This window comes from Brachyspira hampsonii (genome assembly GCF_001746205.1).
Lineage (GTDB): Bacteria > Spirochaetota > Brachyspiria > Brachyspirales > Brachyspiraceae > Brachyspira > Brachyspira hampsonii_B.
This window is the reverse complement of record NZ_MDCO01000001.1, coordinates 65172-122842: the sequence shown is the minus strand read 5'-3', so window position 1 is coordinate 122842 and position 57671 is coordinate 65172. Positions and strand designations below refer to the sequence as shown.

General features: G+C 26.9%; 49 protein-coding genes, 2 tRNA genes and 1 pseudogene (1 of these 52 only partly in view). 19 read left to right on the top strand and 33 right to left on the bottom strand.

Annotated elements, in window-relative coordinates; translation table 11 throughout:
* Positions 1-1512: the 5' portion of a methyl-accepting chemotaxis protein gene (locus tag BFL38_RS00535; protein WP_069725225.1), read on the bottom strand. 339 nt of this gene lie to the left of the window's left edge; only the first 1512 of its 1851 coding nucleotides appear in the window; its start codon is at positions 1510-1512; the stop codon falls past the left edge of the window.
* 218 nt (positions 1513-1730) lie between these two features.
* Here BFL38_RS00535 and BFL38_RS00530 point away from each other — a divergent pair, with 218 nt between their 5' ends.
* From BFL38_RS00530 to modA, 3 genes are all read left to right on the top strand, one after another.
* Positions 1731-2723, top strand: a complete 993-nt coding sequence (locus tag BFL38_RS00530) for a DUF8042 domain-containing protein (protein WP_069725224.1) — start codon at positions 1731-1733, stop codon at positions 2721-2723.
* Positions 2716-4011, top strand: a complete 1296-nt coding sequence (locus BFL38_RS00525) for a replication-associated recombination protein A (RefSeq protein WP_069725223.1) — start codon at positions 2716-2718, stop codon at positions 4009-4011. Before BFL38_RS00530 ends, BFL38_RS00525 begins: the two co-directional genes overlap by 8 nt.
* Positions 4012-4218: 207 nt before the next feature.
* On the top strand, positions 4219-4989 hold the full coding sequence (gene modA, locus BFL38_RS00520; protein WP_069725222.1) for a molybdate ABC transporter substrate-binding protein: 771 nt from the start codon (positions 4219-4221) through the stop codon (positions 4987-4989).
* Between the two features lie 452 nt (positions 4990-5441).
* On the opposite strand, the gene BFL38_RS00515 is transcribed toward modA, so the two are convergent.
* From BFL38_RS00515 to BFL38_RS00490, 6 genes are all read right to left on the bottom strand, one after another.
* Positions 5442-6848, bottom strand: coding sequence for an MATE family efflux transporter (locus BFL38_RS00515; protein ID WP_069725221.1), 1407 nt, complete (start codon positions 6846-6848; stop codon positions 5442-5444).
* A gap of 89 nt (positions 6849-6937) precedes the next feature.
* Positions 6938-8323, bottom strand: a complete 1386-nt coding sequence (locus tag BFL38_RS00510; protein ID WP_069725220.1) for an MATE family efflux transporter — start codon at positions 8321-8323, stop codon at positions 6938-6940.
* 397 nt (positions 8324-8720) lie between these two features.
* Positions 8721-9365: a hypothetical protein gene (locus BFL38_RS00505; protein WP_069725219.1), complete on the bottom strand. Its 645-nt coding sequence runs from the start codon at positions 9363-9365 to the stop codon at positions 8721-8723.
* Positions 9366-9386: 21 nt separating this feature from the next.
* On the bottom strand, positions 9387-9770 hold the full coding sequence (locus BFL38_RS00500) for a hypothetical protein (RefSeq protein WP_008730725.1): 384 nt from the start codon (positions 9768-9770) through the stop codon (positions 9387-9389).
* A gap of 61 nt (positions 9771-9831) precedes the next feature.
* Positions 9832-10653, bottom strand: a complete 822-nt coding sequence (locus BFL38_RS00495; RefSeq protein ID WP_069725667.1) for a histidinol-phosphatase HisJ family protein — start codon at positions 10651-10653, stop codon at positions 9832-9834.
* A 108-nt stretch (positions 10654-10761) separates the two neighbouring features.
* Positions 10762-11850 carry an NAD(P)-dependent alcohol dehydrogenase gene (locus BFL38_RS00490; protein WP_069725218.1) on the bottom strand — a complete coding sequence of 363 codons (1089 nt, stop codon included), beginning with the start codon at positions 11848-11850 and terminating at the stop codon, positions 10762-10764.
* A 489-nt stretch (positions 11851-12339) separates the two neighbouring features.
* Between BFL38_RS00490 and serS the strand changes: the two genes are divergently transcribed.
* Positions 12340-13620, top strand: a complete 1281-nt coding sequence (gene serS, locus BFL38_RS00485; protein ID WP_069725217.1) for a serine--tRNA ligase — start codon at positions 12340-12342, stop codon at positions 13618-13620.
* A 296-nt stretch (positions 13621-13916) separates the two neighbouring features.
* Entirely contained in the window at positions 13917-14216 is a 300-nt protein-coding gene (locus BFL38_RS00480) for a hypothetical protein (protein WP_069725216.1), read from the top strand.
* Here the strand turns inward: BFL38_RS00480 and BFL38_RS00475 are convergent.
* A complete protein-coding gene (locus BFL38_RS00475) occupies positions 14190-15818 on the bottom strand; it encodes a tetratricopeptide repeat protein (RefSeq protein WP_069725215.1) in 1629 nt (542 codons plus the stop codon). The two genes, BFL38_RS00480 and BFL38_RS00475, sit on opposite strands and share 27 nt — an antisense overlap.
* A gap of 67 nt (positions 15819-15885) precedes the next feature.
* Here BFL38_RS00475 and BFL38_RS15045 point away from each other — a divergent pair, with 67 nt between their 5' ends.
* On the top strand, positions 15886-16041 hold the full coding sequence (locus tag BFL38_RS15045) for a hypothetical protein (RefSeq protein ID WP_176720529.1): 156 nt from the start codon (positions 15886-15888) through the stop codon (positions 16039-16041).
* A 1165-nt stretch (positions 16042-17206) separates the two neighbouring features.
* On the opposite strand, the gene BFL38_RS00470 is transcribed toward BFL38_RS15045, so the two are convergent.
* Complete coding sequence (locus BFL38_RS00470) at positions 17207-18493, bottom strand: malic enzyme-like NAD(P)-binding protein (protein ID WP_069725214.1); 1287 nt, start codon at positions 18491-18493, stop codon at positions 17207-17209.
* 315 nt (positions 18494-18808) lie between these two features.
* The gene (locus tag BFL38_RS00465) at positions 18809-19795 is read right to left on the bottom strand and encodes an aldo/keto reductase (RefSeq protein ID WP_069725213.1); all 987 of its coding nucleotides are present in this window, start codon (positions 19793-19795) and stop codon (positions 18809-18811) included.
* Between the two features lie 155 nt (positions 19796-19950).
* Between BFL38_RS00465 and BFL38_RS00460 the strand changes: the two genes are divergently transcribed.
* Positions 19951-20487 carry a hypothetical protein gene (locus BFL38_RS00460; protein ID WP_069725212.1) on the top strand — a complete coding sequence of 179 codons (537 nt, stop codon included), beginning with the start codon at positions 19951-19953 and terminating at the stop codon, positions 20485-20487.
* Positions 20488-20557: 70 nt separating this feature from the next.
* Here the strand turns inward: BFL38_RS00460 and BFL38_RS00455 are convergent, their stop codons facing one another.
* A complete protein-coding gene (locus tag BFL38_RS00455; protein ID WP_069725211.1) occupies positions 20558-20983 on the bottom strand; it encodes a hypothetical protein in 426 nt (141 codons plus the stop codon).
* 565 nt (positions 20984-21548) lie between these two features.
* Here BFL38_RS00455 and BFL38_RS00450 point away from each other — a divergent pair.
* Together BFL38_RS00450 and BFL38_RS00445 are read left to right on the top strand one after the other, a co-directional pair.
* Complete coding sequence (locus tag BFL38_RS00450) at positions 21549-22259, top strand: hypothetical protein (protein WP_069725210.1); 711 nt, start codon at positions 21549-21551, stop codon at positions 22257-22259.
* A 296-nt stretch (positions 22260-22555) separates the two neighbouring features.
* Positions 22556-23761, top strand: a complete 1206-nt coding sequence (locus tag BFL38_RS00445; RefSeq protein ID WP_069725209.1) for an MFS transporter — start codon at positions 22556-22558, stop codon at positions 23759-23761.
* Positions 23762-23773: 12 nt separating this feature from the next.
* On the opposite strand, the gene BFL38_RS00440 is transcribed toward BFL38_RS00445, so the two are convergent.
* A complete protein-coding gene (locus tag BFL38_RS00440) occupies positions 23774-26365 on the bottom strand; it encodes a DUF2971 domain-containing protein (protein ID WP_069725208.1) in 2592 nt (863 codons plus the stop codon).
* A 183-nt stretch (positions 26366-26548) separates the two neighbouring features.
* Between BFL38_RS00440 and BFL38_RS00435 the strand changes: the two genes are divergently transcribed.
* The 3 genes from BFL38_RS00435 (at position 26549) to BFL38_RS00425 (ending at position 30273) form a co-directional block, all read left to right on the top strand.
* Positions 26549-27355: a M55 family metallopeptidase gene (locus BFL38_RS00435; RefSeq protein WP_069725207.1), complete on the top strand. Its 807-nt coding sequence runs from the start codon at positions 26549-26551 to the stop codon at positions 27353-27355.
* Between the two features lie 103 nt (positions 27356-27458).
* Positions 27459-27962: an NUDIX hydrolase gene (locus tag BFL38_RS00430; protein ID WP_069725206.1), complete on the top strand. Its 504-nt coding sequence runs from the start codon at positions 27459-27461 to the stop codon at positions 27960-27962.
* Positions 27963-27981: 19 nt separating this feature from the next.
* A complete protein-coding gene (locus tag BFL38_RS00425) occupies positions 27982-30273 on the top strand; it encodes an RNA ligase (protein WP_069725205.1) in 2292 nt (763 codons plus the stop codon).
* A gap of 264 nt (positions 30274-30537) precedes the next feature.
* On the opposite strand, the gene BFL38_RS00420 is transcribed toward BFL38_RS00425, so the two are convergent.
* Positions 30538-31716, bottom strand: a complete 1179-nt coding sequence (locus BFL38_RS00420) for a tetratricopeptide repeat protein (RefSeq protein WP_069725204.1) — start codon at positions 31714-31716, stop codon at positions 30538-30540.
* A gap of 141 nt (positions 31717-31857) precedes the next feature.
* On the opposite strand from BFL38_RS00420, the gene recJ reads away from it, so the two are divergent.
* Entirely contained in the window at positions 31858-34017 is a 2160-nt protein-coding gene (recJ, locus tag BFL38_RS00415; RefSeq protein ID WP_069725203.1) for a single-stranded-DNA-specific exonuclease RecJ, read from the top strand.
* A 5-nt stretch (positions 34018-34022) separates the two neighbouring features.
* On the opposite strand, the pseudogene BFL38_RS00410 reads toward recJ, so the two are convergent.
* The 14 genes and pseudogenes from BFL38_RS00410 to BFL38_RS00345 all read right to left on the bottom strand — a co-directional run bounded on the left by BFL38_RS00410 (position 34023) and on the right by BFL38_RS00345 (position 46863).
* A pseudogene (locus tag BFL38_RS00410) lies at positions 34023-35035 on the bottom strand (Rpn family recombination-promoting nuclease/putative transposase).
* A gap of 273 nt (positions 35036-35308) precedes the next feature.
* A complete protein-coding gene (locus BFL38_RS00405; protein WP_083249351.1) occupies positions 35309-35971 on the bottom strand; it encodes a hypothetical protein in 663 nt (220 codons plus the stop codon).
* A 32-nt stretch (positions 35972-36003) separates the two neighbouring features.
* The gene (locus BFL38_RS00400) at positions 36004-36570 is read right to left on the bottom strand and encodes a hypothetical protein (RefSeq protein WP_069725201.1); all 567 of its coding nucleotides are present in this window, start codon (positions 36568-36570) and stop codon (positions 36004-36006) included.
* Between the two features lie 85 nt (positions 36571-36655).
* Positions 36656-38902, bottom strand: a complete 2247-nt coding sequence (locus BFL38_RS00395) for a hypothetical protein (RefSeq protein ID WP_069725200.1) — start codon at positions 38900-38902, stop codon at positions 36656-36658.
* Between the two features lie 18 nt (positions 38903-38920).
* Positions 38921-39724, bottom strand: coding sequence for a hypothetical protein (locus tag BFL38_RS00390; protein WP_176720528.1), 804 nt, complete (start codon positions 39722-39724; stop codon positions 38921-38923).
* 259 nt (positions 39725-39983) lie between these two features.
* Entirely contained in the window at positions 39984-40952 is a 969-nt protein-coding gene (locus BFL38_RS00385) for a hypothetical protein (RefSeq protein ID WP_069725199.1), read from the bottom strand.
* Entirely contained in the window at positions 40936-42276 is a 1341-nt protein-coding gene (locus BFL38_RS00380; RefSeq protein WP_069725198.1) for an LptA/OstA family protein, read from the bottom strand. Before BFL38_RS00380 ends, BFL38_RS00385 begins: the two co-directional genes overlap by 17 nt.
* A complete protein-coding gene (gene lptC, locus BFL38_RS00375) occupies positions 42260-42820 on the bottom strand; it encodes an LPS export ABC transporter periplasmic protein LptC (protein WP_069725197.1) in 561 nt (186 codons plus the stop codon). Before lptC ends, BFL38_RS00380 begins: the two co-directional genes overlap by 17 nt.
* A complete protein-coding gene (locus BFL38_RS00370) occupies positions 42798-43349 on the bottom strand; it encodes a KdsC family phosphatase (RefSeq protein ID WP_069725196.1) in 552 nt (183 codons plus the stop codon). Before BFL38_RS00370 ends, lptC begins: the two co-directional genes overlap by 23 nt.
* 39 nt (positions 43350-43388) lie before the next feature.
* Positions 43389-43461: transfer RNA gene (locus BFL38_RS00365), tRNA-Arg, on the bottom strand.
* A 33-nt stretch (positions 43462-43494) separates the two neighbouring features.
* Positions 43495-43577: transfer RNA gene (locus BFL38_RS00360), tRNA-Ser, on the bottom strand.
* A gap of 60 nt (positions 43578-43637) precedes the next feature.
* Positions 43638-44387: a tRNA pseudouridine(38-40) synthase TruA gene (gene truA / locus BFL38_RS00355; RefSeq protein ID WP_069725665.1), complete on the bottom strand. Its 750-nt coding sequence runs from the start codon at positions 44385-44387 to the stop codon at positions 43638-43640.
* Positions 44388-44472: 85 nt separating this feature from the next.
* Complete coding sequence (locus BFL38_RS00350) at positions 44473-45435, bottom strand: ABC transporter substrate-binding protein (RefSeq protein ID WP_069725195.1); 963 nt, start codon at positions 45433-45435, stop codon at positions 44473-44475.
* A 75-nt stretch (positions 45436-45510) separates the two neighbouring features.
* On the bottom strand, positions 45511-46863 hold the full coding sequence (locus BFL38_RS00345; RefSeq protein ID WP_069725194.1) for a hypothetical protein: 1353 nt from the start codon (positions 46861-46863) through the stop codon (positions 45511-45513).
* Positions 46864-47023: 160 nt separating this feature from the next.
* On the opposite strand from BFL38_RS00345, the gene BFL38_RS00340 reads away from it, so the two are divergent.
* Together BFL38_RS00340 and BFL38_RS00335 are read left to right on the top strand one after the other, a co-directional pair.
* A complete protein-coding gene (locus tag BFL38_RS00340) occupies positions 47024-48076 on the top strand; it encodes a DegT/DnrJ/EryC1/StrS family aminotransferase (RefSeq protein ID WP_069725193.1) in 1053 nt (350 codons plus the stop codon).
* Between the two features lie 48 nt (positions 48077-48124).
* Complete coding sequence (locus BFL38_RS00335) at positions 48125-48940, top strand: metal ABC transporter permease (RefSeq protein WP_069725192.1); 816 nt, start codon at positions 48125-48127, stop codon at positions 48938-48940.
* A gap of 341 nt (positions 48941-49281) precedes the next feature.
* Here the strand turns inward: BFL38_RS00335 and BFL38_RS00330 are convergent, their stop codons facing one another.
* Positions 49282-50022 carry a metal ABC transporter ATP-binding protein gene (locus BFL38_RS00330; RefSeq protein WP_069725191.1) on the bottom strand — a complete coding sequence of 247 codons (741 nt, stop codon included), beginning with the start codon at positions 50020-50022 and terminating at the stop codon, positions 49282-49284.
* Positions 50023-50031: 9 nt separating this feature from the next.
* Positions 50032-50889: a metal ABC transporter substrate-binding protein gene (locus BFL38_RS00325; protein WP_069725190.1), complete on the bottom strand. Its 858-nt coding sequence runs from the start codon at positions 50887-50889 to the stop codon at positions 50032-50034.
* A 173-nt stretch (positions 50890-51062) separates the two neighbouring features.
* Between BFL38_RS00325 and BFL38_RS00320 the strand changes: the two genes are divergently transcribed.
* Genes BFL38_RS00320 through BFL38_RS00305 form a run of 4 tightly spaced genes read left to right on the top strand, consistent with a single transcriptional unit; the run spans position 51063 to position 53317 of the window.
* On the top strand, positions 51063-51467 hold the full coding sequence (locus BFL38_RS00320; protein ID WP_069725189.1) for an META domain-containing protein: 405 nt from the start codon (positions 51063-51065) through the stop codon (positions 51465-51467).
* Positions 51468-51499: 32 nt separating this feature from the next.
* A complete protein-coding gene (locus BFL38_RS00315) occupies positions 51500-51910 on the top strand; it encodes an META domain-containing protein (protein WP_069725188.1) in 411 nt (136 codons plus the stop codon).
* 2 nt (positions 51911-51912) lie between these two features.
* Positions 51913-52641 (top strand): ABC transporter permease, encoded by a 729-nt coding sequence (locus tag BFL38_RS00310; RefSeq protein WP_069725187.1) that lies wholly within the window; start codon positions 51913-51915, stop codon positions 52639-52641.
* Positions 52631-53317 (top strand): ATP-binding cassette domain-containing protein, encoded by a 687-nt coding sequence (locus BFL38_RS00305; RefSeq protein WP_069725186.1) that lies wholly within the window; start codon positions 52631-52633, stop codon positions 53315-53317. Before BFL38_RS00310 ends, BFL38_RS00305 begins: the two co-directional genes overlap by 11 nt.
* Before the next feature lie 2 nt (positions 53318-53319).
* On the opposite strand, the gene BFL38_RS00300 is transcribed toward BFL38_RS00305, so the two are convergent.
* The 4 genes from BFL38_RS00300 to pyrG form a co-directional block, all read right to left on the bottom strand.
* On the bottom strand, positions 53320-54324 hold the full coding sequence (locus BFL38_RS00300; protein ID WP_069725185.1) for a calcium/sodium antiporter: 1005 nt from the start codon (positions 54322-54324) through the stop codon (positions 53320-53322).
* 30 nt (positions 54325-54354) lie between these two features.
* Complete coding sequence (locus BFL38_RS00295; RefSeq protein WP_069725184.1) at positions 54355-54966, bottom strand: hypothetical protein; 612 nt, start codon at positions 54964-54966, stop codon at positions 54355-54357.
* A gap of 143 nt (positions 54967-55109) precedes the next feature.
* On the bottom strand, positions 55110-55442 hold the full coding sequence (locus BFL38_RS00290) for a cupin domain-containing protein (protein ID WP_069725183.1): 333 nt from the start codon (positions 55440-55442) through the stop codon (positions 55110-55112).
* A gap of 112 nt (positions 55443-55554) precedes the next feature.
* On the bottom strand, positions 55555-57171 hold the full coding sequence (gene pyrG, locus BFL38_RS00285; protein WP_069725182.1) for a CTP synthase: 1617 nt from the start codon (positions 57169-57171) through the stop codon (positions 55555-55557).
* Positions 57172-57671 lie beyond the last annotated feature (500 nt).

Genomic DNA, 57671 nt, shown 5'->3' with positions numbered 1-57671 from the left:
ATTTCTTACTTCGCTTGCTACAACTGCAAAGCCTTTTCCCTGATCTCCAGCTCTTGCTGCTTCTACAGATGCATTCAATGCTAATATATTAGTTTGAAAAGCAATATCTTCAATAATTTTTGTGATATTTTTTATTTTTGTGCTTGCATCATATACTTCTTCGATATTTTTTGTAGTTTGTATAATAATATCTCCTGCTTCATCTATAGAAGATTTAGAAGATATCATCATATTATTTCCTGTTATAGAATATTCAGTAGATGATTTTATAGTAGAGGCCATTTGTTCCATAGAAGCTGCTGTCTGCTGCAAACTTGCTGACTGTGCTTCTGTTCTTCTTGATAACTCTACATTTCCTTTAGCTAATTTTTCTGAAGCATTCATTATACATATAGAGGCATCATTAACTTCTTTTATAGTTTCAACCAATTTATGTCTCATATTAGCAAAGCTATCTGCAAGTATTCCAATTTCATCTTTTCTAGGTTTTATTTTTCCTTTAAATTCTGTCAAATCTCCTCTTTCTATTTTTTGAGCTTCATGCACTACTAAAGATAAAGGTTTTGTTATAGAGCGTATAAATATATTGATAAATATTGCTATAGAAACTATAGTGATAATTCCAAGAATGATTCCGCTTAATATAGCTTTTCTGCTCTCAGCAAATATTTCTTCTGAAGTCATAGTCATAGAAGTTATCCAAGGCACATATTTCATTTTAGTATATGAGCCCATTGTCTTATGATTATTAGCAATATATTCAACAACCCCTTTTGATAAATTATTGTCAAATACATTTTTATAAACTTGAGGAGCATCTGTATTAACTTTATTATAATCTGTATTCATTAATACTTTTAGATTAGGTGCTATTACATCGAGACCGCCTGTTTCTCCCAATTTTATACCTTCTATATAATTTTTATAAAATTCTCTCCAATTAAAGACAGTATATAAATATCCTACCTCTTCATTTCCATTTTTTACAGGAGTGGCAAAAATAAAAGATAATTCGCCATTAACTATTGACGGTACAAGTTCATTTCCGTAGCTTACGCTGCCGTATCCGTATTGTCTATTTTTTAATTTATTCCATATATCAATATTGCTGTCTGTAAATTTACTTCCTATCAATTTTGAATAATCACTGTCAGCTATTATAATCCCATTATTATCAACTATTCCTACATTAATAGAGCAGGCATTTTTTTCTCTAAATGTTTTTAATGTAGCATTTAATCTGTCAGTTCTTGTATAATCTTTGTAGGCAAGATATTCTCCTACTATAGGAACTGAAGCATAGGTTTCTAATAAATATGACTGCGTTCTAAACCAAGCATCAAATACCGATGAATATCCCTTTACCGTTGTTTCAAAACCTTCAAATCTGCTTTTTGATATACCATTACCAGCTATTGTAAGTGAAATTATAAGCATTATTGTTATAAATATCGCAGTAACAATACAAAGAATTACAGGCACCTTAATTGCCAAACTATTAAATTTACTCATCCATTACTCCATATATTTTATGAAAAATTACCAATGTTTTGAATATAATAATTATTTTCATATCGTCAATAATTTTTTTATATTTTCATAGTTTTTCTAAAAAATATTTAGGTATTTTTTAATTGAATAACTGCTAAAAAGTAATCATTAATAGCTGATAAAATCCGAATATTATTTACAATATAGAATTTTTAAATATAAATTATGGTGCAAAAATTATGAAAATTTTTATTAACGGCAAAGAATTATCAGTAATACTTGAGAATGAAACTAATGCTTATGAAATATTAAAACCTATAGAAAGTTGGTGTAATTCTAATGACTTTTTAATCAATAAAGTTATTATAGATAATAAAGAAATGCAGCCGTATATAGATGAAGAATATGAAACTATACCAATAGAAAACATACAAAAAATAGAAGTAGAGGCATTAAGTCAGGCTGAATATTCTCTATATTCTATTATGTCTATTGCTGAATATATAGAAAAAGTATTAAATACTGATTCAGTCAGCAGTAAAGATATAGAAGATTTAAAAGATGGTATGTATTGGGTGTTGGATTCCATACCTAGAACTATATTCCTATTTAATATGAGTTTAGAGTCTTACGGAATTATCCATATACTAAAAATGCTTGAAGTAAAATTGGAAAAGTTTAACAATGCATCAGACAATATAGATAAATTTAATGAGTTTTTTAATAATGAATTTAAGCCTTTTTTAAGTGAAAAAATGCTTCCTACTATGTACATTGTTATAGAGGAGGCTAAAATAAATACGATATTCCTTTTTGCAGGAAATATAACAAGCAGTAATGCTCTATACAAAGTGGGAAGTCTGCCTAAATTCTTACCGCTAATACTAGATATATTGGATTCTATTGTCAATAAACTTCAGTCTGGAAATGATAAAGAAGCTTTTATATATGCAGAAAAATTTTCGCGTATAGTAAGTTATGCTTTCAGTATACTTTCAAATGTAGCTTCTATTTATTCCATAGATTATTCTCAGATTTCTTTGAATTCGGTTACCCTTACAGATGCCATCAATGATTTTAATGAAATGATGAATAATGTTTTGGATGCTTTTGCAAATGAAGATTACATATCAATAGCTGATTTACTTGAATACGAAATCAAAGAAAGAATAGAAAATATTATGAATTATATACCGCTTGTAGAGGAACATATTGAAAAACTCAATGTTTGATTTTGAAGACGACATTAATAATTTCAGACCTATGGCTGAAAGAATGCGTCCTCTTACTATAGAAGAAGTTTTCGGGCAGCATCATATATTAGACAAGAATAAAACTTTAAGGAAAATGATAGATAATGATAAAATAACATCTATGGTTTTCTTTGGACCTCCCGGTGTAGGTAAATCTACTGTAGCATCAATTATAGCTAAAAAAACTAAAAGCGAATATATTAAACTTAATGCCGTTCTTTCAAATGTTTCTGAAATAAGAGAAGCTATAAAAAAAGCAGAAAAGAATTTAGAAAATAGAAAAAAAACTATACTGTTTATAGATGAGATACATAGATTCAATAAAAGCCAGCAAGATGCTTTGCTTCCGGCAGTTGAAAACGGAGCTGTTATACTTATAGGAAGCACCACATTAAATCCATACTTCTATCTAAATAATGCACTGCTTTCTCGTATAATGCTTTTTGAGTTTAGAAATCTTGATGATAATGATATAAGAGAAGCAGTATTAAAAGCTATTACTGATAAAAGAGGATTAGGTGAAGATGATGTGTATGTTGAAGATGAGGCTGTTAATTTAATAGTTCGTTATTCCCATGGTGATGTGAGAAAGGCTTTTACATATCTTGAAGCATCATATTTAGCAACTCAAATTGATGAAACTAAAGAAAAACTTACCATTACAGAAGAAATAGTTAGAGATGTTACAAGCAAGCAGTCTATAACTTTCGATGAAGATGAACATTACAATACTATAAGTGCATTTATAAAGAGCGTAAGGGGAAGTGATCCTAATGCGGCAATTTACTATTTAGCTAGAATGCTTGAATCCGGAGAAGATCCTAGATATATAGCCAGAAGATTATGCATATTAGCTTCTGAAGATATTGGGCTTGCTGAGCCTAATGCTATGAGTATTGCTGCTTCTCTTGTAAGTATTGTTGATTTTATAGGTATGCCTGAAGGAAGAATTCCATTAGCTGAGGTTACTATTTATTTAGCATTATGCCCTAAATCAAATTCTGCCTATAATGCCATTAATAAAGCTATAAGAGATATAAGAAACGGAGAGCTATATTCAATACCTAACTATTTAAAAGATAATCATTCTGCCTCATTCGATAAAAAAAGCGATGAAGAATATAAATATCCTCATGATTATCCTTATCATATAGTAAAGCAGAACTATTTAGAACATGGTATAAAAAAAGAGTATTATGAGCCTGTAGATATCGGTGAAGAGCGGGAACTCAAAAAAAGGTATGAGTGGATTATAAAGCATATATAGTTCATTTTACTATAATAAAATTCTAATAATAAATGAATAATACATATATACTGCAAAACTTACGCAACAATAAAAATATTTTTTAAAAGTTATATACATAAATAAAAAATCATATTTCATTTAATATAAATAAAAAAATATAGACTAATTTTATATTTTATATATATTTAATATAGAATATATATATATTATTAATGGAAAATTTTTATGAATAACAAAATAAACATTATTTTATATTTCATTATATCAATATTATTATTTTCATGTTCAAAAACAAAAGAAGAAAAAGATGATATTATTATATTTGCTTCTTCTAGTTTGATGAATCCATTAACTGAAATATGTACTAACTATAAAAAAGAAACAGGTGAAAAAATAAGTTGTTTATTTGATTCATCAGGAAGGCTAAGAGAACAAATACAATCAGGAGCTTATGCTGATTTATATTTTTCATCTTCTATTTATGAAATGAATATCCTAAAAGATATGAATCTTTTATATAATGACAGCATAACAAATATAGTTAAAAATGAAATAGTTTTAGTCATTACTAGAGATTCAAATATCAATATTAATTCTTTTTATGATTTAACTAATGATTATATAAATCAGGTAGCTATAGGAGAATCTATGACTTCTACTATAGGACGATATACAGAGGAAACATTAAATAATTTAGGAATATATGATATTATTTCAGATAAAATTATATTTGGAAAAGACACAAGAGAAGTAATTGATTTAGTAAAAAATGATAAAATAGACTGCGGTATAGTTTATATAACAGAAGCTATACTCAATAGTAATAATGATTTAAAAATAGCTGCTGAAAATAAAACTCATACAGAAATAATTTATAGTATTGCCGTATTGAAAAAATCTTTAAAAGAGAAAGAGGCAAGAGATTTCATTGATTACTTATGTGAAGATAAGAGTATTAATATATTAAAAGATTATGGATTTGGTATTATTATATAAGCAATTTATTTACATACCCGCCACCCGCCATTTTGTTTTTATGACTATAATCTGTAATTTTTAACTTATTTATATTTAAAAAGACTAATTAGAAATTAAATCACCCGCCCAAGTTATATTTATAACGCACGGTGTATGAATATTTTTGTATAATTTAAATTATAATTTTCAATATGCATATATTTTAAATTTTACTCTTCGTGCGGTATATGCATAACAACTTTAAAAAAAATTCTGGGTGGGAAGCAAAAAAAACAGTTAAAAACAAAAAAGAAAAATAATATAGAAATTACTTAATAATATTGAAAGCCTAAAGGGTGGGCAGATGTAATTAATTTTAAAACTTTATTTACATACCCCACCCTTTAAAATTTATAGCTTTATTTTGCTTTTTTACATTTATCATATTTACGGCTCAATTAGAATTTATAAGCACCCGCCCAAGTGTTTTTTTAATTTATAATTTTATTTTCATTATCATCTTTGGAATATGAATTCAATGTTATATTAGCATTCTTTTTCCATTTGTTTGAATAATAATAAGCTAAATGGAAAATCATATTAAATAAATTACTTACAGACATAGAAATCCAAACGCCCCATAAACCTATTTTTGGAGACAATAAATAAACAACAGGAATTCTTATTAAGAAATGTGTAAATAGAGTAAAAATCATTATTATAAAAGTTTTTCCTGAAGCATTAATAATACCATTTGCTGAAAATATAACGGCAATTAATATTGAGGAAGGAACACCGGCATATATATAACTTTTCATATAAGGCATTATATTATCATCTTGTACAAATATTTTGATAATGAAATCAGGAAACAGCATGCATAATGCGGTCATAATTAATGCTATAGTTAAAGAAACTTTTAATCCTGTACTAAATATTTCTTTGATTCTATACATTTTATTAGCCCCTATATTTTGAGCAGCCATAGTTCCTATACCGGAAAGAATAGCAGAAAGAGGGACAAATGATAAAGCATCTATTCTAGCATCTACCGCAAAAGCTGCTGAAGATAATTCCCCATAAGAGTTAATAACTTTATTTAAAAATAGCCAGCTTATAGAAGATATTAACTGCATAAAAGTAAAAGGAAGCCCTATTTTCAATATTAATTTTGTTATGTTCAAATCAAATTTAAAATTAAGAGGATTAACCCTTATAATACTATTTTTCGCTTTTAAATAAATCATACTCACTATTACAGATACAGCCTGAGCAAATACTGTAGCATAAGCAGCACCTGCCACCCCCATAACAGGAAAAGGGTATATTCCTTTTATCATAAGAGGATCTAAAATTATATTTATCACAGAAGATATTATCAAAAATATTAAAGGTCTTATAGTATCGCCTATCCCTCTAAGCAAAGCAGAAATGAAAGTGTAATAAAAAACAAAAGGAAAACCTATCATACTTATTCTAAAATAATTTACAGCATCTTCCATTATACTTTCAGAAGTATTTAAAAATACCATTAAATCAGGAGCAAATACATATCCTAATATTGCCAAAGTTAAAGAGGTTATTAAACTTACAGTAGTTGAAACTTTAGAAATATATGTTACATATTCCTTATCATTTGCCCCAAAATACTGCCCTATTAAAACATTTACCGCTGTTGATATTCCTGATGCTATAGCAGTAACAACCATTGTAAGCGGGAAGCTCACCGCAACAGCAGCAAGACCTTTAGAACCAACTATCTGACCTATCCAAATAGCATCAACTGTAGAATATGCCACATTTAATAGGTTGCCAAGCACCATAGGAATAACTAATATTAAAAGACCTTTTGCTACATTGCATTCTGTTAAATCTAATTCATTTTTTTCTTTCATCATTATTATTAATTTACCTAAATTATTTTTATATACTAAATAATTAGGCAATTTTATACAAAAGAGATATAAAAGTCAATAAGTATCAGTATTTATATATTATGCTCGGCTGCAGAATGAGAAGCTATATTGGCATCTTTTTTCCACTTGTTTGAAAAATAATACATCAAGCTGAAAGTCATACTAAAAAAGTTACCTATAGCCATTGCAGTCCATATACCCCATAATTCCATTTGAGGAGATATTATATATGCAAGAGGTACTCTAATTATTATATGAGCACAAAAAGCAAAAAGCATAAGCATAAAAGTTTTACCAGCTCCATTAATAACCCCATTTGCCGTAAACATTACAGCAAGCATTATTATGGAAGGCATAACAACATAAATATAGCTTTTAGTATATTTTAACACACTCATATCTTTAGTAAACATTCTTACAATAAGTTCAGGAAATAATATAGAAAAAAGAGCCATAAATACAGATATTCCGACTGATAATTTTATTCCGGATTTGAATATCTCTCTTACTCTTTCCATTTTACCTGCCCCAATATTTTGTGCTGTCATAGTGGCAATACCTGCAGATAATGCTAAAAGCGGAAGAAATGATAAAGAATCTACTCTCATAGATACGGCAACAGAAGCAGAAGCAGATTCACCGTAAGTATTTATGAGTCTGTTTAAAAATAACCAGCTTACAGATACTATTAACTGCATAGCAGCAAAAGGAAGTCCTATTTTAAACATTAATTTAGTGATGCTGAAATCAAATGCCAAATCAAAAGGATTAGCTTTTACAATACTGTTCTTCATTTTTAAATATATCATACTTACAGCAACGGAAACAAATTGAGAGAAAGCCGTAGCATAAGCAGCTCCGTCAAGTCCCATAGCAGGAAAAGGTCCTATTCCCTTTATCATAAGCGGATCTAATATCAAGTTTAAAATGGAAGCAATAGCTAAAAATATTAAAGGTCTTACAGTATCCCCTATTCCCCTAAGCAAAGCAGAGACTAAAAAATAATAAAACATAAATGGAAAACCTATCATGCTTATTCTGAAATAACTTACAGAATATTCCATTATACTATCTGCAGTATTTAAAAAACGCATCATATAAGGAGCAAATATATATCCTATGATTGCTAATGCCAAAGAAGTTATTAAACTTATAGTAGTTGAAACTCTGGAAACATATATTACAGAATTATGATCATTTGCACCGAAATACTGTCCTATTAAAACATTAGAAGCTACTGTAACGCCTGAAGCTATAGCCATAAGTATTAATATAATTGGGAAACTTACAGCAATAGCACCAAGACCTTTAGGACCTATCATCTGACCTATCCATATAGTATCAACTATATTATATGCGATATTTAATAGGTTCCCTAATATCATAGGTATAACTAACTTTATAAGTCCTTTGCTTACATTACCTTCAGTAAGCTCCAACATCTTGTTTTTTTGCATAATCGTCCTCTAGTATATTTTTATATTGTTTTATTTATCATAAAAAATTAGTATTGAAATATATCATTCTAAAAAACAAATATATAACTTTTTTATTATTTTATTTTTTATAGAAAAAAGTTTAAAAAGTATAAAAACATTAAAAAAATATAATGCATTAAGATTATATTTTTTATAAAGCAAAATAGATTTAATCATATTCTCATCATAAAGAGATAGAAAAAATTATATATTACAGAGATAATATCAAATTTATAATATAAATGAAACAGCCGTAATTCTATATAAATTTCTATATGATTATAAGTAAGTAGTAATATTATATTCTTAAAAAATAAAGTCAATATAAAAAATGTATTATTTGTAAAATTTTAATATTTTATACTATAAAATTTCATTATCTTCTTCTAGTGGAAGATCTTCTAAAAGTAGATTGTTTTCTTGTAGAGCTTCCTGAACTAGGTTTAAATAATGTTCTTCTTTTAGTAGTAGAATTATTATTATCTACAGTTGTTCTTTTAGTAGTAGAATTATTGAATATGCTTCTTCTTGTTTCAGTTCTAGTATATCTGTAATCATAGTAATCTCTATTGATAGTTCTTCTTTGACCATAATCATCATAATATACAGGTCTTCTATTATCCATCATGCTCATAAGCATCATATATGTAAAGAAACTGCTTCCAAATCCGCCGCTGTTTGCAATTCTTTGAGCTTTTTCAGGCTGAATTTCTTCGATAAAGTTTGTATACTTAGTGAAACTATTAGTAGGAAGAGGTACATTAAACTCATATTTTCCGGCATCAAACATCATAGGACCTATTTGAGACATAGAAGTATTAACTATAACATCATCATCATTTAAAAATTGAGAAACTAAAAATATATTTTCTGATTGCCTGCCTGATTTCTTAGCTTCTACTACTACTTTTATACTATCATTTTCTTTATTTACTGACAATATATTAAAATATGATTTTGCAGATGAATAGCAGGAAATAAATATAAAACTTAAAAATAATAAAATATAATTTTTTTTCATAATCATAAACCTCTGTATTTTTTATCTAGTCCAAATTAATATAAGCAGTTTTTTTATGCTGATTTCTAATTCCATAAAATTATTGGATAATGTTTTTCTTTCGCTTTTTACTAATAATTTTTGATATAAGATTTCATTAAGAAGATAAACCAAAAAATCTTCAACACTTGAATATACTTCTCCAGCACTTTCAGAAGTATAAAAAACTATTTCATTATTATTTTTTAATTCATTTGATACGGCATTTCTAATTCTGTCTTTTTCATAATTATCTAAATCATATATATGATTTTCCAATTCTTCTCTATTTTTTAAAACTTCAAATTGAAAATCATCTTCATAAAGAGCTTTTAATTCAGAATACTCCACCCTATCAAAGTATTTTTTTACTTCGTCTAATATCATACAACCTCCATAGATTTGGACATTATAACTTATATTTTTTGTCTGTCAATATTTACATATTCTACAGATTATAAAAAGATGGAATCATTTTATTATAAGTGCAGAATTGTTTAAATCCTATATCCTTTAAAATTTCTTTTGCTTCATTTATATGAAATCCCAAATGACTAGGCTGATGACTATCGCTTCCTATAGTTATAATATTGCCGCCTAATTTATGATATAGATTTAAAATATCTATTGAAGGTGTAGTATCTTTCAAACCGTATCTATGATATGAAGTATTAAATTCTATTCCTTTACCGTCTTTTATAACTATTTTTAATATATCTTCTATGATAGGTTTCACTTTTTCAAAAGGATAAGTGCCTTTTTTATCATATCGTACAATCAAATCTAAATGCCCTAGCACTGAATAATTTTTAAACATTTTTACAACATTAAGCATTTCTTCATAATAGGCTTCATTATATTCTTTTTGAGTTTTGTTTTTTTGAAAATCCTGAGTCCAGAATTCTTTATCGTTTACCTGATGAACTGAGAATATAATAAAATCAAAATCGTATTTTTTTAAAAGAGCTTCATATTTATTGACTGTATGAGTTTGTATGCCGCATTCAAGTCCTGTTTTTATATTAATTTGTTTTCCATATATTTCTTTCATTCTTTTTATATCTTCTATATACTTTGGATAATTGACATTTGTAATAGTTTTCCCATCTTTTATTTCAACTTCGTCACAGTCTTTTTTTATACCGTAATCCACATGATCCGTAATACAAATATCATCTATATTAAGTTTTACAGCATCTTTTATAACTTCTTCTAATGGATAATTAGAATCATCACTAAACTCTGTATGTACATGATAATCTGCTGTCATATAATAATCCTTTTTAATAATTTCTTTTATTATATCATTTATAATAAAAAGAGACAGCATATTTTTAATGCTGCCTCAATTTATAAAGAATATTATGAACAAAATACTTTATTTAAGAGTTTTCATATCAATTACATATCTGAATTTTGCCTGACCTGTGGTAAGTTTATCGTATGCTTCATCAATTTGATTTGCAGCTATAATTTCTGTTTCAGGATATATTTTGTGTTTTAAAGAAAAATCAAGCATCTCCTGTGTTTCTTTAATACCTCCTATCATAGAGCCATAAACTTTTTTTCCGCCTGCAAATATTAATCTTGCCAAATCTATGCTTTGTTTTAATTCAGCAGGAGGAAGTCCTACAATAGCCATTTCTCCGCCATATTTAAGTAAATCAACATAATCATTAACATTATATCCTGTAGGTATAGTTGATATAATTAAATCAAAATGAATAGGAACATCTTTTGTAGAAGTAAATAAATCTTTTGCTCCCATTTCTAATGCTTCTTTTTTCTTTTTGTCATTACGGGCAAACACATAAACTTCAGCACCCATATTAACGGCATATTTAACAGCCATAGAGCCAAGTCCTCCGAAACCAGCAACACCAACTATATCACCTTTTTTAACACCAGAAAATTTTAAAGGGGAATAAGTTGTTATTCCTGCACATAGTAATGGAGCTACTTTTTCCATTGGGGCATCTTTTGGTACAGTAATAGCAAATTTTTCACTTACTACTATATTATTAGAATATCCGCCGTAAGTAGGCTCATCATTATGGAAATGATCTTTGCAGTCATAAGTCAGCACTGTCTGACCTCTTTCGCAAAATTGCTCATGGCTTCTCTTACATGCTTCGCATTCTCCGCATGAGTTTACCATACAGCCTACTCCTGCATAATCGCCTATTTTAAATTTAGTAACTTTTTTACCTACAGCTACAACCTTACCAGCAATTTCATGTCCAGGAACCATAGGGTATATTCCTTCATGCCATTCGCTTCTTGCTGAGTGTATATCACTATGGCATATTCCGGCATACATTATTTCTATTAATATATCATTATCTCCCATTGAATGTCTTGAAAATTCAAATGGTTTAAAAGTATCTGTTTTGCTATGTACAGCATAACCTTTAGCATTTATTCTTTTACCTGAATTAGCTTCTTCCAAGTTTTTATCAAGCAGCATAAATAACTCCTTTTTATAATATATCATTATTATAACATTGAAGTGCACTCCAATGTCAATAGGCAATATACATATTTTTGAATTTTTATTACATACCCCGCCCTTTATTTTTGTTAACTTTATTTACAATTAACAAATTATTCTTATTTAAAGCAAATTAAGAAAAAGCATGCCCGCCCAAACTTATTCTGTATTTAAAGTCTATTAATCGCACGGTGAGCAAAATTTTATATATAACTTAATTTCGATTGATAATTTAATTTATATTCATGATTTTATTCTGCGTGCGGGTATATAGCTGCAAATTTAAAATCAGCTTGGGTGGGTGCTGAAATTTCTTAAAATGTTAATTATATAGTAAAAATAAAATATTCTAATACAAGTTATAGGTCTAAAGGGTGGGGAGGAGAAATAAAATTTAATAAAATACAATTTACTATTTTTAAAAAAGCTGTATAATTTATACAAATTTTATTTAAGGATTTTATTATGATAGATGTAAAATTAATAAGAGAAAATATTGAATTGGTAGAAGAGAACTTGAGAAAGAGAAGAAGTAAAGTATCTTTAGACAAGTTAAAAGAATTAGAACATGAAAGACTTAATTTATTAAAAGAAGTTGAACAGGACAGAGCTAAAAAAAATGAAGCTTCAAAAAAAATCGGTGAATTTATGAAAGCCGGAAATAAAGATGAAGCAGAAAAAATAAAAGAAGAGATGAAAAATTTCACAGAATCCTTAAATAAAAAAGAAGAAAAATTATCGCAATTGGAAGATGCTGTTAATAATGAAATACTTTATTTACCTAATATGCTTTCTGAAGATGTTCCGGATGGAGATGATGAGAAAGCAAATAAAGAAATAATCAGATGGGGAGAGCCTCGTAAATTTGATTTTGAAGTGAAAGACCATGTGGATATAGCTGTGGGTCTTGATATTCTTGATATAGAAAGAGCTGTGAGAATGGCTAGAACTCGTTTTTCACTTATGAAAGGCAAAGGAGCTGCATTAGAAAGAGCTTTGATTAACTTTATGCTAAAAAAACATACAAGTGAACATGGCTATACAGAGTATGTTCCTCCTATGCTTGTTAATGGAAGGACTATGACAGGTACAGGTCAGCTCCCAAAATTTGAAGAAGACTTATTTAAAACTACTGATGATCCTGCTTTATACCTTATACCTACTGCAGAAGTTCCGCTCACAAACATATACAGAGAGGAAATTATACCTGAAAACATGCTTCCTTTATACTGTACTGCTTATACACCATGTTTTCGTTCTGAAGCTGGTTCTTATGGTAAGGACATGAGAGGGTTAATAAGACAGCATCAATTCGATAAAGTTGAGCTTGTAAAAGTATGTGCTGCTGATAAATCTAAAGAAGAGCATGAAAAGATGCTTAAAGACGCTGAAAGTATTTTACAGGCATTAGAACTTCCATACAGAGTAGTTGTTCTTTCTTCCGGAGATATAGGAAATGCAGCTTATAAAACTTTTGATATAGAAGTTTGGCTTCCTTCACAAAACACATATAGAGAAATTTCTAGTGTTAGTAACTGTTGGGATTATCAGGCAAGAAGAATGCAGATGAGAACTAGAAGAAATGGAAAAACAGAATTAGTACATACTTTAAATGGTTCTGGTATAGCTGTAGGAAGAACTTGGATTGCTATACTTGAAAATTATCAGCAGGCAGATGGAAGTGTGATTATACCTGAGGCTTTAAGACCGTTTACAGGATTTGATAAGATAGAAAAGCCTAATTAATGTTTTTTAATAAAGAAGCAAAATAATTATAAAGTGCAAATCTAAATTAAGGTTTGCACTTTTTTAATTAATCAAAGTTTATAATAAATTTATAATAGGCTAAACGCAATGTTAATAAAATTTTGTAAATAATTTAAATTAAAATTCAATATTATTCTATATTAATTAATAAGTATATTTAATTATATTATTTACTAATATATTTTATAAAAAAGTATAATAAATTGACAAAAAATATATTTTTTATATAATATAAAAAATATATTTTAATATCTATAAAATTTTCAATAGGTAAAATGAAAAGTATTTTTTTAAATTCTATTGTTATTATTGCTTATGTTGTTATTTTTGCAACTTTTTCTTTTATGATAGCATTATTTTTTTATAAAAAAGATGTTTTTAATCTCATATTATCATTTATTTCTATTATAAGCTTTGTTATTTCTCTCGTTGGACTAGTATTGTCCATTAATATAAAAAATAATATTACTATTCATATAGTAAATAAACATAAAAACGAAAAATTTTATAATGAACAAAAAATGAAATTTGATATGGATAAAAAAGAATCAAATGATTTTACCATTGAGATATGAAATAGCAATTTTATTATTATATTTATATGCTTCTTCTTTAATTATATTAATGCAATTTTTATTACCAAGTTCATAAGATTTTATTATATCATTTATTGCTGATTCATTATCGCCCATACGACCTTTTAGTATTCCCAAATTATAATATGAATTCATTTTAATTTTGTTATCTTTATTATTTAGAGAATTTACACATCTATAAAAATATTCAATGGCTAATTGAATTTTATTTTGCATAGTATATATTACACCTAAGTTGTAATATGCACCAAAATTGTTTTGATTAATTTCTACTATTTTGTTTATATCACTAATAGCATTATCATATTGTTGTTGTTCTATAAAAATAGCTGCTCTATTATTATAAGAACTTTCGTGTTTAGGATTTATTGATATTGCTTTCGTATAATAGTTAATTGCTTCAGTTTTATTTCCTATACTATCATAAAAATTAGCTAAGTTGTAATATGGATTAAAGTCATCTTTATTTAATTCTATTGAAAGAAGGTAAGATGTTATAACTTTATCTTTATATTCATTTTCTTTTAATAAATTATACAAATTACTATAAACTATACCTTTAGCATAATAATATAAAGATTTATTATTGCCATTTAATTGTGCACATTCTATAGCTTTATCTAATAATTCTATGGAGCATAAATAATCATTTTTATTATTAGATATTGATGCTTTTATATTATATAAATGACTTTTATTATAGTATATACCATCAAAATTATTATCTATTTTTTCTGCCTTATCAAACATTTCTAATGATTTTTTATATTCGGCATTGTTTTTTGATTCTTCGTACTTTTTCATATAAAGAATTGCCATTCCTAAAATCGGATATATATATTCTTTATTTATTTTTAAACTTTCTTTATAATATTTTTCTGCATTATATAAATTATTCTTTTGCAAATATGTATTGCCAATATTATTATATAATACAGAAAGTAAATAATGATCTTCTTTATTAGCTAATTCTTCTGCCATCTTCAAATCTTTTTCTGCATCGTTATTATTATTTTTTATAAGATAGATATTTGCTCTATTTATATATGGTTCAGGATGTAATTTATCAATATCTATGGATTTTGATAAATCATCTAAAGCTAAATTATATTTTCCTATAAATGCATATAATGTTCCTCTATTATAATAATATCTATAATCTTCTTTTAATGATATAGCATTACTATATTCAGCTATTATTTCATTAAACATCTCTAAAATATTATATTTTTTTATATTTTCAGCGTAATAATAAAATTTTGCATTACCTAAGTTATAATGTATTTCTGAAACTGAATTATCTATTGATATGGCTTTTTCAAAATAATCTATAGCTTTTTTAAATTCTCCTTTTAAAAAATATTCCACCCCTTCATTGTTTAAATTATTTACTTCATCTTTTGAATTATTCTTTACTACTATTAATTTTGATTTACTAAAAAATTTTTTTATAGATGGAAATTTTTCTAATATACTATCTATAGAAATATTAATATTTATAGTTATAAATGATAAATTTATAATTTGATAACTATTTATAGTTCCTGTATTATTATTTTGACCTTTTATTATATTTTTCATATTTTTGTCATTGCCTTATTATTAATATAATATATTATTATTTAAAAATAAATTCAAGGATTTTTTTATGGATTGTAATATTTTTTCATATATAAAAGAAATATTTTTTAAAATTATAAAATCTAAACCTAAATTAGAGAATAGCAACAATATAGATGGGCAAAATAACAATAATGGAACAATAGTAAATAATCAAAAAGTAATACAAAAAGATAAAAAGTAAATGTTATTAAAAATTTATTATTTTTTTTGATAAATAAAAATATTAATAGAGCTTTAATATGATATAAAAAGATAAAAGCGTATATGTATATAAAAATAATATACGCTTTTTTATTAAAACTCTGTATCTTCAGTTATTCGTTTAATTTATTATTTTTTATAAACATTAAAAAAGAAATTATATCTATAACAGATTGTAAAACACTTTATACAGCCATAGAAATATATATTCCAATAGCACCAATACATATATAATATCACTTTAAAAATAATTGAATCTATAAAAGAATTAATAGAAGACAAATACATTATGAAATATAGATATAATCTTTTTACTATATGAAAAATAAATATTATATCTATAATACATATAGATATTGAAGTATATTTGAAATAAATAGTATAAATGAAAATTTTATTAAATACATAAAACTTTCCTTGAATTTAAACTAAAAACAAATGCATGCTAAATAAATTGAAAAACTATAAATAACTATAGAATAATGTTTTTAGTATGCCACAAACAACAAATAAAAAATATTGCTGGAGCTCTATTCAATAACAAGTTTCATAATTTAAATATTATTTCTATTTTATTTAATGTCAATAATATTATTAGATTATAATAAATTATTAAACGCACGGTAAATGAAATTTTTTAATATAATAAAATTTGAATTTTAACTAAATCTGTATTTTTAATTTTTCTATTCGTGCGTTGAATAAAGTAAAAAATTTCAATACATCTTGGGCGGGTGTTATAATAACAGTTTAAAGCACAAAAGAAATATAGTACAAAAATTACAAATAACATAAAAAATATAAAGGGTGGGAAAATGTAATTAAATTTTAACACTTTAATTACTATTGATCATTTTTAATTTGTTATTATTTTAGTTCTTGAATTAACATTTTCAAATATTTTGTAATTAGTATATATTATACCGAATTTACATTGTTCTTCATATAATGAATAGTATTACGATTCGGAAAGTTCATACGGCTAATACCAAACCAAGTATTATTATTGAATGACCGTTAATTGATTTATAATATAAATGAATTAATAAAATAATTTATATTATAAAATAGAGATGTTCAAATTAAAAAAGGCTCTACCTTTATTAAATAAAAGTAAAGCCCAAATAAATTTTATTATTAAAAAATTATTCCCAATATTTTTTCATTCTATCTTTTAGAGAAGCCCTATATTTTTCAAAATCATAAATAGGATCTCTAGCAATCCCCTCATCACAAGCAGCCTTAGCAACAGCAGGCGATACCCATTCAATAACCCTAGGGTCAAAAGGTTTAGGTACTATATAATTTTTACCATATTCAAAATTAGTATTACCATAAGCTTTGAAAATTTCTTCAGGAACTTTTTCTTTAGCAAGGGCAGCCAAAGCTAATGAAGCAGCCATTTTCATTTTTTCTGATATAGCTTTTGCCTTCACATCCAAAGCCCCTCTGAATATGAAAGGAAAACCTAATACATTGTTAATCTGATTAGGATAATCACTTCTTCCTGTAGCCATAATCAAATCATCTCTTATAGCTATAGCTTTTTCATATTGTATTTCAGGGTTAGGATTAGCCATTGCAAATATTATTGGATTTTTAGCCATAGATTTTACCATATCTTCAGTAACGCAGTCAGCAACAGAAAGTCCGGCAAAAACATTGGCTCCTTTCATAGCTTCTTCTAAAGTTTTTACTTTTAAATCAGTTGCAAATTCTCTTTTCTCTTCAGTAACTGATTCTATTCTATCTTTAGTAATGACACCTTTACTATCGCACATAATGATATTCTCTCTAGGCACACCCAATGCTACAAACATTTTAGCACATGAAATACCAGCCGAACCTGCACCATTAAACACTATCTTAGCATTTTTCCTATCTATATTGGCAATTTCCAAAGCATTAATCAAAGCAGCAGAGCATATTATAGCGGTACCATGCTGATCATCATGAAAAACAGGAATATTACATTTTTCTATTAATGTTTTTTCTATTTTAAAGCATTCAGGAGCTTTTATATCTTCAAGATTAATTCCTCCGAAAGTAGGCTCTAATGATTTTACTATGTCTATAATTTTATCTGGGTCTTTTTCATTTATCTCTATATCAAATACATCAATATCAGCAAAGCGTTTGAATAATATTCCCTTTCCTTCCATAACAGGTTTTGAGGCTAAAGCTCCCCTATCTCCTAAACCAAGTATTGCAGTTCCATTTGAAATAACTGCTACTAAATTTCCTTTTGAAGTGTATTTATAAGCTTCATTAGGATTTTCAGCTATTTCAAGTACAGGTTTAGCTACTCCAGGAGTATATGCTAAAGATAAATCATCAGCCGTTTTACATGGCTTTGTGGCTATAACTTCTATCTTTCCAGCCTTTCCTTTAGAATGATATTCCAATGCTTTAATTTTCAATTTATCTGACATAAATATTTCCTTATATATTTTGTATGATTTATGAGTAATATTATATAAACAATATAATTTTGTCAATTTTTTTATTTTTTAAATTATTTTGAAAACCCGCCCTTTATATTTGCTGCTTTAATTAGAAATTCTTTACCAATAATTTTTTATAATTTAAATTATAAAAGCATGCCCGCCCAAGATTTTTTTAAATTATAAATTACATACCGCACGGTGAATGAATTTTCAGCATAGAGTCATATAATAAAAATTTATTTTTATTATATTAATAAAGTAATTTACCGTGCGTTAAAAAATTAATATATATAATTGGTATCATAAACTGAAATCATCAATCTTTCTTAATTCATCATCGGTGATAGGCATTTTATTTATGATTTTTAGGTTTTCTATTATTTGGCTAGGCTTTGAAGCACCTATCAAAACACTTGTAACCTCTTCATCTTTTAATACCCACCTTAAAGCCATTTGTGCCAAACTTTCACCTCTTTCCTTTGCTAAATCATTAAGGTTTTTAATTTGCTCTAATCTTTTTCTTGTTATAGAATCTTGCTTTAAATATCTGCCGTCAGCTGCTATTCTGCTGTCTTTAGGAATACCATTTAAATATTTATCTGTTAATAATCCCTGAGCTAATGGGCTATATGCTATTATACCTTTACCCAATTTTTTAGCTTTTAATTTTAATCCGTTATTTTCTATAGTTCTGTCAAATATAGAATATCTGTTTTGATTTATAATGAATGGTACATTTGCCATATAAAGTAATTTAGAGGCTTTTTCCATTGTAGAGCCATCATAATTTGAAAGTCCAGCATATAAAGCTTTGCCGCTCTTTACTATTCTAGTTAATGCCTCAATAGTTTCTTCGAGAGGAGTCTCAGGATCCATTCTATGATGGTAAAATATATCAACATATTCAAGCCCTAATCTTTTCAAACTTTGATTGATGCTTGCTATTAAATACTTCTTACTGCCCCAATCTCCATAAGGTCCTTTCCACATATCATAACCAGCTTTAGTGCTTATTATAAGCTCATCTCTATATTTATTTAATCCGTCATTTAATATTTTTCCCATACTGATTTCAGCAGAGCCATAAGGCGGACCGTAATTATTAGCTAAATCAAAATGTGTTATCCCATTATCAAAAGCTGTTTTTATCATATCCTTCATATTATTATAATCGCAGTTCTCACCGAAATTATGCCAAAGCCCTAAAGAAACTATAGGAAGTTTTAATCCGCTTTTACCGCATCTATTATATATAATATTATCATATCTATTTTCAGAAATTTGCATTTTTATAGTCCTTTTAATAGAGGAATAATTATATATTATAGATTTATTATTATATTATTCAAGTATAAAATGTAAAAAAAATATTTAATATTACGAAAATAGTTTCCGATAGTTTTAACGGTATTGAGTTTAAATAAAATACTTGCGGAGGTATCATGTTAAAAAAATTTTTTATTGTTGCTGGGTTGATAACTATACTTGTCGGATGTGCAACTATGCAGTCTAAAGATAATAATACTCTTACAAAAGATAATACAACTAATGAAGATAAAAAAGAAGATACTATAACTAGAGAAGATACTCCAAAAATGAAAGTTACAGTTTACGGAGCAGATAAAGAAATTCAAGCTGTAGAAATAAATGAAAAAATCTATTATGTAATAGGCGGAAAAGATGTTCAGAATATGACAGAAGCCGATATAAAAAAATCATCATTGGTAGCACCTTTAAAAGTTACAGAAGAAACAATTAATGGTACCAAAGGCATAGTTGTTACATATTATGATGTAAAAATATTCTTAGGTAAAAGAACAGGAACAGGAACCATTGTAGGAATATTTGAGCCTCAGAAAAATGATTGGACTACAGGTAATGATATAGACAGAAGTTTATCTATTCAAATAAAATTATCCAGAAATATAGCAGGTCCTATAGATATAAAAAGAGGAAGTATATCTTTGGCATTTAATTGATAATTGAATGCTATACTGAATTAAAAAAGCTGATTAAAAAATCGGCTTTTTTTATAATTATAAAATTATTTTATTTATTTGTATACAATTTATATAACTCACTTGCTGCTATATCTATAGTGTATGGAGTTTTATTTATTTCAAATGCATACAATTCCCATCTGTATTGATCTGTTATCTGAAACTGTATTATATATTCATTGGTATCATATCTTGCTACTATATCTATATAGCGATTATAATCATCTTCTGATATGAAATCCTGCCATTCTACAGAAGTAAAAGGGGATATAAGTTCATTTATTGTGATATTAGGATATGCTGTAAATGAACTGTTTTTTATTAAGCTTATTCCATCAAAACTTCTGCTTTTTATATCTATTACTTCATTTGTTTCTGCAATATTAAGTCTGTATTGTTTACTTTCCAACTTTTTATTATTACAAGATATAATAAATAAGATTATTATTATAGATGCAGAATAAATTTTATACATAATTAAAAGCCTAACAATTAATTTAATTTATTATCGGTCAAACTATTTTATTTATTGAATTATCAAGTTTTAACAATAAAATAATAGAACTTATTTTATAAAATTAATCAATATAAATCAATACATTATGTAATTTTATTTATATATTGTAAAATTATTGATTATTTTGTAAAGTATAAAAAAAAATATATATATATATATTTTTTTTTCGTTAAAATAAGAAAATGCAGATTCCTTAACTAAAAAGTATTAAATATTGTAATATTATTAATTATATACTATAATAAAGATATTAAAAAAAGTAGAAATAATTAAAAAAGTTATTATTAATAAATGTAATATCATTATCAGCTTTCAGAACTGACAAAACCTGAATATTATTGTTCATATTCATAGTTGATCCTTATGGTATAGAATCATAATATAAAAAAGCAGTGCTCTTAACAAATAATAACAGAGAAAAGTAAATTAGTTTTATATCATAATGATTCTTCTAAAGAAGAAACTATTGTAGAAGCTAAAGGAAAATATATTTAATAAATTATTTATTTAAAAGGTATATATTATGAAAATATTATTTATAACAATAATTTCAGTATTAGCAATAGGCTGTAAGGATAATATAACAAGACCTATTGAATATATTGTTGAAACCGGCAGCGATTGGACTAGCAGAGCTAATGTAAGAGCAAATGAAAAAATAAATTTCGGACCTATTTATACAGTTAATGACAAACATGTATATGTAACTTCTGCTAAAATTATTCAGGTTAATAAAACCACTTCTGTTACTAATGATATTCCTTCTGTTACTGAGAAAGATGAAAGAGGATATATAACATCAATAACTCCATTAGAAAGTCAATTATCAGGAAGTATTGCTTATATAATATTCACTTATAAAAATATATTAGTATCAAGTTTAGAAGAGTATTCATATAGCTATAACGGAAAAATCTATATTAATACTTGGTTTGAAATTGATAATAAAAATATGAAACTTGATGAAATAGTTATTGTAAAAGAAATAAAAGTAACTAGAAATGTTTATGATTCTCAAGGACAGTATATAAATACTATAAGTAGTACATTTTCAGGAGAGAAAACTTTTGAGGTGATTGAATCTCCTTCAACTTCTGGAAAAATATGTATCATGTTGAATCCTTCATATTTAAATTTTCAAAATAAAGACGGCAAGTATTATTATGCTCCATATCCAAATAATATAAATTATGAAGATATTAATATTAATATTGTGTATAACATAATTCATTAAAAAATATTATACTTGTTTTAATATATATAGTTATAATTTTATTATGGAGTTTTACTAACTTTGAAACATATTCATAGTGTAAAATCAACATTATTTATTACGATACAAATAACAGAATATATAATGAAAAAATATTTTCATATACTAGAAAATTATTATTAGATTAAAAAACAATAGTAAGTACATGAAAAATTATAAACAAATTAATAAAAAAATTACAAAATATTATACATTTTTTATAAATAATATATATAATATCTCATCATTAAAATAATAATTGTTAGGAATGAATAATAATGACTATATTGGTATATTCTATGCCGTTTCTGCTTTACTTATGTTCAAGCATATTCAGCACAGTTTTAGTTATAAACGCTTCTATATCAGGAGCTAGCCCTTTTTTTGTATCGTTACTTGGAGTTTCTTATGGTATGGGTATGATGCTCACTGCTGGTACTTTCTCACGCATCAAAATACAAAAGAAATATTATACCAATTTAATATATATTGAAGCAGTACTTCAGCTTATTATTGCAGCAGCATGTTTAATATTTCTTCCTCCTGAGATGTCTTTATTTTATTCATTTTTATACGGATGCTGTGCTACTATATTTTTTGTATGCTTTCAGTCTTCACTAGATGTAGTATCAAAGGATTTGCCTGTTACATTAAGCGGAGCTTTATTTATATTCTCTTGGTCTTTGGGGTTTGCTGTAGGTCCGACTATTACAGGTTTTATATATAAATTTGATTATAAATTGGGGTTTTATTTTGTTATAGCAGTAAGCGTAATAATGTTTATACTATTTTATCTTTCAAGGCATTTGAGATTTAAGGCTAACAACAAAAAAAGAAATTGGAATATACCTTTTATGCGTGCTCCTAGATATAAAGTGCATATAGGCTGGCTTGTTATATTTGTAGGTGCTATGGTTTTACATACTTTAAGGTTTATGTTTCTTGATTATGGAATAAATGTAATTGGTTTTTCTGAGGCTGATTCATCATTACTAGTTGGAAGTTTATCTGCTTTTATGGCTTTAGGTTCTTTATCATCTGCTTTTTATTTAAGATTTTTAGAGAAAAAGAGAATATTTACTATAGTAGGTCTTCTTACTCCTGCGGCTTTGCTTTTAATAACATTCACTAGGAATTTCTGGTTATTTTTGATAGCATTTATGTTTTTGGGTTTTGTAAGCGGTTTTGGATATTTCTTCGGGCTTTATTATGCTTTGGCGGATCAGGACAATGCTCCTAGAAATGTTGCTGTTAATGAGGCTTTAACAGGTGTTGCTGCTTTGCTTATACCTTTTGTAATGGGCTATTTAGCTTCTAATTTCTCATATTTCGTTGGGTTTTTATTTATGATGAGCGTATCTTTAATATGCTACATTATAGCCATATATACTATGTGGCAGAAGAAAAGGACTGCTTTGCTTAAAGAAAAATTTAACAAGATGATAAATGAGATAGACAACAAATATATAGATAAAAATATCTAATAAATATAAATTTTATAAACCCTCATTTCCATGTTTATAAGGCTTAATATTAATCTTAAAAAGCTCATTATCATCAAGTTCAGCCTGATACAGTTTAATTCTTTTATATTTTTTACCATTTTTATTTCTATTTTTTTTATTTATATACTCAACTACATTATACACAAGCTCTTTATCCTCTTTTGATGTCTGTACCCCGAAACAAATGCTTTTTATTGGTAAATTAATAAGTGTTCCATTTCGATTTTTATTTTCTTCATCATAAAAGAGTATACGATATTCATCTTCGTATTCCCACTCTTTAGATTTTATAGTAAATAAATCTGTTATATTATCTATTGTTTTATTATCTATTAAAACCATATTTATTGATTTTCTTTCTTTATTCATAAATGTATCGTAAGATATCATTTTATTATTGTAACTAATTTTCTTAATTAATATTTTATTATTTTTTTCATTGAAAATTTTATTTATATCATATTCTATACAAATACCTTGATGTTTATCCGCATAATGACTCCACATTAAAGTATTATCATTATGAGTAGTTAAACAAGCTATTTTTATTTTATCTAATAAATAATCATAAAATTTATTTTGTTGTTCTTTTCTAAAATTTCTTATATAAGGATCAACAGGATCATTAAAATTTTTAGTATTGCTGAACCATAAAGTATTATTTAATATGCTTCTTAAAGTATCTTTATTAACCTTAGTATAATTATATAAACTATTATTTTTTATTTCAAAATAATAGTTTTGAGTATAAAAATTATCCTGAATTGCTTTATTTATAATTTTTTTATTATTCTTTATAATACTATTTTCATCTATATTTATTTTATTTTTTAATGATAATATATTTTCTGTTATTGATGATGAAATATTAAAAAAATCATAAGAATAAAAAATTATTTCATTATAAAATTCTTCATATAACTCTAATACATTATTGTTGTATATATTACATATTTCACTTTCTTTATTACTTAGTTTTAATAAACTTTCTATTTTTTTATCTTGTATACTTAATTTATTATGATTATATTTACAATATTGTTCTGATAATTCGTAATTTTTTATAGCCTCATCATAATTTTTTAATTTATGATAAGACAATCCAATATGATAGTAAGCTGAATCATTTTCTTTATTTAATTTAATTACTTTACTAAAAATATTTAAACATTTTTCATAATCTTCTAATGTATAATATAATCCTCCTATTTTTGAATATATAAGCTCATCATTTGGTTTTAATTCCATAGTTTTATTAAAATCTTTTTCTATTATACTGTAATACTCATCATAATTTTTATATTTTCTAAGATATAAATTAATATAACTCATTGCTCTATTTAAATATCCTATTTCTGAATCAGAATTTTTTTCTATAAATTGATTTATATTACTTATAGCCTCTTCATAATTTTGCAAATTAAAATAAGATGAAAATATATAATAATATAAAAAAACATCATTAATATTAAGATAAATTGCTTTATCAAAATTTAATAAAGATTCATCATACTTTTCTAACTGATTAAGAGATATACCTATCCTATAATATACATCAGCATTATTTTTATCAAAATTAATATATTTATAAAAATCCTGCAAAGCTTTTTCAAAATATATATTATTATTTTCTAATAAACCTAATGAATTATATGCTAACCCTCTATTATAATATACTTTATAATCTTTAAAATTTAATTCTATTGATTTATTATAATCATTAATGGCTAATTGAAAATTATCAGCATTTATAAATCCTAAATTATAATAACAAGATCCTCTATTATAATAGTATTCTCCATTTGTTAAATTATAATTTATTGCAATATTAAAATTTTCTAAAGACTTTTCAAAATATTCTATATTATTATTTGAATATAAAGCTAAATACATATAGGATAATCCTTTTCTATAGTATGCCTCTACCTTATTATCATTCTCTAAATTAATTGAAAATTCAAAATTATTTATAGCATTATTTAAATACTCTATACTATCATCAATTTTTACTGAACCTAAATGAAAATAAGATGAACCTTTCAAGAAATAAATATTATTACTATTAAATCCCAATTCTTTAGCTCTATTAAAATCTTCTATTGCTAACTTAAACCTATCTAAATCATTATTATTTTCTATAGCAATATGATAATTACAAATTCCTTTATTATAATAAACTCCTCCATTAATAAATCCATATTCTATAGATTTATTAAAATATTCAATAGCTTTATTATAATTAATTAAATGTAAATAAGATGCTCCAATATTATTATATATTTGAGAATATATATTATATAAATCTAATTTTTGTAAATTATTTTTAATATTTTTTTCTGTTTCTGATAAAAATTTTATTACATCATTGAAATATTTTATTGCTTTATTATGATAATCTGAATTATTATCATATTCTCCTAAATTATGTAATGCTCCAGCTTTATAAAAATATAATCTAGAATTTTTACTGTCAATTTTTAAACCTTCATCGCATAAATTTATTATTTTATTATCATGTTTTCCGTCATTATATTTTTCTATTTTCTCAAAAATTTTTTTTAATTGTTTTTCTTTATCATTCATAATTATGTCCTAATACTATATTTTATATTATAAAAATAAAAATGAAACCTTTTATAGTTAGTATATGTTTATTGAAAAATACCACAAAAAAATAAAAATCAATAATTAACATATTGAATAAAATCAGAAATATAATATAGTTTTTAATCATTAAAATAAATTTTTAAATGTTAGAGGAATTATATGAAAGTTTTTATTAGTGCAGATATTGAGGGAATTACTACAACTACACAATGGCCTGATACGGATGCAGGAAGTTTGACTTATAAAGAGCATACTCTGCAGATGACTAAAGAAGTTAATGCAGCATGTGAGGGAGCTATTGAGGCTGGTGCTAAAGAGATATTTGTAAAGGATGCACATGACTCTGCTATGAATATAGATCAGACTGCCTTACCAGAATGCGTAAAGATACATAGAAGATGGAGCGGAGATCCTTATTCTATGGTAGAAGGTATTGATGAGAGCTTTGATGCGGCTATGTTTATAGGGTATCATAATGCAGCTTCTATCGGCAATAATCCGCTTTCGCATACTATGAATACTAGAAATGTATATGTTAAACTTAATGATATTCTTGCAAGCGAGTTTATGTTTTTCAGTTATGCTGCAGCTTATAGGAAAGTTCCTACAGTATTTTTGTCTGGAGATAAGGGATTATGCGAAGAGGCTGTTAAGATGAATCCTAATCACCCTAATTTAATCACGCTTCCTGTAAAAGAGGGTATAGGATATTCTACTATTAATTATTCTCCAAATTTGATGGTAAAAATGATTAAAGAAAAGACTAAAGAGGCATTAAGTCAGGATTTTAAGGGCAAATTATTAAAACTTCCTAATCATTTTAAACTTGAAGTTTGCTATAGAGAACATGGTTATGCTCATAAAGTATCATTCTATCCGGGAGCAAAAAAAATTAATGATACTACTATAATTTTTGAAAATAATGACTATTATGAGGTGTTAAGAGCCTTGAAATTTATATTATAAAACTCTATAATATAAAAATCCGATAACTTATGAAAGCCCCCTTAAAAAGCAGTATTCTTTTAAGGCGGCTTTTTTATTATCAAATATGTTTTTTGGAATATTCATGAAAGAGATTTGGGATATATACGATAGAAATAAAAATAAAACAGGACGCATTCATCAAAGAGGAATTCCTTTAAATAAAAATGATTATCATATAGTTATACATGCTTGGGTGGTAAACAGTAATGATGAAGTCATAATAACAAAAAGGCATAGCAGTAAAAAAATATGCCCTGATATGTGGGAATGTACTGAAGGTTCTATATTAGCCGGAGAAGATAGTATTGACGGAGCTTTAAGAGAGCTTAAAGAAGAAATAGGATTGTCATTTAAAAAAAATGAAGCTGTATTTTTAACTTCTTTTGTATTAGAGTTTTCAAATACAATAGTAGATTCATTTATGTTTAGAAGAGATGTAAAATTAGAAGAATTAATTTTGCAGGAAAATGAAGTAAGTGATGCTATGATAGTAAATAGAAAAAAATATTTAGAGATGTGTGAAAGCAGAGAGATAATTTCTTCTATAAGATATTTTTATGATATTTACGATAAACTAAATAATTAAATGTTAAAAGAGGTTTGAGTTGAAAGTATTAATAATAACAGTAGGAGCTCAGGGAAGTGGTAAAAGCTATACTATAAAAAAAGCTAAACTTGAGAATTACAGTGTAAGTTCTGATAATTTAAGGATATTATATTCAGGTATTTTTCCGGACGGATATAATGGTATTGCTATTTCTGAAAAGGATAATTCTTATATTTGGAATAATTTAATATTAAGCATATTAGAAAATAGATTCAGATTAGGACAATTTACTATATTAGACAGTACAGGACTTTTTAATTTGAAAAGTATTACAGATCTTGCCAAAAAATGCGGATACAGAATAGCAGCTGTTTTATTTGATAATGTATCCCTTAAAGAATGCATCGATAATGTAAGAAAAAGAGAAATAGGTTCTAATATACCAAAAGAAGTTATTGAGGATTTTTTTATGCGTATGAAAAGTTTTAAATTGTCGGGGGCTAATATTTTTAAGGCTTCGGATTACGGCGATGCTGAAACCGCTTTGATTGAGGCTTCAAAATGGGATAGCTTTTATTTAAATAAAACTGAATTTGAAAAGTACGATAATATAAAAGTGATACCAGATTTGCATGGCGAATATGATGTATTTAAAAAATTTTTAGAGAAAGAGAATTATTTTCAGGATAAAAAAACGGCTTATATATTCGTAGGTGATTTGATAGACAGGGGTTCTAAATCCAAAGAGCTTCTTGACTATTTTTTATACAATGATATACCAGATAATGTTTATTTTACTGAAGGCAATCATGATATAAATTTGAATTTCTTTGCTAATGATATAAAAGTTACAAATCAGGATTTTTATAAAACAACATATAAGGAAATAAAAAAATCATTTAGTATAACCAAACAAATAAAAGATGATGGCAATAATATTACAGAAGAAAAAATATTAAATGAAAGCGAATTAAATAATTATAAAAAGAAAATAAGAAGTTTTTATAAGAGATTCAGACTTTATTATTTTTTCACTTTTAAGGGAGAGAAATTTTTTATTAATCATTCTGGTATAGATAAAATGTATGATCATATACCGGCTTCGATTTTGAATGGTATTATAACTTACGGGTATAAAGAAGATGATGACAGTTATAAATCTTATATAGAAGTAGGAAACAGATTTAAAGAAAATCATTCAGATATTATTCAGATATTCGGTCATAGAAATGTGCTTCAGGAAGAATTGGAAGATAAGTTATGCAAAATAAATGATAATGCATATTGTATAGAAAACTCTGTAGAATATGGTAATGATTTAATTATTCTTAATTTAAAAGATTTATCTATTGAGAGTTATAAAAATGACAGAGAAATAGAAAATCTATTTGATAAAGAAAAATCAGATGATAATCTAGTTCAGCATAAATATTATGATACAGTTTATTCTACTAATTTTTCAGATAGAGTATTTTATAAAAGATTATGGAATGAACAGACTATTAAAGCTAGAGGATTATACAGATACAATGAAACAAATGAAATTGCAGGAAGAAGTTATGATAAATTTTTTAATTATGATGAAGTTAATGAAACTAAATTAAAAAGTTTAGAGAAAAATATAGAGTTTCCTGTAAGTATATACAAAAAATATAATGGATACTTATTTTTGGTATTTTTAGATAAAACTAGAGATGAGCTTATATTTGCTACTAAAAGTTCAATAGCTACATCAATGGCTTCTTGGGCAGAAAGTTTACTTACCGAAGAAAATAAAAATTTTATTAAAGAATACTGCAAGAAAAATAATACTACATTTGTGTTTGAATGCATACACTTAAAAGATTCTTCTCACCCTATTGTTTATAATGAATCATTTTTGATTTTACTTGATATTATATACAATGAAGAGAATTTCAGAAAACTTTCTTATGAAGAACTATCAAGCAAAGAAATAACAGAGCAATTCAAAGTTAAAGAGAGAATAGAAATAATTGAAGCTCCAAAAGATAATTATAATAAATATATAGAAGAAATGATTCATAAATATACTGATGATTTTTCTATAGACTATGAGGGAGTGGTATTTGAAGATAGTAAGGGATTTATGGTAAAAGTTAAATGTCCTTTCTATATTATCAAAAAGGCATTAAGGTCAGAGTCTATGCGTTTAAATAGATTAAGTTATTCATTAAATATTCATTATACTAATAATCATGTTATTTTTGTAGGAAATAAAATATTTTTTAAATATAAAAGAGAGAATAAGTTAAAGGAGTGGAGAAGTTTACAGGTATCAGAAGTTTTAGAAACTTATAATGAGGTTTTGAATGAATTAAATAATAAATAAAGTTTATTTACTTAAATAAAACTTGGGCGGGCATGCTTTTATAATTTAAACTTTAAATATTAATAAATCTCTTAATTGTAAATATAGCTTTTAAATATAAAGGGCGGGGTATGTAATTAAGTTTTAAAGTTTAATTACATTTGCCCACCCTATATATTTATAATTTCAATCTGCAATTAAAATTATTATTTTTTTTATTGTTAAATTAGAATTTATTAGCACCCACCCAAGATTTTTTTAAGTTTAAAGCATCATAATCCATTTTCAATTAATATTATGCTTTTTACAGAAATTTTCAGCTGCTTCCATATTAAGAAAAGCTAATTTTTTAAGCCCTTCAGAAATGATATTCTTTATATGTTCATTAGCTAAATCGTATGCTTTATCAAAATCATCTTCAGCTTCTTTTATTAGTTTATCATATTCGTCTTTGTTTATTTTATCTTTTTTTGTATATGCATTTTTGGATTTTGAAATTCCCCTATTGAAATAGCTTTCAGAATAATCCGGATTTAATTTTATCGCTTGATCATAATAAAGTATAGACTCATCATATATACCTAAATGATTAAGTGCTACTGCTTTGTTATAATAAGCATCAGCAATATTCGGATCTAATTCTATCACTTTATCAAAATCTTTAATAGCCTCTTGATATGCTTCCATAGTCATAGCAATTATTCCTCTGTTTAAATATGCTTTTGAATAATTTGGAGCAATCTTTATTAATTCATCAAAGTCTTCTACAGCACCTTTGTAATCTTTTATATGAAATTTGGCATTTGCCCTATTGAAATATCCATCAGCAAATTCTCTGTTTATATGAATCGCATTTGTATAATCATCTATAGCTTCATTATAGCTGCCTAGTTTTTCTTTTACATTTCCTCTGTTATTGTATGCATCAGTAAAATGAGAATTATATTCTATTGCTTTGTCATAATCTTTTATAGCTTCTTTATATTCTCCAAGTGCATTTTTGGATAAAGCTCTGTTATAATAAGCATCAGCAAAATGCGGATAAACTTCAATAGCCTTGTTATAATCTTCTATAGAACCTTTATAATCTTTCAAGCTAGCTTTTGTATTTGCCCTTACATAATAAGCCTCTTCAAGATTATAATTAAGCTCTATTGCCTTGTCAAAATCCTTCAAAGCATCTTCAGTATTTCCTAAACTCCTGTTCATAATTCCTCTGTTATAATATGCTGCTGCAAATTTATCATTTAATTTTAAAGCCCAAGTATAATCTTCTATTGCACTTCTATATGAATTTTCATTATCTATATTTGCTTTTGCATTTGCTCTATTATAGTATGCTTCGTAGATGGTTGAATCTAATTTTATAACTTCAGAAAAATATTCTATTGCTAAGTTATAATTTTTATTTTTAAAAGCATCATAAGCCTTATTAAAAAAATTGTTAATATCCTTTTCAGCCATAAATTAAAACCTTATATTTATATTATTCTTTTATATTATAATAATATCGAAAAAACTCAATTAAAATATATAGCACTTGAAAGAATATCATAAATAAAATATACTATTTCAGAATTATTATATAAGTGATAAAGATAAATTATGGACATAAATAACTTAAATACATCAATATTAGAACTTTTAAAATTAAGAGGCATAACTTCAAAAGAAGATATTTATGATTTCTTTTTTCAGGATATATATTCACTGTCTAATCCTTTTAATATAAGGGATGTTAATGTATTTGTGGACAGAGTAAAAGAAGCTATAGAAAATGATGAGAAGATATTAGTATATGGTGATAAAGATGCAGACGGTATAACAGCCGCATCTATTATATATAATACATTAAAAATGGTTACAAAAAATGTTGAAGCATTCGTACCTAATCATACAACAGGATACGGACTTTCTAAGGCAGTTATAGAGGAATATGCCAATTCAGGGATAAGCCTTATTATAACAGTTGACTGCGGTATATCTAATGCTGAAGAAGTGGAGTTTGCAAGGGATTTATCAATAGATATTATAGTAACAGATCATCATGATATACCGGAGATACTTCCGAATGCTTATGCAGTATTTAATCCTAAAATTTCAAATACAGGTTTTGTATCAAAGAATTTTTCAGGCTGTGCTGTTGCTTTTAAACTTATGCAGGCTTTCGTGTTTTCTTATACAAAGTTATATAATAAGGATATAATAGTATTAGATTATGAGATTGATAGGTCTAAAAATGTATTAAAAAGAATAAGGGCTTTGAAATCTACTAACTTTGTTATAAGCGATGAGGTGTTTGGCTTCGAGCTTATTAATAATGATAATCGCTATAAGTCGATATATGCTGATTATTATGATGAGCTTATGAGCGAAGATGAGGTGTTAGAAGAGCTTGCTAGTTATATGTTTGAAGGCGACGGATGTGTATTGGTGCTTACAGGCGGAGAAGAGCGGTTAAAAAGGCTTATTCAGCTTTATGAAAAATATGAAATATATTTGCCTGAATATGATAATGTATATGATCTTCTTCAATTAGGTGCTAAATATGGTAATGTCAATATAAAAACTACAAAGACTTTAAATGATTTTGCTTTGGCTCTTAATGTTAATATTTACAGATATGATAATATAGAGTATAGAGATTTAATTATAAAAATGGAAATATTTAGAAGGCTGTTTTATATAAGTCAGAAACAGCTTCAGAATTATATAAAGAAGAAGTCTATACTTGTATTATTCGGCAGTGTTGCTGATGTTGTTCCTCTTATAGAAGAAAATAGGGCTTATGTGAAATGTGCTTTAAAGGAATTGGAAAAGCCTAGTCATATTAGATATAATATTATACTTGAGCGAATTAATTTATTAAATACAAAGATAGATACTCAGGTTATAAGCTGGAGGCTGGCTCCTTTCATAAATGCGGCCGGAAGAATGGGAAGCCCTGAAACCGCCTTGAAACTCCTTACATGCGAGATAAAAGAAGAGGCTATGACTTTATCAAATGAAGTTTACAATATGAATGAGACTAGAAAATCTTTGACTGAATCTAATTTTAATATTGTAAATGAATATATAAAGGCTAACAGCTGTTTAGATTTGCCTATCATAGTGGTTAAGAGTAAAAAGATAGAGCAGGGACTTACAGGACTCATTGCTGGAAAGGTATTAAGCGAATACGGCAAAACCGCTGTGATTATGTATGAGAATGATGATGGTATTTGTATAGGAAGCATAAGAAGCCGCGGTGAGGATAATGCTAGAGATATGCTTGAGTATGCGAATATTTATTTAACTAAATTCGGAGGTCATAAGAATGCTGCCGGATTTACTTTGAATACTGATAATTTTGAGAAGTTTCAAAGTAAGATAATAAAGTATGCATCAAATCAGAATTTCCAAACCGAAAAAAATGACGATGTATTTGATATGGAGCTTAGTTTTAAAGAGATAGATATAAAATTTGCAAGATTGTTGGAATTGTTTGAGCCTTACGGATGCGGAAATGAGGAGCCTTTATTTATGTCTAAAAAAGTTAAAGTTAACGGCATAAATAAAATGAAAAAAAACAATAAAACACATTTAAGGCTTGAATTATTACAGGATAATAAAAAAGTTAACGCTATTATGTGGGATAAAAGCGATGAGGAAACTGACAAATTATTATCATCTGATTATATAGATATTATTTATAAATTGAAAGTTAATCGTTTTGGGGGAAGCGAAGATGCCAGAATATATATAGAGAGCTATAAAATATTTTAATAGTATTATAGCTTTTCTATTTGCTCTATGCTTAATCCTGTATTCTCACTTATTATTTTAATATCTATTCCTGATTTTTGAGATTACTTGCTATTTCAATTTTACTCTTTTCTATTCCTTGCTCTATGCCCTGTTCTATACCTTGCTCTATACCTCTTTCTATACCTTGCTCTATACCTCTTTCTATGCCTTGCTCTATACCTCTTTCTATTCCTTGCTCTATACCTTGTTCTATGCCTTGCTGAATTCCTTTATTCATAGCATTTTTTATTTCATAGTCAAGCATTCTTTTATTAAAATATTCATCTATCTCTTTTCGTTTGTAGGTATCTATTAAAGGATTATCGCAAAGAAAAGATTCTGATTTCTCTTTTACTAATTCAAAAACTGTATCTTCTTTTAATAAAGTTTTCATATCTTCCCCCTTAAAAAATTTTATCCAAGATAGAAATTCTTTTTTTATATCTTTTATATTTGCATTATTATTGAATTTTGGAAGTTCTAGGAAATGTATCTGACAATGATCAGTTAAAATATTATTATGCTTTATTTCTTTAAGTACATAGCATGTATGTATATCATCAATATTTTCTATTAATTTAAAATCTAAAATATTAATGATTATTAAAGCCTGAAGTTTATTATAATCTTCACCCTTATCAAGCATTACACTATAGCCTTTAGCCCAATAAAATAAACTTCTGTAAATAAACTCATTATTTCCTTGAAGCTGTATCTCTATAATTACAACCTGTCCGCTTTCAGTAACGCATCTTATATCCATTATAGATTCTTTTGATTTTAAATATTTTGAGAGGCTGAAAGGGTTTAATATTTCTACTGTTACGAAAGTTTCAAAGTCTAAATCTTTCATAACAGAGTTTATAAAGTTCAGCACTATACTTTCAGAACCATCAGCAGAAAATAAGTATCGTATAAAGCAGTCATTAATCCTATTAATATTATCAATGGTAATAGGTTCTTTGAATAATTGTTCTAATTTTTTGAAACCGTCCATAATTATATTATATTAAAAAAAACATAAAAGTAAAGCGTATATTAAAGCAGGTAAATATTAAATTATACAATAGCAGTTTGAAATAATGTTAATATAAAAATAAATCCTATAGTTTACATTAGCTCGCCCGCCCTAGTTAAACAAACATTTTTAACGAAATGAACCTAAAGCAGGAATTTTTTATAAACCTATTGAAAAAATATAAACGCTAATAAAAAAGGAGGGCTTTAATCCCCCCTTGTAAGTTATATATATTCTCTAGTTAATTTCTAATTAATTGAAAGCAGGTAAATACCAAGTTATACCTGTAGTAGTTTCAAAGTATACAGGAATACCGCTTCCTATAAAATTATCATTTGCATCTGTATAACCTTGTTTTGTTCCGCCGTTATTAACATCCATCTCGAAGTACCATTCTAAGTCTTGAGTAGGTCTGATATAAAGCTCTGTATAAGCACCCCAAGCTAAGCTATGTATTACTTTAGGATCAGTAGGAACACCAGTAGCTCTAGCACTTAGTTTTCCATCATAATTAGCAGTATAACCTAAAGAAGGTTCAACATATAAAGTAACTATATCGCTGTTAGCAGTTATACCCAATACAGCAGCAACTGATACTTTATAAGCACTTTTTTCATATATATCTGATTGTTTTAAACCATTTCCTATCAAAAAGTTACCAATATCCTCAGCTGTATATACGTAGACACCAGATTTAGCTAGTCCGCCTTTTAAAGCAGTATCAAATGTAACTTTCAAATAAGGATTAACTGTTACATTTCCTATTTGAGTATTTAAGAAGTAGAATCTTGTTTGGAAGCCGAAAATTTCTGAAGCAGAAGTAATATTAGGGTCTTTAATCGTAGAATTTCTATAATAGAAATATAATCTTATAGCATTGAAAGCATCTATGCCTGTATAGTATCTTAACTGTATATTATTGAAAGCTACGCCTGTATATGTTACTTTTACTGTTGAAGGTGTACTGAACTTGTAGCATAACCATCTATAGCATAAAAATTAAATCTATCTAATCTTCCATCCAAATAAGCAGAACTATCATAAAGCGGATTATTTCCTACATATCTATAAATATACATATCTGTTATACTAACTTCAGAAGGGAATGGCATTCCTGTACCAGAAATATTTTCACCATTTTCAGCTTTATAATATTCAGCACTAACTTGATTCCAGTCTTTTACTCCAGATGACCACACTCTTCCTTTAGTATCATCAAAAAATTTATATATAGGTAATTTATCACCTTGAAAACTCACTTTAAATAACCAAGTTTTGAATTTATCAGCATTATAATCTCCATAATCTGGACTATTCCAATCACCATTATTAATATTGAAAGGATCTTTATCAGGTTCTACTTCATCAGGAAGTTTGTCTGGAGTCGTATCAGGAGCTTCAGTAATACCCGAATCTTTTTTATTATAATAATATCTAGGATTAAAGAAATGCCCCCCGCATGACATCATAAAAACAGATATTATTATTAAAAATAATAAATAACTCTTTTTCATACATTTTCCTTAAATTAAATTTTTAGCAAAAAAGCGGAGAGAGCTTTTTAGTTCCCTCCCCACTTGATTTTTTAATTATAGATTATTATTTACTTTCTCTATAAGCCTCATAACCTAAAGTATCACTTGAACCTGGATTATAGCTAGGACCATAATCTTTACTTATCTTTATAGTATTATTATCAGTTAAAGTTACCCAACTATATACAATATCAAATATAGCTACACCACCATTCAAACATTTATATACTCCACGATAATTATTCTTTGCTTCATCATCATATCTGTACAATTCATAATTGAATGTTTCTTCAGCATATTTATCAGGACTATAAGAATATGTCAAGGTTAATTCAGTAGCATCAGCATTAAATTTATATTCCAAATTATAAATTGTACCAACAGTTAGTGATATATATTCACCATCTTTTTTTACAAAAGTGGCCCCTCTTACTCTATCTGGGAATAATGGATCATAATCTGTAAATGATGTAGTTCCAACAACAACCCCATCTTTATACAAAGTATTATTATCTGTTTGTATGCTTACAGTAATCTGAGCTCCATTATATTCATATACAGCTGAACTATCTAAAGAAGATACTATCGTATACTTTTTACTAACTGTTCCTGCATTCCAAGTTTCTTCTGAAATAGTTAATGACTGAGCATCATCAGAGAATGTATAAGTATATAAAATCAAACTCTTACCAGTAGGTTTATAACCTTCAGGCAATGGAGAAGATATATCATACTCACTATAATCTCTATATTTATATACTTTTCCTTTAACATTTTCTGTAAATCCGCCTTTAATAATATTAACATTCAAATATCCAGGTGTTGAAGTTACACCATCTGTAGGAGTTGTTCCAGGAGAAGCCCAAGAACTGCCAGACCAATAAAGAGCACCGTCTTTTATAGTACTTCCGTCTTTCTGATAATCTGCCACTCTTAATCCCCAGTAAACAGCAGTAGTCTGTTTATATACAGCTCTGTCGCTTGCATCCTCCTGAGAGAATGTATATGATCTAACATAGTTATTATTTACATAATAGTCTAAGCTAGTTCCGTCCGGATTAAATCTATATTCATAGCTTCCATCTTCAGCTTTATATGTTTTACCAGCAACTCTATATCTAAATAAAGGACCATCATCACTATAATTTAATACATATTCAAAACTGCCACCGTCTTTTAATTTGCCATAATCTTCAATACCATTTACTATGATAGTTCCTCCAGAAGAACTAACATATTCCGCTGATGTCAATCCGGCTACTTTGCTAAATGTATAAGTTACATTTGATAACTCACCGTCATAGAAATGTTCTGCTGTAAGTGTTAAAGTATTAGCTGTGCCGTCAAATTTATATGTATATAATACTAACTTATCCCTTATACCATATTGTTTGTCTTTGAAATTATTCAATATAGTATTAGGGTCTATTGTGGAAGCATCTACTTTAAGGTAAGGCGAACTTCCCTGACCCTTTTCATCATGTGTTGCCATACTTTCAAACTCAGTATGTACTTTAGGGGAATAAGTAGTAGGAGAAGCAACAAATTCTGTTATATAATGCTCATATAATACAACTGTACCATCCGCTTTTACATAACCTATAGGGTCATATTCATAAAAATCATAATCACCATGTTTTTCTATAGCTTCAAATTCTGAAGGTATTTTATTTCCAAAAGCAGCATCCTTTGTACCTGTAATAGCTCCGAAAGCAAATATAAACTTAGAATAAGTATCTACTGCTATCAAATACTGTTGAAGGTGTGCTGAACTTGTAGCATAACCATCTATAGAATAAAAATTAAATCTATCTATTCTTCCTTCTAAATAACCAGAACTATCATAGAGAGGGTTTTTTCCTTCATACTTATAAATTTTCATATCACTAATATCTACTTCAGAAGGAACTGCTAATCCTGTACCAGAAGTATTTTCACCGTCTTCAGCTTTATAATATTGTGCATCTATATTATTCCAGTCTAATACTCCGGCAATCCATACTCTTCCTTTAGTATCATTAAAAAAGTTGTATTTAGGTAATTTATCACCTTGGAAACTTACCTTAAATAACCATGTTTTAAAACTACTAGCATCATATCCTCCATAAGTAGGCTTATTCCAATCCCCGTTTTTGAAAGGATCTTCATATTCAGGCACTTGTTCCGGAACTTTTTCAGGTGCTGTATCCGGAGCTTCAGTAATACCCGAATCTTTTTTATTATAATAATATCTAGGATTAAAGAAATGACCGCCGCATGACATCATAAACATAGATATTATTACTAAAAATAATAAATAACTCTTTTTCATATTATGCCTCTAACAAAATCATCCTTTAAATGCCAAACCTAATGTTATACCAAAATCTAATGAGTTTATATAATAAGATTTTAACGGTGTTTGTAATGTGAAATTAGGATCTTTTACAGACGCCATAAGTTTATACAAACTATCAGGCATTGTTATATATCCTGGTGAATATACATTGAATCTTGTATAAGCACCTAATATTACTTCTACTCTATCATTAATAGGCTGATTATATTCTATCATAAACTTTATACTAAACATTACAGGATTCATATTTTTTATCATAAAATCACTTACTATTATTTCTCCAACTTCAGGTGCTAATAGAGTGTTATCACTGCTGTATGCTAAATATGCCGGAGATAAATCCGCTATTATTTTTCCTCCTAACTGCAAACCTAATGCTAATCTGCTATCTAAAAAATAAGCTTTAGTACCAACACCAAAACTTATTACTGGAGCATAAGAAACATTAATATACATATCGGCAATTCCGTTTCCTGAAATCTGACCGGCAAATCCGTTTCCTACACCTAAAGAACCAAATAAACTCATACCGCTAAACTTTGCAGGATCTAATCCGCCAAACCATCTTTCAGATCCAAATAAATAGCCAAGCTCAGCCTCTCCGTCCATAGTATAACCTACTCCGCCTTTCATATATGTAGCACCTAATTTAGCTAAATCGTCCTTACTTATTGAAGGCAATGTTGCTGTACCATTAAAGTTCACCTTTAATGCCCATATAAAACCTTCATCAAAACCGTAAGCAGCCGAAAAACCAGCTAACAATAAAATGTTAATAAAAATCTTCTTAATCATAAAATAATTTTCTCCCACTAATAAAAATCGACATTTTAATTAAAATGTTTATATACAAATTGTACTATCTTTTAAGTTTTAGTAAATACTATTTTTGTGTGATTTTACAAGAAATTTACTATATATGTTTTTTATTTTTATAATACACTACATATAAAACATATATATTAGACATTTAATAATTTTTGTATCAGTTTTTATAGACATTTTTTATATAATGTTGATTTTTACATAGTTAATTCATACTATGATAATATATTTAGTATTTAATAGTATCTTTATAATATTTAATAGTTTTATAAGGCTGATTTAATTTAAAATTGATTATATTGCTGTACCAATTAACATAATCAAACCTATTAACCTCAGCCATTATTGAATGTTTCTCATCTGAATGTATATCATATTTTGCAAACATCGCTGCAATAGATTGAATAATATAATAAGAAAATATATTCTTTAAAGTTTCATTATCTAAGCCAGAATTAAAAAATTGATAAGTGCTAATTATAGAAATTGATTTGCACGGCTTTATATCATTATTTTCACAAATTATTCTATCTACAAATCCTCCGTCAGCAATAGATTTTGCACTCATTCCTCTGTAATTTGAAGTTAACGGAATATTTACTATTACTAAGGAGCTGTCTGTAAATTCATTAGCAGCTATCCTCCAATATAAAGATGTAAAAATAAATAGTCTTTTTGAATCCAAAAGCTCATTTCTTCCATTTACTTGACTATTCCAAATATTAAGTATACTTTGCTGATAAGACGGAGATATATTTTCTGCTATTACTTTTAAAGGAGTTCCATATTCATATCCGAATAAATTTCTTATATTTGCACTAGTTTCATTTGAAAGGGAGTATAATATATCTTTTTCTAATTGAGCAGAATCTATATTTTTTACATCTATAAAATATCTTTTAAATATATCTGAATTTTCTGTTATTATTTTTCTGTTATCTCTGTAAAATTTATCATAACTTATACCATTTTTCAAATTATATTTTATTTTATAACCTAATATTTTATAAGTAAGATCCGATAAATCATCATCAAAAATATCAAGAAAATCTCCCGGTGTAAACCCGACAATACTGCTGTCTTCTATATAAGTTATGTTAACATCATATACTTTATTTTTCTTAAGAGGCTCATTACTTTTTTGACATGATAAAAAGAATAACAAAAACAAAAATACTGCATTACTCAGGTATTTCACCGCTTACACCCATAGCTTCAACTTTTTCAGTATCTATATAATACTTTATTTCTCTAGCTCTTACAACACTTTCTTTCTGCTTCAAATAAGGACTTTCTCCCCAAAGTCTTAAATATTTTTCATTATCAAAATAAGTAGCCCAAGCACTTTGAGAATTCATATCTTTTCCTTCTACATACACATTTCCATTAGCTCTAAGTTTTTCTTCATCATTAAACATCTGCATAGTTACAGATGTAATTTTAATACTTCTATCTTCTACATAAGCTTTAGGACTTCCGCTTACAGTAGCAACTTTAGTATCCGGATCAAGATGAAGCAAATCTCCCTCTAATGATAAACTCTCATCATAATCTATCATAACAACATCATTATGAAATATAACATCTTTAAATTTTTCATCTTTTTTGTATTCTATCCATTCTCCAAAAGCGATAATTCCTCTGTCTGGTATTCTAACAGAAGGATCCTGATACATATAAATATGCTCATTATCTATTTCATATTCTATATATCCGCCTTTGAGTATCATATTCTCTTCATAAAAATAGGCTGTAACATTTCCATAAGCATATAAAGTTCTTGTATTATTATCTTTTCCGCCGTATTCATTCAAAAACAATCTATCTGCTACTATAATATTATAATTACTTACATTGCTGTTTTTTTTGTTTGTTTCAGAAGAATTTACATAATTATTAGTTTGAAGTACATATATCTTACCTCTTCCCATAACATTAGCAGTAGCATTTTTAGCATTATACTCTAATATTTCACCTTCTAATCTGTCTGCTCCTTGATAAAGTCTAGGATTTCCTGTGAGAACTGCTATTTCAGAATCCATATCATATACTAAATTATCAGCATAACCATCTGTTTTTCTTTCGCTTTCTTTATCAATATGAGTTAAATGAACATTGCTAATTGCCTTAGCTAAAGGTGTATTAAAATCTCTTTCCATAAATGAACTTCTTATAGTCATATTATTTGTTGGAGATCTTAAAACAGGTTTATTTTTAACATAAGCATATCTGGTTTTTCCATTATAACTTGCATATCCGCCGGATATAGTAGAACCATTAGTTTTGCTTACAAGTCTTACACCTCCGCTGAATGTGGCAAGCTCTGTTTCCTGATAAAATGTCATAACATGACTTGTAATTACAGCAGATGAATCTTCCATCTTAGAATTACCTGTATATTGAAAAACTTTTGTTTTATTATTATATGTAAATTTATCAGCACTTCTTCTTGATTGGGCAAACAAGGATAATGCCAATATAAATAATATAATTAAAACAAAAAATTTATTGATCTTCAGCAACCGGCACTCCTATAGCATCACCTTCATCAGTTTCATTATATACTGTAATATGTTCTAATCCCATATCACCTTCCATACTGCTTCCTGTAAGCCAACTGCCGTCTTCCTGCTCTACACGAATTGGAACGGGGCTTTTAAATTGCTGTTTTTCATTATCCCATTGAAGATATTCCGTATAAAGTATTGTATTGTTAGATGATTTAACTATAACATTTGTATATATTTGAGTGAATAATGTATCCTGATTTACAGTTATAAACTCTCCGGACACACTAGCTGCTATTGTATTGTTAGAATCATAAGTATATGTTCTGCTGTCATAAAGTTCAACCAATTTCTTTTTATTATAGAATTTGGCATTAGTTGCAAAGGAATCTAACTGTTTAAAATTGGTATCATAATTTTCTCTTCTAAAACCATAAAATTCCATATCAGGAGGCGGTACAAAATCCTCAGTTTGAGTAAATTCTTTTCCAATATCATTAAAGTTAGTGCAGGAAACACATAATAGAAGTATTATACTAAATTTTACTAATAATTTCATCGTAAATACCCTTAGATTTAAGCAGCATATCTATTACTACCCTAACAGCACCATATCCTCCTCTTTTATGAATTATAACATCAGCAGCTTTTAAAGCTTCATAATGTGCATCTTTAGGAGAAAAAGAAAGTCCAACATATTTCATAACACTTAAATCTATTAAATCATCTCCAATATAAGCTATCTCTTCTTTTTTTAAACCATATTTTTCCATTAAAGTTAAAACAATAGGCATTTTATTTTCTTCGCCAAGTATTAAATCCTCAAAACCATGCCTTCTAAATTTATCAAATCTTGTTTTTATAGCCTTAGAATTACTTCCAGATATAACAGCAATTTTTATTCCTGCCTTTAATGCTAAAACTATTCCCATACCATCTTGAGTATTAAAAAATTTACTTTCCACCCCATTATCATCAAATACTAATCTTCCATCGGTCATAACTCCGTCTATATCGGATATTAATAGCTTAACTTTATTTAACTTACTCTTATTAAGCAGGTATGAAATATAATCTCTGATATTCATTTTTAGAAACTTTTATTAAGATATTAGGATAAAACATTTTGGGGCTTACAGGACTCGAACCTGCCCACCCGGTTTAGGAAACCAGTGCTCTATCCTGATGAGCTAAAGCCCCTTATAAAAGAAGCTATTTAATTCTTATCAAAATCGGAGAGTGTGGGACTCGAACCCACATGGGTGTTAGCCCGGCGGTTTTCAAGACCGCTGCTCTACCAATTGAACGAACTCTCCAAACAAATATGCTATATATTATAACATATATAAAATTTATTTCAAGTTTTTTTATTAAAATTATTCATCTTTAAAAAATGCTCTTCTAAAATAAAGTCCATGTGCAGGAGCCGTTACAAATGCCGATGCCCTATTCTCACTCTTTAATATATCTTCTATAAAATTAACAGGCTTTTTCTTCTTCTGTCCCTCTACCAAAGTGCCAACTATAATTCTTACCATATTATGTAAGAAAGCATTGCCTCTAATAATAAAATATATAGTATCCCCTTTCCTTATGGCTTTAACTCTCTCTAAATACCTAAATTTAGAATCATTTTCATCTTCTGTAGAACAAAATGATGTAAAATTATGCTCTCCTATTAAATATTTTGCATATTCATTGATTAATTTTTCATCTATAATATTCTTTCTGTAAAACCAAGCATATCTTTCATAAAAAGGAAAAGAAGTGCTGCTGTTATGAACTATATATAAATATTCCCTAAATATAGCCGAAGCCCTTGCATTAAAATTATCAGGCATTTCTTCGGCTTTTATTATTCTTAAATCTCTATCTAAATATGAATTCAAAGCTATATGAACCTTATTAATAGGAACAAGCATCTTAGGAACTCTAAAATTAGCTACCTGACCCAAAGCATGCACTCCCGCATCTGTTCTCCCGCATCCGTATATAGTAATCTTTTCACCATATACTTTCTCTACCGCTTTATATATTTCTCCCTGCACCGTTCTTAAATTAGGCTGTATTTGCCAGCCGTAAAAATCTGTGCCGTCATACTGTATTGTTATCTTTATATTATTCATAAAACAAAAAAATAAAAGCCCATATATATTTATACAGGCTTTGTACAATCATAATACAATCATAAAATAATCAATTAATATTAAATTATAAATCTGCTGGTATTGTAACACCCAATTTCTGAGCTGCATTAGTATTAACTTCTAATACAGGGTTTTGTATATATTCTATAGGCATATTAGCAGGTTGAGATTCTCCTTTTAATATTTTTACTGCCTGATTAGCTGTCAATTTTCCTAATTCATAATAATCTATACCATAAGTAGCAAGTCCGCCTGCATTAAGCATTCCAGCCTCTCCGCATATAACAGGTATTTTGGCAGGTTCTGTAATAGAAACAACATTAGCCATTCCGGCAGAAACCATATTATCTGTAGGTACATATATAGCATCTACTTTGCCAACCAAACTCTGAACTACCTGCTGTATATCATTAGGATTTGTGATTGTAGCATCTACATAAGATAAACCTAATTCATCTGCTTTTTCTTTTGCAATATCAACTTGAAATTTAGAGTTTTGTTCGCTTGAATTATATAAAAATGCTATTTTTTGTGCTGAAGGAATCAATTTTTTTAGCAAATCCATTTGTTCTTTTACAGGTGTTAAATCTGAAGTACCTGTAACATTGCCGCCGGGAGCATTATTATCAGAAACTAATTTTGAATCGGCTGGGTCTGTTACTGCTGTAATTAATATAGGTATATCTTTAGTTAAATTAGCAACTGCCTGTGCTGCTGGTGTTGCTATTGCCAATATTAAATCTACCCTGTCATTAATAAATTTCTGTGATATTGTAATACAGTTTGCCTGTTCGCCCTGAGCATTTTGATAATCTATTATAATATTCTTTCCGTCTTCATAACCTGCTTCTTTTAAGCCGTCTACAAAACCTTTATTAGCTTGATCTAGTGCCACATGTTCCACAAGCTGAAGTATTCCTATCTTTTTAGCCCCGTTGTCTGATGATGAAGTGTTGGCATTATTAGTTTTGGAACATGATGCAATTAATAATATTGAAATTGATAAAGCAATAAATAACTTCTTCATTATTATATCTCCTTAAAATTTAAATAATTACTATTACTAGTAGTATATAATACTGATCTAATAAAGTCAATAAAATTAATGTTTATTATTTTCTAAAAATTCTATTATAGAATTATTTTGATCACTTGCTAAATCTTTTTCAAATTTATTAATATATCTCTCAATACTTCCAAACATAGCAGAAGCATTCAAGGCTAAGAAAATAATAAAAACTGAAAATATTTTTTTATTATTCATAACAAAATTTTCTTTTTGAACCAAAAATAAAATAATAGGAGCATAAGATATCGAAAAAAGTCCGTATAAATAATGGAAATAGCCTGGTTTAGATTTAGATATAAAAAAGCATATTATAGTAATGAAAATTGAAAAAATAAAAAATTTAGAAATATTTAAAGCTGCTTTTTCATTATCAGTTTTTCCTTTATATCTGAAATTAAATACAAAATAAAACATATTTATTAAACAAAAAACAGAAAATATAAGATTAAGAACTAAAAATATTAAACCGTATATGTAAGACGGCTGTGAAATCCAAAATTCGATTATATTATCAAATTTTTTTAAATAAAATGCTGACATTTCATTTGTAGGAAATAGAAATAGAGACTGAATTTTTGGGAATGGAAACCAGATTAAAGCATCTCTTATAGATAATGCTCCTTTCAAATTCATAAATCCGCTTTTTATTTCAGAAATTAAATAAGGTATATATTGTACAAATGATAAAAACACTCCCAAAATCCAATACTTTATATATTTTGATGTGTTTTTATAATATATAATTAAATAAAATATCATAGTTGGTATAATAGAGAAGAAAGCAACAAAATGTCCTTGTGCCATAATAGCTAATATTGGAAAAATAAAAATAGATGATATTTTGGAATTTATATTATAATAATTAATATTATATACATATTCATAAAATAAAATTAAAAATATAAATCCGAATATTAATGATATATGAGGATTCCAAAAATTTGTCATAGCTTTTACCATATACCCATTAAGAAGAATAAGCGGAGAAATTAAGGAACAAACAAAAAGTCCTAATCTTTTATAAAGCCAAAATAAAAACAATGATATTATCAGAAGACTAAAAAAATAATTTATAACTTTAGCTGCATATAGATTCTCATTACCTAATTTATAACATAAAATATAAAATATATAGTAAGCTCCTCCGGGTACTCTTGAGGTTGTAAACTCATCTTTATAAGTATCTGAAGCTAAAAATCTTGTACTTGTTACAGGCAATTCTCCTTTTTCATACCATCTATACATATCATAAAAATGCTGAAAATCATCAACACTTCCTCTTATTGGAATTATACGAAAAGATAATATTATGTTAAGTATAAATGAAAAAATAATTAAAAATAAAAGTATAATTTTGACATTATTTTTATTAATAAAACTATTCATATTTTTTACAATCCTTATAATTCATTCTAAAGAATTATACTAAAATAAAATAAAAATACAATAAAAAATCAAGCATTCAGAATTTATCATAATATTGAAAATAATATATTTTATGATATCATCATCTATAATATTTTAACTTTATATAAGGAACAGAAAATTGATTAGACATTCCAGACCTACTATAAGAAAAAAAGATTTAGAATCTGCTTTAAAAGTGATGATTAGCGATAATCTTGCTACGGGTGATGTTATACAAGAATTTGAAAGAGCTTTCGCAAATTATTTTGGAAAAGGTTTTACAGCCATATTTGTTAATAGCGGAACTGCTGCCTTAGAACTTATATTAAGACATCTTAATATAGGAGAAGGAGATGAAGTTATAATGTCTTCTTTCCTTAACGCATCACCTCTTCAAGTAGTTACAAATTTAAAAGCTACACCAATACTTATAGATATAGATGAAGACAGTTTTCAAATATCTATGGACAATGTTATAGAGGCTATCAATGAAAAAACTAAAGCAATTATAGTTTCTCATATGTTTGGAAATTGTGCTTTAATAGATGAGCTTACTGATATTAAAGTTCCTGTTATAGAGGATGCATCTCATAGTTTGGGAGGCAAATACAGAGATACTTTACTTGGAGGTTTCGGAGATTTTGCTTACTTCTCTCTTTCTGCTACTAGAATGATTACTTCTGGCGGTGCAGGTGGAATGATACTCACAAAGAAAAAGGGGATGGATGCTATAAGGGATATAATTCATTATGATAAAAAAGAAAAATTTATTAAAAGATTCAATTACTGTGCAACTGACCTTCAAGCATCAATAGGTATAGAAGAGCTTAAACATCTTGAAAGAATGGTTGAAGTGAGGGCAGATATAGCTTCATTTTATGATAATGCTATACTTGAAAGCAATTTGATGAAATTATCTACTCATGACAGTGAAAGTCCTTCATATTATAGATATGTTTGTATGCTTAACGGAAGTATGAATATATATGATGCTATTAAGATGTTTGAAAGACATAATGTAGAAGCGGCAAGACCTATATTTAAACCTTTGCATCAGTATCTTAATTTACCCAATGAAAATTATCCTAATACTGAAAATGCATATTTAAAAAGTATATCATTGCCTATATACCCTACTTTGCAGAAAAATGAAGCAGAACTTATTTGTAAACTTATAAAACAGATAAGATAATTAAATAATATAGAATATACTTTTTACTTAATTATATGGGAAAATCCTATGGAAATATTTGAATATGATTTTATGCGTAAAGCTTTCTTAGTTGGTATTATGCTTGCTGTTATAATACCTTGCATAGGAGTGATTGTTGTATTAAAAAGACTTTCTATGATAGGAGATGCTATATCACATACTTCACTTGCCGGAGTTACATTCGGTTTAGTTTTTAATATAAACCCAATAGTAGCTTCCATAATATTCTGTATAATATCTGCATTATCAATAGAGTTTATAAGAAAAAAAATAGCTAAATATGGAGAAATGTCTATATCAATTATAATGTCTTTGGCTATAGGAGTTGCTGGACTTCTTTCCGGATTTGTAGCGAACAATTCAAACTTTAACAGCTTCTTATTCGGAAGTATTGTCGCTATAAGCGATTTTGAATTGAAATTAGTAATATTAATAAGTTCTATATCAATACTAATTTTTATATTCCTATACAAAGAAATTTTTTATATAACTTTCAATGAAAGATTAGCAAAACTTTCTGGTGTGCCTGTAAATAGAATTAATTTCATTTTTACAATATTAACTGCTGTTACTGTATCAATATCAGCAAGGGCTGTTGGAGCTTTAATAGTATCGTCAATGATGGTAGTACCTGTTGCCTGTTCTATGCAAATAGCTAATAGCTACAAAAAAACTATTATTTTTGCTGTACTCTTTAATTTATTATTCACAATATTAGGAATATTCATTTCCTATTATCAAGGTCTTAAACCCGGAGCAACTATAGTTCTAATAAGCATAACAACTTTTATAATTATAATATTATTAAAATCTGCTTTATCATCAAAACATAATGAAGCATAAAATTAACTTACATACTCCCACCCTATAAATTTATAATCTAATTTTATAATATAATATTACATTTATTTTTTGCTTATTCTGTGATTATAACACCCACCCTAAATTTATTTAAATTTAAAGTTCATATCAACGCACGCAAAATGAAATTTTATATATAAATTCATTAACAATGGAATTTCAATCATATAAAAAAGAGAATACACCGTGCGTTAAATACAATTCTAAATTTAATCAAAACTTGGGCGGGTGCTGAAAATTCTAATTAAGCAAGAAATATAATTAAATTAAAATTGCAAAATAAATCAGAAAAAATAAAGGGTGGGGTATGTAAATAAAATTAATTAACAAGAACAAATATTGTTGCTATTAGGATGCTTATGTTTATGTAAGAGTTCATCATATATTTGCTTCTTTTCAAGCTCAACCAAAGAACCTTCCTCAAAACAAAATATTCTATTTGATATACTATATATTTTTTCTATATCATGCGTAACCATTATTATAGTTACTTTCTTTTCTTTATTTAAAGACTGTAGAATTTTATATATTAAATCAATAGTTTCCCTGTCTACACCATTTGTAGGCTCATCGAGTACAAGTAAGTTAGGTTCTGATATCAATGTTCTTGCTAAAAATACTCTTTGAATTTGTCCTCCTGAAAGCTTTGATATCATTCTATTTTTATACTTTTCCATACCTAAAAGCTCTAATGCCTTTATAACTTTTATACGATGACTTTTATTTGGAAATTTAAATAACCCTATATCTGCAAAATTATTAGACATAACTATTTCATAAACAGTTGCTGGAAAATTTACAATTTTTGAATATGCATTCTGCTCTAAATAACCTATTCTTTTCCAATCTTTGAATTTATTTATATCTTCTCCATATAGTTTTATGCTTCCTCTGAATTGACTAATCTCTCCTAAAATAAGTTTTAATATTGTACTTTTGCCTGCTCCATTAGAACCTATTATAGATACAAAATCTCCGCTATTAACATCAAAACTTATACATTTAAGTATATCATCAGAAGTATATCCGAAATGCACATTTTTAAACTCTACAATCTTACTCATAATATTATTTTAATTAAGTCCATTAGTTAAAGATGAGAGATTATCTTCCATTACAGAAAAATAATCTTTTCCTGCTTTAATATATTCTTCGCTTAAAGATTCTATAGGATTTAGTGTCAATATTTTTACTCCTGTTTCTTTTGCTATAGAATCGACTAATTTAGAACTTGAAAACTCTTCATAAAATATAGCTTTTACATTATTATTTTTTATAAAATCAATAGTTTCAGACATAGCCTTAGGATCTGCTTCATCTCTAGCAATAGCCACCTGATTTAATGAATATTCTTTGCAAAAATGTCCAAATGCAGGGTGAGTTACTACCAAGTTAGTATTTTTTATATTTGATAAAACTTCTTTAAAATGATTATCTAATTCATCTAATTTGTCTGCATAAAAATTATAGTTAGAATTATAATAATCAGCATTAATGGAATCTATATCCGCCAATGCATTTTTTATATTCTCCATTTGTTTCTTTGCTTTAATAGGAGAAAGCCAAAAATGAGGATCTAATCCTTCATTATTAATGTTAGATGAAGTTTCTACATACTTTAATTCTTTTATATTATCTTTAACTGTGTCAACCCAATGCTCCATTCCTCCGCCATTATATATAAATAAATCTGCCTTTGTTAAATCAGCCATATCTTTTGAAGTTATTTCAAAATCATGAGGCTCTGACCCTGTAGAAGTCATATTATATACATCTGCTTTATCTGAGCATATTTTTTTAGCAAAATCATATATTGGATAAATACTTGCATAAACTTTAAGTTTATTTGAAGATACCTCATTATTCTTTGATGCATTGCTGCATCCTGCCAATAATGATAATATAAAAATAATTGTTAAAAATTTTTTCATAAGTTTTCATACCCTATAATTAAAAAATATATTTATACATTATATATAAAAATAATAAAATTTCAATATGTTTTACAGACCTAACATTATGAAATAATATATAAAATTACATTATCAAATTTAATTATTTTTTACCGATAATATTAATATTATGAATTAAATTTAGGATAATTATGAAATATATTGTACATATTTTGGCAGCGGTATTATTTATATTTTCATGCTCAACAGCAAAAGTTAGTCATATAGAAGAACCAACAAATAACTCCCTTTTTGGAAGGAAATTTAAATTGGTAAGTATATATCCTGATATGGACATAACCATAGAATTTACACATGATACAATACATGGTTTTTCTGCTGTTAATAATTATTCATCTTCATATACTCTTGACGGAGATATATTTAACATATTATCAATTTCAATGACTAAAAAATCAGGTACAAGCGATAGAATTGCTGCTGAAATAGAATATCTTAACATGCTGAAAAATGCTACTTCTTACAAAATTAATGGCAGACAGTTAACAATATATACTTTATTATCCAGTGAGAATTTAGTCTTTGAAGAATTTTAAGTAATATTGTAAATGCCATATAGGATATTTTAATGATAAGAAATTTTATTTTGATACTAAGTTTTACTATAGTAATTTTTATAGGCTCATGTAATACAACATCACAATCTATAAATATATCTACAAGTACTTTAAATGGAAAAACTTTTCAGCTTAGCAATATGTTTGAAGGTAGAGGTATTACAATATCATTCTATAATGAAGAGTTTTACGGATACAGCGGATTTAATACTTATTTAGGAAAATATGAAATGCGTAGAGGTAATATGATAATATTTACTGATATGGTAGTTACCAAAATGGGCGGTACATCAGAGGCTGTAGAAGAAGAAAAAAAATATATAGAACTATTAAGCAAAGCATCTTCAATAGAACTTACAAGTAATAATCTTACAATTACTACTTTAGATAATGAAATTCTTATATTCAAAAGAATAAAATAATAATGAAAAATAAAAAACTTATATATTTAATATTAGGTGTTATTATATTCATAAGTTTTTGGTATTTTACTGCTTTAAAAATAAATTCAGAAATAGTTTTTCCCAATATACCAAATATACTAAAAAAGTTAATAGAAATAATATCTGAAAAATCATTCTACAAAGATTTATTATCAAGTTTATTAAGAGTACTAAGCACATTTTCATTATCCTTTTTATCAGCATTTATAATAGGAATATCATCAGGAATATTTATGCCTATTAGATATACATTAATACCAATTATCAATTTCATAAGAACAATACCTACTATACCATTAATCTTAGTTGCTATAATATGGTTTGATAATAATACCGTTCCTATATTTGTTTCTATGCTTATTATTTTTCCTATAATGTATGATTCTATAACTAATGGAATAATGAATGTAGATAAAAAATTAATAGAAATGTCAATATCATATAATGTATCTTTAAGAACTCAGATAATATACCTTTATATACCGTATATAAAACCATACATATTTACAGGAATATCTCAGTCTATGGGAATAACTTGGAAAAGCATATTGGCAGCAGAAATACTCGCTTTACCTGCTTTTGGAATAGGTACAAAACTTTATGAATCTCATTTATATTTAGACAGTGTAAGCCTATTTGCATACTGTCTTATTGCGATAATATTTAATGCTGTATTTGAAATCATTATAAGGATAAATCATGATAAATAAAATAAATGATTATATATTCAGATTAGAAAATATAAATCTCTCTTATAATGATTTGATAATATTTAAAAATTTTAATATAGATTTTCATTTAGATAAAATAAATATAATATTAGGCTCTTCCGGTTCAGGTAAAACTTCATTGCTTAATATAATAGCATCAAAAATAAACAAAGATGATAAAGCATTCGTATATCAAGAACCTAGACTCTTAAATTTTTTAACTTCATATAAGAATATAGAATATGTTTTAAAAGATAAAATTAAAAATAAAAATGAAATGGATAAAAAAATAAAGAATGCATTAGAAATTACAGGGCTTATAGATAATATAAATTCAAAACCCAATGAGCTTAGTGGAGGAATGAAGCAGCGGTTATCTTTAGCAAGAGCTTTAGCTTATGATTCAAATTTCATATTTATGGATGAACCATTACAAGGACAGGATATAAAAAGGAAAAAAGAACTTATTGATATAATAAAAAATATACAATCAAAAACAAATAAAACTTTTTTCTATGTTACACATGATGTTTACGAAGCAGTTATGCTTGGAGATTATGTATATATATTATCTAATAAAAATAACTGCACCCAATTAATATTTGAAACATATATTGAAAATAACACACTAGAAAATCACCAAGCAAAACTTACTGATATATTAATAAATAATTAATTTTATACAGATGTAGTTTTAAGAAGATAGGCGACATAAGCAATATATATAATTAAAAATATAACTCCTTTTACTTTGCCTAAACTCTTTCCTCTTACAGTAAAAGCTAATAATAATAATCCTGCAAACACCATAATAGAAAAGTCCATTAAATAATCCTGAGCTTCACTTAAAATTATTCCGCCGTATTTGAATGAAGCCATAGAGGATATACCCAAAACTCCTCCTACATTAAATATATTGCTTCCCACTATATTTCCTATAGATATATCAGCCTCTTTCTTGACAGCAGCTATTACACTTGTAACAAGTTCAGGTATGCTTGTACCTACAGCAACAACTATAAAACCTATTATATGCTCGCTCAAGAAATTTCTGAATATTCCTGTAACTCCTTTAATAAATACATCAGAACCAAATGCCAATGCCAATACAGCAACTATTATTTTAAATATAGCTCTGAATATAGAATGTGTTTTACTAGATGATGAAACTTCCTTTTCAAATACTGCTAATTCATCTTTATCTTTGGATATTACAGTATATAAATAATAAACATATACACATAATAAAACTATAAGTACAGCACCTTCTATTATTGATATTTTATCGCCGCTTAATCTCTTAGTTTTAATATTAAAAAGCATTATACCCAAAGCAGCATACATTATAAACATAGAGACCATAGAAACATAATATGACTTTTTACCGGCAGACATAGTCATAAATAAAGCAGATACGCCAAGTACAAATACGACATTGAATATATTGCTTCCTATAACATTACCTACTGCAATAGCACTCTCTCCCCTCAAAGCTCCGAATAAACTTACAAAAAGCTCCGGCATTGATGTTCCCATAGCAACAACTGTAAGCCCTATAACTATAGACGGTATTTTAAGCCTATTAGCCACCATAACACTTCCATCTACAATATATGTTCCTCCCAAATATAAAAGCAATATTCCTGCTGCTGTAAAAATGATATTCAATAAAATATTTTCCATCTAATTATATCCCTTAAATTAATTGTTTAACTATTCTGTTTTAATATCTGAATTATCTTTATTTTCTGTATTATCTGTCTTTTCCATTTTATCTGTATCTTCTGAAGACTGATGAGAATTAATATCTTCTGATTTAGACTTTTTACTTAATGCAGATACTATAAATACTATCAAACATATTAATAATATAAATAATACTAATGCAGTAGAAAGCCATAATGGAGAAAGAACCCATACCCAGCTCCAATAAACAGCTTTGAATAATTTTAATATTACAAATATTATACCCAAAAAAGCAAAAAATATTGCTGCTATATTCAATACTGAAAATTTATTAGCTGATGATGCTTCAGATGTATTGGAATTATCTTGTTTAGCATCATCTGATGAACTTGAAGCATTATCAGAAGTTTTATTATTTTTAAAAAACATAGAATCAAAGACTAATGCAAATATTATAAGTATAACTTCTATTATTAGAATACTTAATATAAAATACCAGCTTAAATCAATTAATACTTTTGACAGTTTTAATAATGATAAAACAATTATAAAAACAGGCAGCAATCTTGAAGAAAAATTTAGTAAATTTTTAATAAGATGTAAAGTCGCCATAGTAAAAATATTTTTTGCTTTTCCCATAATATAAATCCTATAATAATATATATAAATAATATATATTATTTTCAGTAAATTTTAAACAAGTATTTACAATATTTTTAGTTAAATAATTATGGTATGGAACAAGGATTTATTCCATACCATAATCATGAATTTATTTAGGGTTACTCTGGTTTCACTTGTATAACTAACAATTTGAATGCCTCTATAGCTTTTAATGAATGAGATGTATTAGCAGGGATTAAAATAGATTCTCCTGATGATGTTTCAAACGGAGTGCCGTCAACTGTTATTTGTGCCTTTCCGTCAATCACTGTAACTAGAACATCTCCTGTACTTGTATGAGTAGGTATTTCTTTACCTTTATCTGCTGATATTATTGACATAACTAAGCTTTTTCTATCAACTAATGAAAGCATAGATATATCTTTAATTGCTATTAAATCTTTTAAATTAACTATTTTTTTATAATCTATATTATTAATATAATTTTCCATCTATAAGCCTTAATTAATTTTAAGGTTATTATCAGGCATTTATACAAAAAAATCTATTGCTGCAGCAACAAAAATTTTTTTTTATAAAAAATATTCATATTATATCATAATATCATACTTTTAATCTTTTAGCAGCCTCTATAAATCCTACAAATAAAGGATGCGGATTAGTAATTCTTGATTTTAATTCAGGGTGAAATTGAACCCCTATCATGAAAGGATGATCTTTAACTTCAGCAATCTCAACCAAATCAGTATTTTTCATACGACCTGTTACAATAAACCCAGATTTTTCCATTACATCTATATATTCATTGTTAAATTCATATCTATGTCTATGCCTTTCGCTAATAGAAGTTTTATTATACAGTTTATGTGCCAAACTTCCATCTTTTACATCGCATTCAAAAGCCCCCAATCTCATAGTACCGCCTTTTAATATGCTTTTTTTCTGCTCTTCCATAAGCGTAATTATAGGATTTTTAGTATTTTCATTCACTTCTATTGTATTGGCATCTTCCAATTTTAATACATTTCTTGCAAACTCAACACTCATAAGCTGCATACCTAAACATATACCAAAATAAGGAATCTTATTTTCTCTTGCATACTTTATAGCCTGTATTTTACCTTCTATTCCTCTCTCTCCAAATCCGCCAGGTATTATAAGTCCATGAATGCCTTTAAAATATTCAGATATATCATCTTTATTTTCTAATTCTTCGGCTGAAATCCATTCTATATCAACATTAATATCATTATATATGCCGCCATGATTCAAAGCCTCTATTAAAGATATATAAGCATCTTTCATAGATATGTATTTTCCAACTATAGCGATTCTTACTCTTTCATTTGTTATAGAAATATTTTTCTGCCTTATTATTAAATCTGTCCAATCTGTTAAATCTATTTTTGCAGTCTGCAATTTAAAATGTCTGCATACAACATCTGAAAGTCCCTGCGATTCAAGCATCAAAGGCACATTATAAATATTAGGCTCATCAAAATTTTCAAAGACATTTTCCTTAGGAAGATTGCAGAATAATGCTATTTTTGATTTATGCGATTCCTGTAAATGCTTGCTAGTTCTGCATACTAGAATATCCGGTATTATACCGCTTTGCATAAGCTCTTTTACACTATGCTGTGTAGGTTTTGTTTTTATTTCTTCAGATGAGCTGATAAAAGGTATCAATGTTACATGTATATATAAAACATTATCCTGACCTAATTCTGTTTTTACCTGTCTTATAGCTTCAATATAAGGTAAAGACTCTATATCACCTATAGTACCGCCTATCTCTGTTATTACTATATCAGTCTTTTTTGTATCATTTTCTCTGTATATTCTTCTCTTTATTTCATTAGTAATATGAGGTATAACCTGAACAGTTTCACCTAAATATCTGCCTTCTCTCTCCATATTTATAACATGCTGATAAATTTTTCCTGTAGTAACATTACTAAATTTATTTAAATTCTCATCTATAAATCTCTCATAATGCCCAATATCCAAATCAGTTTCTGCCCCATCATCAGTAACAAAAACTTCTCCATGCTGAAACGGACTCATAGTTCCAGGATCCACATTTATGTAAGGATCAAATTTCTGTATAGTAACACTTAATCCCCTAGCCTTAAGAAGTCTTCCTAATGAAGATGCTGTTATTCCTTTTCCCAAACCAGATACAACTCCGCCTGTTACAAATATGTATTTAGTATTCATATAATCCTCAATTATGTTTTTATTTTGTTTATTATTATCAAACTTATTAACATTATCATAAATTATTATTAAATCAAGCGAATTTTATTATTATGTTAATTGCAAATAATATTTTCTAATAAAAATTAACTTCAATACCTAATATATTTTTCTAATTATTACAAAAATATTTTGTTAAAACATCAAAAGTAATATATAAACTGATTAGTATACAATGCCTCATCAACATTTGAAAAAATAGGTAAATTAATTTCTAAACCTTTAAGCATATTTATTAATACTACATTCATACATAGCTATTTCCATATATCCGTCATTATTAATAATAGCTATATATGCATTTCTTAGTATAATAAGAGACATCAGCTTCAAATGATTTTATATTATTAAGAAGTATATACCCGAAAATATCATATCCTATAGAAGTAATAAATTTCATATTCTTTAATCCTATATTCGATAAGTTATTAATAATATTTCTTTATACTCCGCCTGCACAA

Coding starts and splice junctions, on each gene's coding strand:
- BFL38_RS00530 (WP_069725224.1), top strand. CDS start 1,731: ATGAAAATTTTTATTAACGGCAAAGAATTATCAGTAATACTTGAGAAT.
- BFL38_RS00525 (WP_069725223.1), top strand. CDS start 2,716: ATGTTTGATTTTGAAGACGACATTAATAATTTCAGACCTATGGCTGAA.
- modA (WP_069725222.1), top strand. CDS start 4,219: ATGAATAACAAAATAAACATTATTTTATATTTCATTATATCAATATTA.
- BFL38_RS00515 (WP_069725221.1), bottom strand. CDS start 6,848: ATGATGAAAGAAAAAAATGAATTAGATTTAACAGAATGCAATGTAGCA.
- BFL38_RS00510 (WP_069725220.1), bottom strand. CDS start 8,323: ATGCAAAAAAACAAGATGTTGGAGCTTACTGAAGGTAATGTAAGCAAA.
- BFL38_RS00505 (WP_069725219.1), bottom strand. CDS start 9,365: ATGAAAAAAAATTATATTTTATTATTTTTAAGTTTTATATTTATTTCC.
- BFL38_RS00500 (WP_008730725.1), bottom strand. CDS start 9,770: ATGATATTAGACGAAGTAAAAAAATACTTTGATAGGGTGGAGTATTCT.
- BFL38_RS00495 (WP_069725667.1), bottom strand. CDS start 10,653: ATGACAGCAGATTATCATGTACATACAGAGTTTAGTGATGATTCTAAT.
- BFL38_RS00490 (WP_069725218.1), bottom strand. CDS start 11,850: ATGCTGCTTGATAAAAACTTGGAAGAAGCTAATTCAGGTAAAAGAATA.
- serS (WP_069725217.1), top strand. CDS start 12,340: ATGATAGATGTAAAATTAATAAGAGAAAATATTGAATTGGTAGAAGAG.
- BFL38_RS00480 (WP_069725216.1), top strand. CDS start 13,917: ATGAAAAGTATTTTTTTAAATTCTATTGTTATTATTGCTTATGTTGTT.
- BFL38_RS00475 (WP_069725215.1), bottom strand. CDS start 15,818: ATGAAAAATATAATAAAAGGTCAAAATAATAATACAGGAACTATAAAT.
- BFL38_RS15045 (WP_176720529.1), top strand. CDS start 15,886: ATGGATTGTAATATTTTTTCATATATAAAAGAAATATTTTTTAAAATT.
- BFL38_RS00470 (WP_069725214.1), bottom strand. CDS start 18,493: ATGTCAGATAAATTGAAAATTAAAGCATTGGAATATCATTCTAAAGGA.
- BFL38_RS00465 (WP_069725213.1), bottom strand. CDS start 19,795: ATGCAAATTTCTGAAAATAGATATGATAATATTATATATAATAGATGC.
- BFL38_RS00460 (WP_069725212.1), top strand. CDS start 19,951: ATGTTAAAAAAATTTTTTATTGTTGCTGGGTTGATAACTATACTTGTC.
- BFL38_RS00455 (WP_069725211.1), bottom strand. CDS start 20,983: ATGTATAAAATTTATTCTGCATCTATAATAATAATCTTATTTATTATA.
- BFL38_RS00450 (WP_069725210.1), top strand. CDS start 21,549: ATGAAAATATTATTTATAACAATAATTTCAGTATTAGCAATAGGCTGT.
- BFL38_RS00445 (WP_069725209.1), top strand. CDS start 22,556: ATGACTATATTGGTATATTCTATGCCGTTTCTGCTTTACTTATGTTCA.
- BFL38_RS00440 (WP_069725208.1), bottom strand. CDS start 26,365: ATGAATGATAAAGAAAAACAATTAAAAAAAATTTTTGAGAAAATAGAA.
- BFL38_RS00435 (WP_069725207.1), top strand. CDS start 26,549: ATGAAAGTTTTTATTAGTGCAGATATTGAGGGAATTACTACAACTACA.
- BFL38_RS00430 (WP_069725206.1), top strand. CDS start 27,459: ATGAAAGAGATTTGGGATATATACGATAGAAATAAAAATAAAACAGGA.
- BFL38_RS00420 (WP_069725204.1), bottom strand. CDS start 31,716: ATGGCTGAAAAGGATATTAACAATTTTTTTAATAAGGCTTATGATGCT.
- recJ (WP_069725203.1), top strand. CDS start 31,858: ATGGACATAAATAACTTAAATACATCAATATTAGAACTTTTAAAATTA.
- BFL38_RS00400 (WP_069725201.1), bottom strand. CDS start 36,570: ATGAAAAAGAGTTATTTATTATTTTTAATAATAATATCTGTTTTTATG.
- BFL38_RS00395 (WP_069725200.1), bottom strand. CDS start 38,902: ATGAAAAAGAGTTATTTATTATTTTTAGTAATAATATCTATGTTTATG.
- BFL38_RS00390 (WP_176720528.1), bottom strand. CDS start 39,724: ATGATTAAGAAGATTTTTATTAACATTTTATTGTTAGCTGGTTTTTCG.
- lptC (WP_069725197.1), bottom strand. CDS start 42,820: ATGAAATTATTAGTAAAATTTAGTATAATACTTCTATTATGTGTTTCC.
- BFL38_RS00370 (WP_069725196.1), bottom strand. CDS start 43,349: ATGAATATCAGAGATTATATTTCATACCTGCTTAATAAGAGTAAGTTA.
- truA (WP_069725665.1), bottom strand. CDS start 44,387: ATGAATAATATAAAGATAACAATACAGTATGACGGCACAGATTTTTAC.
- BFL38_RS00350 (WP_069725195.1), bottom strand. CDS start 45,435: ATGAAGAAGTTATTTATTGCTTTATCAATTTCAATATTATTAATTGCA.
- BFL38_RS00345 (WP_069725194.1), bottom strand. CDS start 46,863: ATGAATAGTTTTATTAATAAAAATAATGTCAAAATTATACTTTTATTT.
- BFL38_RS00335 (WP_069725192.1), top strand. CDS start 48,125: ATGGAAATATTTGAATATGATTTTATGCGTAAAGCTTTCTTAGTTGGT.
- BFL38_RS00330 (WP_069725191.1), bottom strand. CDS start 50,022: ATGAGTAAGATTGTAGAGTTTAAAAATGTGCATTTCGGATATACTTCT.
- BFL38_RS00325 (WP_069725190.1), bottom strand. CDS start 50,889: ATGAAAAAATTTTTAACAATTATTTTTATATTATCATTATTGGCAGGA.
- BFL38_RS00320 (WP_069725189.1), top strand. CDS start 51,063: ATGAAATATATTGTACATATTTTGGCAGCGGTATTATTTATATTTTCA.
- BFL38_RS00315 (WP_069725188.1), top strand. CDS start 51,500: ATGATAAGAAATTTTATTTTGATACTAAGTTTTACTATAGTAATTTTT.
- BFL38_RS00310 (WP_069725187.1), top strand. CDS start 51,913: ATGAAAAATAAAAAACTTATATATTTAATATTAGGTGTTATTATATTC.
- BFL38_RS00305 (WP_069725186.1), top strand. CDS start 52,631: ATGATAAATAAAATAAATGATTATATATTCAGATTAGAAAATATAAAT.
- BFL38_RS00300 (WP_069725185.1), bottom strand. CDS start 54,324: ATGGAAAATATTTTATTGAATATCATTTTTACAGCAGCAGGAATATTG.
- BFL38_RS00295 (WP_069725184.1), bottom strand. CDS start 54,966: ATGGGAAAAGCAAAAAATATTTTTACTATGGCGACTTTACATCTTATT.
- BFL38_RS00290 (WP_069725183.1), bottom strand. CDS start 55,442: ATGGAAAATTATATTAATAATATAGATTATAAAAAAATAGTTAATTTA.
- pyrG (WP_069725182.1), bottom strand. CDS start 57,171: ATGAATACTAAATACATATTTGTAACAGGCGGAGTTGTATCTGGTTTG.